This window comes from Burkholderia sp. PU8-34, assembly GCF_053427725.1.
Genome location: NZ_JBSAXC010000011.1, coordinates 169,173 through 214,576, shown reverse-complemented (window position 1 = coordinate 214,576; position 45,404 = coordinate 169,173). Strand labels below are relative to the sequence as shown.

Sequence of the window (45,404 nt, the reverse complement as noted above, 5' to 3'; positions counted from 1 at the left end):
AGCTCACCGCAGGTTTCGGCACGCTCGATCTCGGCCTGAAGAAAGTCAAGGGCACGCCGAGCCGGTTTAAACACGCAGAGCTAATCGACATTTCGAATGTTGATGTAAGCGGCAAGGTCGCCTCACGAGACTCACAGCGCATTGTGAGCAACATCGCCAACCAGCTCTGGCACAGCGACAGCTCATTTCAACGCCCGGCCGCACGCTACTCGATGCTGTCCGCTATTGCCGTAACGTCCCACGGAGGCGAAACGGAATTTTGTGACCTGCGCGCCGCATACGACGCACTACCGTCCGACTTGAAAGCTGAAATCGAAGACCTGGAAGCCGAACACTACGCACTGCATTCGCGCTTTTTACTGGGCGACGCTGAATATAGCGAAGCACAACGCAACATGCTTCCGCCAGTCCGATGGCCGATCGTACGCACTCACCCTGGGTCAAAGCGAAAGCTGCTTTTTATCGGGGCACATGCGAGCCACGTCGTCGACCAAACGATCCCGGAAGGACGGATGTTGCTATTGCAATTGCTTGAACACGCGACGCAACGCGAATTCGTCTACACGCACCGCTGGCAAGTCGGCGACTTGGTGATGTGGGATAACAGAAGCACGCTGCATCGGGGGCGCCGCTACGACCTAGCGACTCGGCGCGAGATGCGCCGAACAACAACCATCGACCTCGATACTGCCATTGCAGATCAAGTCACCGAACAGCCCGCGTAGAGTTGATGACACGCTGACGAGACGAACGAACAACCGGAGGCCCTCCCCAGCGCCTCAAGATGCAACCGGGTCCACATCGCAACAATTCGAGCCATGGAGAGACACAGATGACGTACCCGACAGCCCAACATGCGCAGCACAATAGCGATCCTATGCCGACAAGCGCTGAGCTCGACAAAGTTGTTAGAAAGATCGGTCGCAGATTTATGTGGTTCTTAGTGGCGCTGTATTTCTTTGCAATCGTGGATCGCGGCAATGTTTCGTTTGCCGCCCTCACGATGAACAAGACAATAGGGCTAAGCGCACAAGCGTTCGGTATCGGCGTGGGACTGATGTTCGTTACCTACGCCGCATTTGAAGTGCCGAGCAATCTAACCTTAGCGAAGATCGGTGCTCGGGCGACACTCTCGCGCATTGCTATCCTCTGGGGTGGTGTCACCATGCTGATGGCTTGCGTCGTTGGCCCGATCAGTTTCTGGCTGCTGCGCGCCGCACTGGGCGCAGCCGAATCAGGGCTGTTCCCTGGTGTCATGCTGTACTTGAGCCTCTGGTTTCCCTCCGCGTATCGCGGTCGCTACAACGCAATGTTCAACCTAGCGCCAGCGCTCGGCTATGTCGCATCTGCCTTAATCTCGGGCAGAGTCCTCGCACTTGACGGATCATGGGGGATCGCCGGCTGGCAGTGGCTGTTTTTACTGGAAGGCGCGCCCGCTGTCGCGCTTGGCATCGTCGGCCTCAAGTTTTTGACGAACCAACCTCAAGATGCACACTGGCTGTCAATTGGAGAACGCAAGGTATTGCTCGCAACGCTTGCGTCGGACCGTACCACGCACAATTCAGTTCAATCGCATGGGATCTTGCGTGCGTTAACGAACCCGATCGTATTAATGATGGGGTTATGCAACCTACTGTTGTTCTGCGGACTGACCTCGCTTCAATACTGGCTACCTCAGATCATTCGCGAATTCCACGTGCCTTTAGAGAAGGTTGGCCTACTTTCAGCGATTCCGCCTACTGTCGGCTTGATCGGTATGCTCATCTTCGCTCGCTGGTCGGACCGCCGGCGGAATCGCTTCATCCATACGGCCGTCGCATTTATGTTATCAGCCGCCGGATTCGCACTGATCGCCATTTCAACTGAACTCACCGCAATCATTATCGGATTTGTAATTGCCAGCGTTGGAGTGTTCTCGACGCAAGCAATTTTTTGGACGATACCTCAATCGTTCTTGCATCGCGACATTTCTGCCGGGACAATGGGCGCGATCGGCATGATGGGAAGCGTCGGCGGCGCAGCGATGCCCATGGTCATGGGGCACATTAAGGAGATAGCCCATTCGTTTTCCCCGGGGTTTTTTACCGTTGCGCTCATTTGCATGACCGGCGCGGCCGTTGTGTTGCTTCTCGGTAGGCTTATGAGTACACGGCACACATTACTCACCCCAGTGCGCGAAACGATATAATTCCATGCGGGGCAAGCTGCGTAAGATTGCGCCCATGCTGCGGTAAACTGCGACATTCTTCTCGACTAGGTATACGTGATGGTTTCCAGCACATCCCATCAAGAAGCACAGGCAAAGCTTGGAGGCGATGACGAGGTGTCGGCCCTCGCTAGAGGGCTCAGTGTACTTGAGAAAGTAATTTCAGCGGCTCAACCACTTACAATTAAGGAGTTGTCGGACGAAACCGGGATACCTCGCCCGACTGTCGCCCGAATTACATCGACCCTCGTTAGCGCCGGTTACCTTCGGCAGCTACCCAGCAAGGACCGCTTTGTCTCAACGACTGCGATCCTGGAACTGGGCAATGCCTTCCTCAACAATTTTGATATGCGTCAGGTAGTGCGACCGCACCTGCATGAGCTGGCCGACAGTTCGGGCGCATCGGTCCATCTGTGTATTCGAAACCGACTCGACATGGTCGTAATCGAGTCGGTACGACCGTCGGTTGGTGTAGTAACGATTCGACTCGGGCTTGGCGATCGCCTCAATATTGCGACATCCGCAATCGGACGTGCCTATCTTGCGAATCTTATCGAAGACGAACGTGAAGCATTGATCGAAGCAATCCGCGTGTCGGGTAGCGCCGAAGGCATCAATATTCGTACGGTCGCAACAAACGCGGTCAAAGATTTAAAGCGCGACGGTTATGTAAGCGCGTTTGGTGATTGGAACGGCGACGTGAACGCTATTGCAGTACCTGTGCGCTCGCCAGCCGGCGAGCGCTTTGCCGTCAACTGTGGAGGCCCTGCGTTTCTGTTTACACGCGAAGTATTGATTGACGAAATTGCGCCTCGCCTTCTTGAGACTTTACGACGCATCGAGGCCGACACGGGGCGTATCGTGCTTGGTGAGCCGCCGTGTGATGCCAAGGCATAGTCATCGGACCGGAGCGGCGTTGCCACATGCCCCATGTGAATAGCCCCCGCCGATAGCCTAGCACTGCGTTTAGCCGATCTGACTTCTAAGGCCATGCTCGTACAGCCTTAGTAATTCCGAAAAGACGTCCATTGCCGGCGGCACATCGCGTAACGGTGACAGCACCCGATTAGCAGACTCTATAGACGCGGCAAGCGCCCTATCTGTCATTTTCTTCCCATGATCGGTAAGCTGCACGAGGAAACCTCGACGATCCACAGGATCCGGGATGCGTTGCGCCAAATTCTGCTTGACGAGTTGATCGATCCGATACGTTACGGTACCTGAGGTGACTGCAGTCTCATGCAGAATTTCCGTCGGGCGCATGCTGTAAGGTGGGCCACCACGACGAAGCGCAAACAATAGGAGCATCTCGTTCGGCTTCACCCCTAACTCCTCGCATGCATGCGCAAGCAACTCATCGAGCGCCATGGCGAGGCGCCGAACCCGCAGCGAAATCTCGAAAGGATGTAGCTCAAGCCCCGGCAATTCACGCGCCCAAAGATTGACCAACTCATCTGAACTAACTCGAGCAGAGTTGTGCGACGTCTCGACAACGCACCCCTCATTCAATGATCTTAGGTCGTCTAGCAAAGAACGGCCTTTCTTGGTCAGTCGAGGTGCACGCAAAGCTGTCACTTCAGCAGCTTCTGAACACGCGCCATCCTTCGGCCCATCTCCCGCCGTTCCGCGCAACCGCCGTGAAGCCGTCGATCGCCCATACACACCAGCACCATCGACATCAGTCGACCTCTTCCGCCCGCTAACCATATGATTCCCTGTTACAGGTTCCTCGTATCTGCATCCGAATTTTGCCTCATCCGGTTCCGTCCCGCCGCGCGGAATCATACCTAGCCGCAATTGAAAATCTGGACGAGCGTTCCATTCTATGCAAATTCGATATGATATGGTGGCTCTGGCCGGCCAGGATCTGTACTTTGCGTCAAGACTGACCTCGCGGGAGCACATGGCCAGACCGAACGCCTCACCTTAGACAGTAAATTGTAATGCTTTGGCGGATCAATTTTGGTACATCCCGAGGCATCTGACCTTAACCCGCCGAATAATTGCGTAGCCGCACTCCCTCCCGGGAACGCGGCCCCCGAAGAACGCAGCATGCGACTTTCGCCGCACTGCGCTCCAGCACTGGATTAAGCGTCGCACAGACGCCGGTCTCGCTAACCGCGCGAGCCCTTCGCAAGTGTCACGATGTCGATTCACCTCATTGTCGAGACGAAGGGCGCTGAACCGTAGCAGTACCGGTCTCTCACAAGCTTCCCCTCAATGAATCTCTAACGCGGACCTGCGACAACTGCACCACGAACCGAGTTGTAGTCGGTTCGCTCTTTGACAGCTCGCGCACTGCATCTCGCCGTGTGCGCGGCCCCGTTTTACCTTGCGTTGCACATTCCGCTTGCATTTAGAACGTTGTCCACCTGAATCAGGTTGGGGCGCCGTCCTCGTTGCCGCAATTGCTCGAGCGCACGGGCCACGCGAACACCCGTCAGCGAGAAGTCGACTTCGATGTGTGGGCACTCCCGGTTCCACGTGTCGATGATGGCCAACATACAAACGAGCCGGCCATTCGCAAGCACATCCGCGACAAGTCCATTGTCCAGCTCTCGTCCGCGCCATTGGGCGTCGGCATCACGACACGCAGATGGCTCGGACGCTTCTTTCTCCGCTTCAAGCGAAGCGGCTGGCCTTCTTCGCGGGATAGCCGTTCGGTCCGTTTGTGGTTCTGAACCAATCCGTCTCGACGCAGCAGAACGTGGAGGCGCAGCGAACCAAACCGTGGCCGCTCCTGTGCCAGCTCGCGCAGACGGTGCCGAACTGCATGGTTGACATCTGCCGGCGCCGGTCGCCGAAACGTCCGTCGATTCAGTCCGACGAGCGCGCACGCCCATTACGGAAAACACCACCGCATCTGCCAGCACACGACTATTTCTGCATTCCCTCACGCAAGAACTTATCGATTATTGATACGGTTTCAGATGGACTTTCTTCCATCAACCAGTGCCCCGCATTCGGCACAACCGATTCCTGGACGTTAGTCGCTGCATTCCTCATCACCGCCGCCATATTTGCGCCGAACGATTTCTCCCCACCTATTGCGAGAACAGGCATACCGAGCTTTGTCTTGGAAAACACCAAATTGTCCGAAACATCTTTAGAATCAATCGAATTAAATTGAGCAAATGCCGCATGCATCGCACCGGGACGCGCATAAATTTTTGCATAATATGCACGCGTCTCCCCGTCAATCTTTGCCGGGTTTCCTGCGAAATCGTTCCAGAATCGATCAAGATATATTCTTTCCCGGCCTGCCACCAACCGTTCGCAGTCGGGGCCGCCAAAATTGAAATGCCACAATTTCGGACTGCGCACGATCTGATCCCATGGGGGGATCCCAGGGATTGGCGCATCCATTACAACCAGTTTATCTACCTTGTCCGGGTAACTGGCCGCATACGCGTACGCAACCATTGTGCCAATGTCATGGCCGACGACTGCGGCATGATCGACCCCCAGCGTTGTCAATACCTCTCTGATGTCCGTCGCCTGCGATTTCTTATCATATCCACCAGGCGGCTTCGACGACAGTCCCATTCCACGAAGATCCGGCACAATCACCGTATGATCTTTGGCCAGCTTCGCAGCAAGCGGCCCCCACATGACACCAGTGTCGCCAAAGCCGTGGATAAGAACCACGGCAGGACCAGCTCCACCAGAACGAACAAAAATCTTTGCACCGTCAGACACCGAAACAACGCGCTCTTTGAATCCGATAGGTAAAGACGGTTTTGCTGAAAATGCGGGGATACTGGAAACGAGCACACCGATTCCGACTGCAATAATTTTGTACAGTATCTTCATCGCGCACCTCAATTCTCGTTATGATCAATCAGCCATACTTAACAAGAGAAATTCAATTTCAAATGCCGATCGCACATCCATCAAAATAATACACTTGCACTCGCATACGTCGCCCCGCTCACTCAACACTCTCAAGCAACACAACGCCAACTCGAACTGCCATCGATTCGCCATCGTCAAATAAACCTACACGAACCGATTTCTACCGAGATAGCACGTCTACTGGGGTTTGACAACGACATCCGAAACTCAAATAACCAAGGTCATCCGACCGACCTCTGCCACCGCGATGCCAACCCCGGATTAAAACAAATCTCCGATGCCAAAATACTAGACATCCACCTCGGAAAAATCAATGAGGCACTTCCCATCGCCCCACGAATGCCCACGCGACGACTATGCACCATGACAAAATAGTACCGCATGGTTGCGTCTGCGTCGGCGCTTGCCGACCTTGATCGAATTTCGCGATGCGTGATCCCTCAGTGTCAGTTGCGATGCAGCACATTTCGAAATCCTATAACTAAATCAGGCAATTTCCGCTTTTAGTCCGTACTCGTAGTACTTGAGGAGCTCACAAAACACTTCCATTGCAAAGGGCGCCTTCTTCAGCGACTCTAGTGCACGTTCGGCGGACTGAATCGAAACTTCAAGCGCCCTATCGGTTATCTCTCTCCCGTGACTAGTGAGTTGCACGAGAAAGCCTCGACGATCGACCGGGTCTGGAATGCGATCAGCCAGATTGCGCTTAACAAGCTGATCAATTCGATATGTCACAGTGCCAGACGTCACTGCTGTTTCTCGCAGAATTTCCGTCGGCCGCATGCTGTACGGTGGGCCACCTCGACGTAGCGCAAACAGCAGCAGCATTTCGCTTGACTTGACACCTAGGCACTCGCAAGCATGCGCCAGCGCCTCGTCAAGTGCCATAGCGAGGCGCCGAACACGGAGTGAAATTTCAAACGGATCCGAGTAACGTCCAGGTAACTCGTCTTTCCACATCCGAATGAGTTTTTCCGAATTATCCAGCACCGCGTCATGTCGGACCTCGATGTGATAGCGCTCGTTTAGCCCCTTAATCGTGTCAAGCACGCTATTCGTCGACGCCATAGGCTGCAGTGGCCGCCCTTTCTTACGTGTAGCACATTCGCTACTGATCGAGTGCTTCTGGTCGATTGGCATGGGATGGCTTGCCGGATGATTTATCAGATTCGTCACCTTGCGCGATAAAACTCACGAGGCAACGATTTTTATAGCTCTGCGCGGCGCAATGTATCTCCCATGGCGAGCGAAAACTCTACACCATCCCGGTTCCCATATAGGACAGAATTTTCGCTCACCTAACCTTCGTTTTAAGTACAAAAACACCAATGCCAAACTAATCTATCGACTTCTTTGCATGCCAGTCCATACCATCACGAGCAGCAGACCAACGAGGACCCAGCATGTACCGGCCGTCATGGACAGCGCCTCGCCAATAGCACTAGGCGCGCTCCCGAGCCGACTTCCAAACGACGCAACCATCGACGGTCCGACTCCGAGGCCCACGAGATTCAAGCAAAGGAAACACATCGCAGACATCTTCCCTATCATTCGCCCAGGCGCAATTTGGGCCAGAATGACGGCAAGTGCGAGTTGCACGCCCATTGAGGCGAAAATCGTCGTTCCAAGACAGACCCACGTGATGGACGGCCAAAGTGCAAGGGGAGCTACTGCCGTCGGTACCGCCACCACCATGCATGCCATTCCTGCATATAGTGGGATTTTGTTCGCATGACCGTCCTTCGCAAGGCGATCGAAATAGGGCGAAAACAAAACGGCGGCGAGCGGTGCGAGACACATCGTAATAAAACCATACTTTGGACCAACGACCGTCGCTGGCACCTGCCATACGCGTGAGATTGCCGTGGGGACCCAAGCGCCGTATGAATAGATACAAATTCCCCAGACTGCATACACTGCAAACAGCGGGAAGTAAATCCGACGCTTCGCATTGGCATGTCTCAGTACGTCGGCGATTCGAGGTGATTCACCTACGGCGGCGGGACGCCGCGCCGGCTCACGGATCATCAAACCGAGTGCCGCAATCGGGAAACCTGCCGCACCGATTACCATCAAGACATACTGCCACGTCGAGAATCCAGCTAGCACCGGGAACTGTCCGTGATTCATTCCATCAAACATATTGGACAACGAGCCGGCAACAACGAGTGCCGCTCCCGTTCCAATCGATGAGCCAAATAAATAGACACCGTATGCTCGGCCTCGCCGATTTTCTGGGAAGGTGTCCTTGATCAACGAATATGCGGCTGGCGTCAGCACGGCCTCGCCGAATCCAACGCCCATACGCCCGACAAATAGGACCGTGGCGTCGTGAGCAAAACCGCTGAGAACGGTCATTGTCGACCAAATCACGACTCCAGCGATCAGCAAATTTCGTCGATTATAGTTGTCGATCAGATATCCGAACGGCAAACCAACACTGCTATAGAAAACCCCAAACGCCGTGCCCAGCAACAGGCCGATCTGCGTATCCGTTAAATGGAGGTCATGCTTGATAGGGCCAACCAACACCGTCAGGGAGTAACGGTCGATGAATGATAGCAGGATCATCAGCGCCAGGATCGCCACCATGGACCAAGCGCGACTCTGCCCGTATGCGAAGCCATCCTCGATAGTAGAAGGTATCGCTTCAACTTCCGACGAAATCGACGTCGTCATTGTTCAATTCTCCTCATGTCCAATCAGCGGCCGATTTCGATATGCACCTTGACATCGCGTGGCGCAGCCCGACCGGAAACCATCGTTGACAATGTGTCGACCGCGCTATCCATAGGCACTTCACGCACCCAGGACGTGTCGAGACCTGCTGCCATACGGGTCGCTTCAACAAACTCAGCTTCGGTATATGCGAACGCGCCTCGCACGACGCGCTCCCCACCAATGATCAAGCCCGCCGGCACAGAAAGGAGTTCGGCGTGCAAGCCGATCAACACTGCGGTTCCACCTGGTCGCAACAAGCCGACCGCCTGCTTGCGGGTTTCATCGGTGCCGACGGCATCGAGAATGCAATCAAAGGTACCGGCGGGCTGGTTTCCGACGGACGTAGCTCCTAACGCCATCGCGTACTCGAGGCGCTCACCGACGACATCGGTCACGATAATCTCCGCAACCCCGGCCGCTTTAAGCACCGCAATCGCGCACAACCCAATCGCGCCTGCGCCCAAAACCGCAACCCTAGTGCTCCCCTGCGGAGCCAAACGCCAAGCGTGCAACGCAGTAGCCAAAGGATCGGCCAGCGCGGCTTGGGCCGCTGTAAGGCCATCCGCCGACACGAGGTTACGAGCCGGCACCGCAATACGCTCGGCAAATGCTCCAGCTCGATGCACGCCCAATACGGCACGATTCATGCACAAATGAGTCGTACCCTTTGCGCAAACTTCACATTGCATGCAGCCCACGATTGGGTTGCCTACCACTAACGTACCGTCATCGATGCGTCGCCCAACAAACTCGTGACCCAGTACAACTCCTGGATTCAGTTTTGGACGGCCGCGTGCAAGCGCACCGATATCGGTACCACAGATACCCGCTCGTACGACGTCGACAAGTACCTCATCTGCCTTTGCCTCCGGCAGATTGATATCGACGAGTGCTGTGTCGGACCCACCGGCGTAAATGATTGCTTTCATTTTTTTATCCCTCATGCGGCTTTATTAACAGGGCGTCGTTTGCTGAACTCGGGGTAGCGCAGTGTAAGCGCGCCGCCTTCCACGTACAACGTACTCCCCGTGATATACGAGGCGTCATCGGACACGAGGAAAGCAACGGCCGCCGCAAGCTCGTCAGGCCTGCCAGGGCGTTTCATCAGGATATTTTCGACAAACGCCTCACGAGCCCCAGGAATCGCCAATAGACGATCAACCATCGGAGTACTAGTGAGCCCCGGTCCAATGCCGACAACGCGGATACCGTGTTCAGCCAATTCCATCGCTGCCACCTGTGTCAACATGACGACACCTGCCTTGGCTGCGCAATACGCACCGAGACCTTCTGCGGGCTGCTGGGCGTTGGTCGAGGCAAAATTGGCAATTACTCCGCCGCTGCCCTGAGCAATCATTTGTCGAGCCTGGGTCTTGCAGGCAATGAATACACCGGCAAGATTGATGTCCTGGATGCGACGAAACTGCTCCAGCGATTGCTCCACGATCGGCACCATCGCACCGATGCCTGCGGCGTTAATTCCAATGTCTAGACGGCCAAACACATGCACAGCATGCTCGACGGCAGCAGCCATACCAGCTTCATCAGTTACGTCAGCGCAGAATGCAGTCGCGCTCGCACCAATTTCTTTGGCCGCCGCATGTGCATTGGCTTCATTCTGGTCCACAATCACTACGGAGGCACCTTCGCTCACCAAGCGACGAGCACTCGCGAACCCCATGCCGGACGCGCCCCCCGTAATCAGAGCGACCCGGCCAGTCAAACGCTTCGATTGTTCCATGTCAGATCTCCAGAATGTCGGCGTAGGGAACACGTGCTTTGCCATTCGGCCCAACAAGCCCTTCAGCAGCCAGGCCAAGCAAACGCCGGGTTACCGGTGCGATAGCCGTAGCATCCGTCGCGACGTTGATGCACGCCGGCCTGCGTGACTCAAGCGCCCTCTCGATAGCAGGTCCAAGATCTTCCAAGCGCTCCACAAACTCGCCATACGCGCCAAAACCTGCTGCCGCTTGGTCGTAACGCGTTCGCAATAGCTCCGACACCATACGATTTCCCGCGCCAAATGCGAGGTCTTGGCCGTGCGCCGACATGCCCCATTGCGCATCGTTATTGACGATTACAACGATCGGCAAGTTGTGCCGCACCATAGTGTCGAACTCTGCGAAGTTGAAACCCACCGACCCGTCACCGGTAAAGCAAATGACGCGCGATTCCGGCTTCGCAACTTGTGCACCAACGGCCAGCGGCATACCTTCACCGCACAGCCCCAGATATCCGTGCCCGAGCCAGCGGTTTGGAGAAAGACTAGGCGCGACCGCATCCAACCACGCGGGCGTTTCGCCACCGTCGGTAACAAGGATTGCATTGGAAGGAACCGATGCGGCAATGACGGCAGCAGCAACTGCAGGCGTCGGCAAGGTATCCTGAGAAACATCTTCGTTGTTCCGCTTGCTCGGGGTCGCCGGCACAAGCGACTTTGACCATTCAGAGCGATCGGGCCACGGCGAGAGATCGTCGTGCTGGATCAGCCCGATGAGCATTTCCCGGCAGTCTGCTGTAATGCCCAGGTCGATCTCGCGAAGCCGGCCAATCTCCTCTGCCTTGATATCGACTTGGATTACCGTCGCATCGGTGGGAATCAGCGAAGTACGGCGACCGCCCGTGTAAATGCCCAACCGCGCCCCAAGCAACATTACGACGTCCGGCTGGCCACCTCCTCTCGCTGCGTTAGCAGCAATAGAACTGAAGCCACGTCCCCAAAGCGGATGATCCGTCGGAAGCGTCCCGCGTGACTTGTTGTTAGTCAAAATGGGAATCCCGGATCGTTCGACAAACTGCTGCAGCAAGGTCGCCGCACCGGAATACACGACGCCGCCGCCCGCCAAAATAACCGGCCGCTTTGCCTGGCGCAACAGCTGCAATGCCTGCTCGACGGCATACGACGCGGGCGCCGGCGGCGCAATCTTCCTACCATATTTCGGATAAGAAACGGTGTCCTCATTGACCAACGCAAAAAGAACATCGCTTGGCAAATCCAAATAAACGGGCCCCGGCCGTCCTTCACGTGCAATGTGAAAAGCTCGAGCGACCAACTCCGGAAGTTGCTCGATATGAGTGACCCGATGAGCCCACTTGGTAATACCAGCCATCACGGTTAACTGATCATACCCACTGTTCACCGGGAGGGAGTCATAGTCGCGCAGCGGCGGTGCACCACCGATAATGACCATCCCAACACAATCCGCGAAGGCATTCGCTACGGCGGTCACGACATTTGTGACGCCGCCGCCAGCGGTTACCATCACTACGCCAACATCTCCTGTCACCCGCGCCCATCCCATTGCCGCGAGCCCAGCGGCTTGTTCATGCCTCGTATCGACTAGTTTGATTCCGGCCTTTACTGCGGCATGGAGTGCCGAATCCAGGTGCCCTCCATGCAATGTGAATATTGTCTTCACACCCATGGCCTGCATAGAACGAATCAGAACATGTCCGCCATTAACATTCGACATAACTTAGCTCCACGAAATATTTAAAACATAAGGTTATTTAGATTACGCACGTGATCAGAACGTGTGCTTGATACCGATGTTGACTGCTTCGGCAGTGCCCGCCGGTAGTCCGGCGATGTTGTTGGTACCGCTCACCGCGAGCCCGGTACCCATAACCCCATGATTCCGAACCCAACCCACTTGCGTATACAGGCTTGTGCGCTTACTGAGGAGATACTGCATCCCTACGCCCGCTAGGATGGAATGATTAGCGCCGTTGTTCTGGTCGCGAGAGAACCAGACGCCGGCGTTTGCCAGCCAAAATGGCGTCAAGTAGTACCACCCGCCTGCGCCATATACGTTGGTGTTCCCGAGCACATGTTGGTTTCCGCGCTTAAAACTCATGAATGCGGCTCGCATCGTCAATGAACCAATCGTGTACGAAGCGCCTACCATTCTTCCCCAGACGGGCAAGTTAGTGGCTGCCGGAACGGAGGGGTTGTTCCCGCCTTCGCTCTTGAGGAACGCAGCGTTGATCTGAAGCCCATTCATGTCGTACAACAACCGCCCCGAGTACTGGCGCCCATTAGCGAACTCGCCAGCTACCCCACCCAGCGCATAAGCGCCACTCACCTGGACGCCCGCGATCGATGGGCTCGTGTATGAGACAGTGTTACTGCTGAAAACGCCGGTTTGGCCAATGTTATCCGCATACGCAATCAGACCACTTGCAAATTGCGCGAAACCACGCGGATCCGTTCCCGAGATCGACTGAAAAAAAGGGGAGAATTGCAGACCGGCCTTCACAGTTCCTATATTGTTCGAACTAACACCAACCCACGCTTGGCGCCCAAACATCCCGCCGTTGCTGAACTTGAATGCGCCCGTGCCCAATCCAATGCCCGACTGCAGATCGAATTGGGCCTTCAGACCGCCGCCGAGATCCTCTGAGCCTTTCAGCCCGAAAATGTCGGGCGACCACCCGCCATCTGCGAACGAAAATTGCTTCGCCTTGGTTCCCGTGCTGTGTGATGAATAGAGAATGCTCGCGTCAGTAATGCCGTATATGGTGAGGCTGCTTTGCGCATGCGCGACTGTTCCCAGACCTGCGATGCTCGTCGCAAAACAGGCAACGCGCGCCATACCTCGCTGTAGTTTCATTGCTTCCCGTCTCCTCAAATGCATTTAGCCCTGCATCTACCGTCGAAATTCCCCCGCCAAATCAATCTCGATGTTCGCGTATCTTTACTTTAAAGATACATGAAGATCGAGGTATATGGGGGTTTCCACCAGACGAGGGGATTTCAGGGAGCAGTCCGTCTTCAGTCGACAGACGAGCGGAAGCCGATCGCGGATTGCAAATGTCGCCAGACGCCAAGCCGGCCGGTGCTTGATGATTTGACTAAAGACTCTTGAGCATTCGGTGCGTTGGCTGCTTTAACACCCTCTAACCCGGGTAAACGTTATGCACACCTGCAATTCCCACTCCGCATCAATCCGCTCACAAATATCATTAATACACTCAACGAATCAATATAATCTTTTTGCATACTTTTTCGCATCACCGCCTCCTCAACGCTATCGGCTACATTCCAATCCATACGACGCGTTTACACCCGGTATCTGAAAGGCGGCAATCGCACCAATTTCTCTTAAAAGTTGAAGTACACCCACGCCAAGGGCCGCACCATGAGCGTGCACGTAGTTACCGACAGCCTCGACGACACACTCGCCATACAACGCTCGAGCAGATTGCAAGTCAATCGAACTTGAACAACGTGCCTTTTAAGACATATCATTTCGAAGTCCGATTGCTACGGTTTGGCAACCACGAGACAAGCTCAGCAACTCCGAGCAGGGGACTAAATCGACTCAGTTCCGGAAGGAATCGTATGGACGAGCAGCGCACCGAAATCAGTGAAGCTCACCGGGGTTCGACACGAGATCATTTCGAGGTGTGCGATTTCCGCGCACTGACGAATCGGTTACCCATAGCTCTCGCTTGTTACGTACGCTGCTGCATGCCCATTTATGCGAATCTCGCCTATATCGAACTCGCCGGAGGGACGTTAGGTGACCTGCCGAGCGCGCCATGGCTCACACGCTCCAACGCACCCAAGTGGCTGGACGCTCTACTGTCTACGAGTAAGTTCGGTACGCCGTGCAGTTTCGAGGCGAGATGTGAAATAAATAAAGGAGAAATTCGCTGGTATAGCGTTCGCATGATGCCTGGGGCCAACGAATATTCACTCGCGAACAGTGTATTGGCGATAGTTTGTGACATAAGCAATGAAAAACTGGAGCTCGAATCAATGGCTGCTGATGAATCGTTTTTTCGAACGTTAGTAGAAAACTCGCCAGATAGCATTGTTCGCTACGATCGCGCGTGTCGGCGCCGATATATCAATCCTTCCCTTGAGGCAGCAGTTGGCATGTCACAACAGGAATGGCTTGGACGCACTCCCTCGGAGTGCCCCGGGGGCATAGCAATGCTCAAATACGAAGAGCGACTGCGGGAGGTGATCGAGCACGGAAACGGAACAAACGTTGAACTGAGATTTAGTAGCGACGCGGGCACGCAAATCTATCATCTTATTCGAATGTCTCCCGAGAAAGATCATGACGGAAACGTCGTCTCTGTATTGGCTGTTGGTCGAGACGTGACTCATATCGCGCGCAGCCGCGATCAAATGTACACGCTTGCATATATCGACCCGATGACAGGATTACCGAATCGCCAACGCTTCAATCACGTACTTCACGACGCCGTCTCTGAGTCGCTGCACGGGTGCGCCGTTCATGGCCTCATGCTGCTCGATCTAGATCGTTTCAAGAATGTCAACGACACGTTAGGTCACGCGATCGGCGATATGCTAATTCGTGAGGTCGCCCATCGATTGCGGGCCGCTCTACGCGTCGAGGATACGGTTGCCCGGCTCGGGGGCGACGAGTTTGCGATCCTGCTACCGCGAGTGGGTGACACCAACAATCTCACATTCCTCGCAAAGAAACTACTCTCGACCTTCGATGCGCCATTCATACTAAACGGCCGAGAAGTATTTACTAGTACGAGTATCGGAATAACCACCTTCCCGATCGATAACAAAAGCGAGACGGACTTGTTGCAGCACGCAGATGCCGCGATGTATTGCGCGAAATCCAAAGGACGAGGCCAATTCGCCTTTTACTCTTCCGAACTCACAGCGCAAGCAGCCGAAAGACTAGAACTCGAGTCATTGCTCCGTGGCGCGATAAAACGGAGGGAGCTTGAATTGTTCTATCAGCCCAAAGTCTGCCTATCCACCGGTGAAATAATCGGCGCCGAAGCTCTGTTACGTTGGCGCAGTCCGTCGCATGGGTTGCTGATGCCAAGCCGATTCATCGACATTGCCGAGGACACAGGTCTGATTGCCGACATCGGGGCATGGGCGATTCGATCTGCGAGCCTTGTAGCGTTACACCTAAATCAGGCCAGAAAATTCCCACTTCGCATTGCTGTGAACGCATCGGCGAAACAGTTCAAAATGAATCGCATTGCGACCGTGATGCGAGATACTCTAGTCGAGACCGGCTGCGCCCCTGAATGGCTTGAGCTAGAGATTACTGAACAACTCTTACTTGAGGATTGTATCGACATCCAAGAGGCACTTAAAATGATCGCCTCACTTGGAATCATGTTGACCATCGATGATTTCGGAACTCGACACGCTGCACTCGCTTACCTTAAACGCATTCCTGTGCGTTGCATAAAAATCGACCGTTCCTTCGTCCACGACATTGTTACCGATCCTCATTCTGCGACGCTAGTTTCAGCGATAATTTCACTTGCGAGCGCACTCAATCTCGAAGTGGTCGCCGAAGGAATCGAAACGCATGAGCAGGAGCATATGATTCGGTCATATGGCTGTGAAGTCGCGCAAGGCTATCTTTATGCCATGCCGCTGCCACTATCCGAATTCGAGGAGCTCTTAGCGGCTCATCGTTAGGCGCCGTAATGTAGAACCATTCCGTATGCATCGCGATGGGCAAACGGACCCAGCAGTTCGACAAGGAATCGACGCGAAGTTCGCTTACCTAGTGCCCCTAGCATGGGGCCATACCGATATTTAGTCTCGGGCGTGCGCCTAGATATCGAAACATCGCTATAACAATTGGTGGAATCGCGATATTCATTCCTTTACTCCAGCAGGTAACGACTAGCTATGTGCAGGTTATTTGCCGGGCGCTAAGACAGGCACGCGCCACTGACGCGTGAGCCTGTGCCAAGCAAGTCTTTGGCGTGGAGCTACGCTCGGCCTTCTGCGCCGTACCTCCCGAATTGATTTACCGGTAGATATCGACGTGCGGCGTGCCGTCACTCCGAACCACGCCGCGATACATCCCCTCCGTATTGAACACCATCGCAACCTGCCCCTCGGCATCGATGGCAATAAGCCCACCACTCCCACGTTGTTGCGGAATCGCGATATCTATTACGGCGCGAGCCGCTTCATTGATTGTCTCAAGCCCATACTTCACTCGTGCGGCGACATCATGGGCCGCCACAGCGCGGATGAATGCCTCTCCCGTGCCCGTCGCCGACACGGCCACGCGCGTGTCGGCAAAAGTGCCGCATCCGATGAGTGGCGAATCGCCGATGCGTCCATGGCGCTTGTTCGTCAAGCCGCCGGTGGACGTCGCGGCGGCCAGGTGGCCGTATGCGTCGAGCGCGACGGCACCGACGGTGCCAAACTTGTGCTCGCCATTGATAAGCCGACTCGTGTCGGACGACGCCTGCTGGCCAAGCAGGGTCGTACCGTCATGATCGAGCAATTCGCGTCCGGTATTGCGCACGGCGAGCAGTTGTTGCCAACGGAAATCGGTGTAGAAGTAGTCAGGCGACTCGAACGCGAGGCCTTCGTCGGCGGCGAATTGCTCGGCTCCTACGCCCGAGAGCAACACGTGCGTGGACCGATCCATCACACGCCGCGCCGCCTCGACGGGATTCCGGATGCGCGACACGCCGGCCACCGAGCCTGCGCGTCCGGTATGCCCTTCCATGACTGCCGCATCCATTTCGTGGGTGCCCGCGTGCGTGAACACGGAGCCGCGCCCCGCATTGAACAGCGGGCAATTCTCCAGCAATACGACGGCGGCCACGACGGCGTCGACGCCCGATCCGCCGGCTTTCAGAACTTCATGGCCTGCCGCGAGCGCATCTTCGAGCGCGGCACAATGCGCCGCCTCCTGCTCCAGCGTCATCACGCCACGCTGCAGCGTCCCAGCGCCACCATGGATTGCGAGGATGTGCTTTGCCATTTCCAATTTCCTGCAGTATTCCGTTCGATCGTCAATGCGTGTGCGTTGTGGCCTTCGCCGATTCGTCCCCGACGAGCTTTCTCATCATCGGCAACATTAGGAACAGTAACGCCGCAACGGCGAAGAGCCCTCCGGCAATGCCGCCATAAAGCAACGTCAGCCGAGCCGGTTGGGGCACGTAAAAACCCGCGAAATAACCGGCAAGCTTGTAGCCGAACGAGCTGCCGAAAAACCAAAGCCCCATCATCAATCCGACAAGCTTGACGGGCGCGAGCTTCGTGACAAGGTTCAGGCCGATCGGGCTCAGGCACAGCTCGCCGAATACCTCGAAGAGGAACAGGCCAGCAAGCCAGAGCGGATTGATCTTCGCGCCGACATTTAGCGATGAGCACAACAGCGCGAACGCGGCATAGCCGAAACCAATCAGCAGCGGCGCGAGCGCGAGCTTCGCGAGGCTCGACGGTTGACGACGGCCGAGCCGCACCCAAAGCGCCGCGAACACGGGCGCGAGCAGGATTACGTACAGGGCGGTCAACGACTGGAACCACGCCGCCGGTACGATGAAGCTGCCGATGTTTCGCTGCACCATTTCCTTCGCGAACAGACTCAAGCTCGAGCCTTTCTGCTCGTAAGCGGACCAGAACGCAATCGTCACGACGAAATAGATACCCATCACGGCGAGGCGCTTCCACTCGGCTCCGGTCAGTTGCTCCTGCAGTCCCATCATGACGACAAGCACAAAGGCATCGAACGCCAATAGGAACGGCAGCACGTTCTGCCAGTTGTTTCCAGCGAACAACGTGCCGATGATGGTGAACGCGCCAAGCGCGGCGTAGACCGTCTTCTGCAGCGCACTGCCTTGCCGCTTCTGCACCGACGGTGCGAGCTTCGCCGTGAGCCGGTCGCCGACGTGCTCGAGACGGTCGCGTTGCGACCAAAAGACGACGAGACCGAGCAACATGCCGACACCTGCCGCTGCAAAACCGAAGTGCCAGCAATTGACCGGGTCGACGCCGAACGAGCGCAGCACGTTCTTGAAAGGCTCCGCTTCCGCGAGAAAGCCGCAGACGAGCGGCGCCAGGAACGCGCCGATATTGATTCCCATGTAGAAGAGCGAGAACCCGCTGTCACGGCGCTCGTCATCTTGCGAGTAAAGGCCGCCGACCAGTGCGCTCACGTTTGGCTTGAGCAGGCCCGTCCCGCATGCGACGAGCACGAGGCCAACAAAGAAGGTCGAGACGGCTGGGATAGCCATGGTGAAGTGCCCGGCCGCGATGATGATGCCGCCGATCAATACCGAGCGGCGCGTGCCGAGCCATTGGTCCGCGATAATGCCTCCCGGGAGCGACAGCAGGAATGCGGCCATCGAATAGGTGCCGTAGATCGCCGTCGCATGGGGTGTATCGTAGCCCAGCCCGCCAAGGCCAGGAGCAGCGACCATGTACAGCACGAGAATGGCTCTCATGCCATAGAAGCTGAACCGCTCCCACATCTCGGTGAAGAACAACGTAGTGAGTCCGCGCGGATGTCCTGCGAGACCCGCTGTATCCCGGATGTGCTGGCCCGATGAGCTGACAGCGCTATCGAAGTTACTGTTCATTTCTAGTCTCCACGACTTCTCGACTGCTGAAACTATTGGAGGCACCAATGATCCAGGTCGCTATTGGTTGCTAATTCTGTGAGGTGCGTCAGTACGCAACCGTCACGCTATCGAATGACGGTCTTGGTCTTACTGCGGCGACTCGTGTTGGCGGCAGCCTTTGGTTGCATCGATGGCGCGGTATCAAATACGAGATACGGCAACACCGTCTGAGATAGCGCGACCGCCATTGCTTTGGTCTGCGGTGTCGCTTTCAGCACTTCCGATGTCAACGTTTCGATGAGCGCGACCATCGCTACCGAACTCGACGACAGCACGCGATGCTCGGCAGGCGCCAACAAGACGATATCGGCCGTTGCGGCGAGCGGCGCGGTGGGGTTATCGGTCAAGGCGACGACGAAGGCACCGCGTTCGCGGGCGAATCGCGCGAGTTCAACCGTATCGCGCGAATACCGAGGCAGAGAGATCGCGATCAGCGTGTCGCCTGCGCCAATGTGCGCCACGTGTCGGGCTGCTTGCTCACTACCGCCGCCGCCGGCAGCACACACGACGTGCCGGTGATACGGCATCAATGTATCTGCCAGTAGTCCGGTCAAGTACGTGCTCAGACCCAACCCAAGGCAATACACTGCATTACTCGCAACAATGCGCGTCACTACCTCGGTCAACCGCTCCTGCTGAAGCGACGAACCCAATGCAGCAAGGTTGCGTTGGTGGTCGCCCAGCCATGCGCCGATTCCTTCCTGCTGGCTGGGAGCTTCCAATTTCTCCACCGGTTGCAGCGCTTGCCGCACGACTGCGGCCAGTTCTGACTTCAATTCCGAAAATCCGCGATATCCGGCGTGCTTGGCGAAACGATTTACGCTCGCGACGGAACCTCCGCAGGCTTGCGCAACCTCCTCGATCGTCAGTGTCGCCGCATCGAGCGAATGAGACGCCAGCCAGCGCGCGACGGGCTTCAACGCGTCGGACGCCGTGGTAGATGCGTAGTGAATGCGCTCGATCGCGCCGTGCAGTTTGGTTGCGCTCACAATCGGGCAGGCGGGGCATGGGTGACGGAATGCTCGCAGTATGCCTGCGCGAATATATATTTTCAACATCAATCTTCAGTGAAAATATATATTCATGAACGACGAAGGAATTGCGTCGCACGCCGATTCATCGTACAAATTTAGGCTGGGTCCCGATCGAAATGTGCCCGTAGGTACCCTAATCTCTCGTTCAGGGTCGATGCAGTTGCGATTTCTCTGATTCGCGATGCATTAAGGCGGCGGGCCGCAGGACCACGCGGCACGAATCGCCGAGAAGAAGCGCCGCTAGGCTAGCGTCGAATTCACGTGCTGCTTGCAACGGGAGGGCTGGCTGGCCGACCACAAGCGCATCTGGCCGCTGTACAGCAAGGCAGGATTGAGCGTTCGCAAGCGTATTGCGGCTGTCGAAAGTACGCCGCTGCCGTTACCGACGGACCCGAATAAGAGCTGGTCGATGGACTTTCCGACGGGCTGGCCCATGGTCGGTAGTTTCGATGCCTGAACGTAGTCGACGACTACACGCGCGAGTGCCTGACCATCGAGGTTGACACCTCGCTGTCGGACTTGCGAGTGTGAAGCAAGTGCTTGAACGGGTAAAGGAGATGCTACGCTTGGCGTCCGAATCGGCGTTATATATGCGACATCGTCGTCAATGGCATTCGAATACCTCGAACTTCAACTTAGATCGATGGAGCGCACGCGGTCTATTTTCCGCCCCCCCTCCTCAACAAGGATTGTCAACCTAGCTTGTCAACCCGATCGAACGCGAGGGCGCTTGGATTCAATGAGGTATCGAACCGGGCGCTAGCCCCTTAAGCAGAGCAGTATGGAATGCACTCGGGTCCTGGATCTGCGGTGCGTGCCCGAGCTCCGGAAACTCGACTACAGAAATATGAGGAACTGCCGCTTTGGTTAGCTTTGCGAGTTGCGGATAGTTACCGATCTTCGCTCGCACCTCCGGCGGCGCCGCGTCCTTGGCGATTGCAGTGGTATCCTTGTCGCCAACCATCAGCAGCACGGGCATAGTGAGCTGGCCGAGTTCGTAAACGACGGGCTGCGTATAGATCATGTCGTAGAGGAGAGCAGAATTCCACGCCACGATGTTCTTGTCCGGTCCACGGTACATCCCCGCGAGCATCTGAACCCACGGCTCGAAATCGTCACGCCATTGTCCAGCATAATATGTTGATCGTTCGTAGCGGCGAATTCGATCCGCACTTGTCGCCAGTTCACGTTGGTACCATTGGTCAACCGACAACGATGGCACGCCCTTAGCCTTCCAGTCTTCGAGGCCTATCGGGTTCACGAGTATGAGCTGTCGCGTCTCCGACGGATACATCAGTGCATAGCGGATCGCGAGCATGCCGCCCGTGGAATGTCCCATGATGGTGGCATTGGATACACCGATTGATTCGAGTAATGCATGAGTATTGCGCGCAAGTTGCTGGAAGCTGTATTGGTAGTGCGGTGGCTTGCTCGATTTGCAGAAACCAATCTGATCAGGCGCAATGACGCGATAGCCAGCGGTTGACAACGTCCGAATCGTTCCATCCCAGGTTGCTGCACAGAAATTCTTGCCGTGTAGCAGCACAACAGTCTGACCGTTCGGATGTTCCGGCTTTACGTCCATGTAGGCCATGTGCAACGATTCGCCTTGGGACGCAAAATCAAACATGTGAACCGGGGCGGGATACATGAAGCCCTCAAGTTCCGCGCCGTAAACAGTCTCATCGGCGGTGGACGGCGCCGATGCGCCGAAAGACAATTGCGAAATTGCGCCGATCGCGCATAATGCCAACGCGGCGAGCGACGAGCGAGTTCGAGACATAGAAGTACGTACCAAAAAGTGTGCGCCCGACAAATGAGAAACGGAACGTGTCCCAGTCGTGACCATAGTCAACGAATGATTTGGCTCAGTTTGCACCAAAGATGTTGATAAGATTCCCCTCCGGGTCGCGGATCATCGTTGACCTCAACCCCTCGGCGAGTTGCTGGTCTACCCAAACGGTTTCTACGCGGTGTTCCGCCAACAAGGCGCTCATCCCGGGCAGATCGTCGGTTTCCAGTACCAATGCCTTCCAGCCAAGTACCCCAAGGTGATCGGGCGGCGGCGTGCGGTCGACCGGGCGTTTCAGTGCTCCCGGGCGAGAGACCAGTTCAATTCGAAGCCCGCTGGCTTCAACCATTGCATACTCGGCTCCAACTGCGTCGAAACGACCTCGCTCGACCATAGTGAAGTCAAACACTGTCGTATACCAACGGATCATCGCATCCAGATCATTGACTGCCAGAGCGAAGTTCGACAATCGAAACCCGGATACGGGCTTTGGCGGTAGATGTGCCTGATACACGGAAATACTCTCCTAGCTGACAAGAGACAAGCGTTGTGGGACGGGTCTGGCACGACAACCGCCACGTTTTGGACGGTTGCCATGGAACAGATACCGAGAGTCGAAATCGATTGACAATGCGAATCAGAGCAATGCCTCGCGTGTCATCGGACATGAGACGCCGCTCACGCGCGGAGCACATACAGTTCAGACTCACGCGGTTGACGTAAGCATGCGATTATCATCTACATCGCGATGTGGCGCTCAGCGACCAAAAAGATGCTGCACTGGACCATCCTGGTCAAGGCCAGTGTGGACATAAGGACGGTATGACGGTGTTAGGCAAGCCCCGGACATCGTGATAATTTGTGATGCCGTGGACTGCCCTTGTACGCTGATATTACGTGCGGGTAATGGATGCGCCACCGTCAACCAGCGAAGCCGTCCCTGTCACAAACGACGAGTCGTCCGACGCGAGATAAAGAACCGAACGGGCGAGTTCGTCTGGTTTCGCCACTCGCTTAAGTGCATGCAGGTTCGTCACGAAGGCCTGAGACTCCGGCGTATTGTTCATGCCTCGATACATGTCCGTATCGACCGCCCCGGGCAGGATCGCATTCACCCGTGCGCCTTGTGCGCCGAACTCTGCTGCCAGCGCCTGCGTCAGTCCAATCAGACCAGATTTGCTCGCTGCATAGGCTGCGACGCCAGGGAAGGCGAACGTGTAGCCAACGAAGGTCGACGTAAAGATAATAGAGCCACCGCCCTGCTTCAGCATCTCGGGAATTTGGTGCTTTGCGCCCAGGAAGGCACTGGTCAGATTAGTCGAAAGCGTCTCCGACCAACCGCCTTCCGATACCCCCGTGGTCGGCCCCATTTCGCCAAGCGTTCCGGCGTTGTTGAACGCGATATCCAAGCGGCCATAACGGCTGACTGCAAGCGCCACGAGGGCCTTCGCATATTCCTCCGATTGAACATCTCCTGCCAAAGAAGCCGCTTCGCCGCCTTCGGCAGCGATTTCGGCTGCCAGGGCTTCGAGTTCAGCCTGACGCCTAGCTGCCAAGACAAGTTTGGCCCCTTCTTTCGCAAACAGCTTTGCAGTTGCGCGGCCAATCCCACCACTAGCGCCAGTGATGATCGCGACTTTCCCTGACAAACGTTGCATCTGACTCTCCTTGAGTTCGTCGGCCGCTGCATCACGCCTCAGCCAGTGGAGAGGACTATACGTGCTAGGGGAAGCGGTTAGAATATGCAAAATGTTCGAGCACTATTCAGTTTCTCTGAATATCCGGAGGCGTGTTCATGGACAGACTGCGTGCTCTGGAAGTTTTCGTGACGGTGATAAGTCGTGGCAGCTTGAGACGCGCCGCTGACGCGCTTGCGACATCTCCGGCAAACGTCACGCGCTACATCAATGAATTGGAGGACCATCTCGGCACACGCCTCCTGAACCGGACAACACGCAAGCTTTCCCTCACAACGAGCGGGGAAATTCTGTACGAACGAAGCAGGCAAATCTTAGATGAATTAACGGAGACGGAAGAGTTGCTCTCTTCGATGTCGGGCGAGCCTCGAGGCAGATTGCGCATCAACGCTCCTGTCACTTTCGGCATACTTCACCTGGCCCCGCTATGGGCCGAATTTGTACGACGATATCCGAGAGTGGAGCTCGAGGTTTCACTCACCGATAGAATCATCGACATTCTCGATGAAGGCTGCGATCTTGCCATCCGGATATCACGCGCCGGGTCCACGGATCATGTCGCGCGCAAGCTTGCAACATCAACCAACATCCTGTGCGCTTCACCGGACTACTTAGAGCGGCACGGATACCCCCAGTCACCAGATGAACTGGCCAACCACCACTGTATCGGTTACACCTATGCCTCGACCGGCGACGATTGGCAGTTTGTCGATAGAGATGGGAAGCTCCACGGTGTAAGGGTTACTTGTCGTATACACACGGACAACGGTGACACTGCGCGTGCAGCGGCTCTTGCAGGCGCCGGTGTAATCTGGCAACCGACCTTCCTCATTGGGGACGACATACAGGCAGGTCGACTGGTGCCTTTGCTTCGTGATTTTCGTTTGCCGGACATCGATGTGCTCGCGATTTACCCCAGCCGTCGACATCTCGGAGCAAAGGTTCGTGTGATGATTGACTTCCTTGTCGAGATGCTCGGCGGAGTCCCTCCCTGGGATCGTGATAAGAAATAGCCTGATTGCGGCCTAACGTTACCCCCCGCTTGAATACATGCAGCGGCGGGGCCTTTTTTTGGCACCACAGCGTTACCTACAGGGATTCGTTGACGCTGTTCGAGCACCTGCCGCTCACGCCAATAGTGACGAAGACTCCATGTATGTTGAATTGACCTGGCTCCGCGCAATATGGCGCAGCGCGATCCGCCCGCAGTTGTTCGAGGCATTCGCATATCAACGTCCGACACTTCGTACATCAAACGCGGCGACCCGGTCCACAATCCTCCTCATTGTCAGCCCGGTTTTTCCTTTTACGATTTGGAGAACATCATGAGTGCAGTTAACGGAAATCGCGTCGCGGTCGTCTACCACAGTGGTTATGGTCACACGGCGAAGCAAGCACAGGCAGTTGCTCGAGGTATCGAGAGTGTCGAAGGCGTCGAAAGTCTGCTTGTTAGCGTCGATGAAATCGATATCTACTGGGATGCCCTTGAGGATGTCGATGGCATCATTTTTGGAACCCCAACATACATGGGCAGCGCCTCCGCACAGTTCAAAACGTTCATGGACTCAACGTCACGCCATGTGTTCGCAAAGGGTGCAAAGTGGTCAGATAAGGTTGCAGCTGGCTTCACGAACGCTGCGTCGCGGTCCGGCGACAAGCTTGCGACGCTGCAGCAACTCGCCATCTTCGCGGCTCAGCACCGCATGCATTGGGTCAATCTTGGCCTTCCTCCGGGGCACAATGCGTCCAATACAACGGAGGATACGTTGAACCGACACGGGTACTTTATTGGCGCTGCAGCACAATCGGACGCGGACCTGCCGGCCGAGGTTGTACCTCCGGCCGCTGATCTGCGCACCGCCGAGTTTCTCGGTGCCCGAGTCGCCCAAGTAGCGCGACTGCTAGCGATTGGTCGGAACACCTTGGCTTCGGCCAACGCTCTGGCGTAATCCACGCATCAAAGAGCGCAGGGCTGCGTGCCGCAGCGTGCAGCCCAGTAAACCGCCCACCCGGCAAGTTCCCTCGCCCGCCACGCAAGGGCCACCTTTCTATCCATCGATTCGCTCCCACGTCGATTCCGAAACCGATGGACGGGTTCACTCATACTGTTGACGCTCCTCTTGCCAATCAGGCAAACATGTCAACGCCTTGCACTAACCGCTCTGCGAGACGCGGTTGTCGCAGTTGCTCGATCCACCATTGCAGTGCACGGCCAACATGATCGCCACGCCAAGCGACATACATAACATTAGGCTCGCGAGGGTCTGCTGTTTCCATTTCCACAAGTTCGCCGCGCTTCAAAAGCGAACTTACTCGATGCTTCGGCAACCAGCCTACCCCCAACCCGTCACGTTGAGCCACAATCTTGGCGCGCATACTGGGCACAGCGAGCGAGGTCTGACCACCGACTACCCCGTACGCTCGGCCTGGGGTAAGGCGCGACGAATCGGCCACGGCAATTGATCGATGCGCCAGAATGGTTTCGCGCTTGAGCCGCCCCTTTTCTACCGCAAGCGGATGACGGGGCGCCACAGCAAACACCCATTCGATTACTCCGAGTTCGAACCATTGCAACCCTGGTATAGCAGGCGGTTCGTTGGTCGCGCCAATGATCAGATCTGCACGCCCATCGCGCAGCGCCTCCCAAGTGCCACTCAATACCTCATTTGTCACTCGCAGCTTGACCCCCGATTCCAGTGCATCAAACGCACGTATCACCGGCATCACGAGTTCGAACTCGATAATATCGTCGGTCACAATCCATAAACGATCCTCCCAGCCGTTCGCAATCTGCCGCACCCGCTGCGTCAATCGCGATACATCCTGCATCAGCCGCGCGGCCTCGTCCGCCAATAACTGTCCGGCCGGCGTGAGCTGAAGACGGTATCGCCGTCGATCAAACAACAACGCGTCAAAACGCGCCTCCAGTTGCCGCGCGGCATGCGAAACCGTGGACGGAGCCTTATTCAGCCGCGCTGCGGCCCGGTTCAGGCTTCCCGTGTCCCGAATCGCGTTCAGCAATGCCAATTCATCTTCCGACAACATGTTCGACCTCATCGAATAAGCTCTTCGATGGAATCGTACGGCAAATTCTCGGTAACAGTCCATGATTCTCTCACCGACTCAAAAGCGCCGCGAGGAAGGTACGGGCCCTGGTAGCCCCACCCAGAGAAAGCGCTTCAGCCGCACACGGCAGGGAAAGGTGTCTCTGCTGCGCGTTATTTCTCCGACTCCGTTTCGATGAGAGGATAGACATGGGACTTTTGGTGAATGGCATCTGGCAGGATCGCTGGTACGACACCGCATCCACCGGTGGTCGATTCGTGCGCAAGGATGCCGCATTCCGCAACTGGGTCACTACTGATGGCTCAGCCGGCCCAAGCGGCGCAGCCGGGTTCAAAGCCGAACCGGGCCGCTATCACCTTTATGTAGGCCTTGCTTGTCCTTGGGCTCATCGCACACTCATCGTACGAGCCCTCAAGGGATTGGAAGACTTGATCAGCGTATCAACCGTGCACTGGTTGATGCTCGAAGACGGTTGGACCTTCGCCGACGGCCCCGGCGTTGTGCCCGATACCATCAATGGATCCCGCTTTCTGCGCGAGGTCTACACTGCAGCGGATCCCCTTTACACGGGACGTGTCACGGTTCCCATCCTCTGGGACAAACACCGCGCGACAATTGTCAGCAACGAGTCTTCCGAAATTATCCGGATGTTTAACTCGGCTTTCGATGATCTTGGGGCAAAACCCGGCGACTTCTACCCCGTCGAGCTGCGCGACGAGATCAACGAAGTTAATGATCGCGTCTACCACACACTGAACAACGGCGTGTACAAGGCTGGCTTCGCCACGACGCAAGCGGCGTACGAAGAAGCCGTCTTGCCGCTGTTCGAGACACTCGATTGGCTCGAGGAACGACTTGCAACGCAGCGCTTTCTGGTGGGTAATGCGCTTACTGAAGCGGACATTCGTCTCTTTACCACCCTGATCCGCTTCGACGCAGTGTATGTCGGACACTTCAAGTGCAATCTGTGGCGGATTGCCGACTATCCGCATCTTTCCGCATACACCAGGGATATCTACCAGATTCCCGGTATCGCGGAGACGGTCGATTTTTCTCACATTAAGCGTCACTACTACGAAAGCCACCGCTCGGTGAACCCGACCGGCGTCGTACCCGCCGGCCCCGTTGTTGATTTTTGGGAACCGCATCACCGGGGGCAGCTCGCATCGCCAAATCACCTTACTTCGTCGCTTTAACCTGCTGCACCTTTCTACTAGGAAATATCATGCTCCAGTTTTACTTTCACCCGTCCCCGAACCCGATGAAGGTCGCACTGCTGCTCGAGGAACTGCAAGTGCCGTTCGAGCTCATCGGCGTGGACACTTTCAAGGGCGAACAGCACAAACCCGAGTTCCTGAAGATCAACCCGAACGCCAAAGTACCGGCTATCGTCGAAGACGGGATCGCGGTATTCGATTCGCACGCCATCCTCCTGCACCTTAGCGCAAAGCATGGCAAGTTCGTGCCGACCACTGCGTCTCAACAGGCAGAAATGCTTTCGTGGCTGCTCTTCATTGCGACGGGCCTCTCTCCGTTCTCGGGCCAAGCAGTTCACTTCCTTCACCATGCGCCGGAAACTCTCCCGTATGCGCAGAATCGATACCTGAAGGAAGTGGAGCGCCACTATCGCGTCCTCGACGCGCGTCTTGCCAAATCGCCGTACCTTGCGGGCGACGAATATACGATTGCGGACATGGCGCTCTGGGGCTGGGCGAATTTCGCCGGCTACATCCTTGGTGAAAAGGGCCTGACCGACTACCCGTCGGTGAAACGCGTGGTCGATGAAATCTCGCAGCGACCTTCTGCAGCTCGCGCACAAGCGCTCAAGGAAAAGCTCACTCTGAAGGCGGATTTCGACGAAGAAACTCGCCGCTCGCTGTTCCCGCAGAACGAGCCGACTGCGTAAGTGTCATTGTCCCGTGCCTCTGTTAGGCGGGTACGGGCCGACACTAGGCAGTTCACATCTGGTTCCGCTCAAGTCGCCTATGGCGTTTGTGCGGGGCCACTTTGATTCGAACGTCTGCACGGCATGACCCATACACGGGTGACTCAGTCACTCACCACCCTGCCAGCAAAATTCCACTGGCTGCCGAAGATGCGTATTGTGCGACGCAGTTCCAACGCATCCACCACGCAATAGCTCGCAGCTGCTAGCAGAGTGCTTTACACCCGTTACTCCTTTAGCACCCGACTGTCGCACCACCGGACTGCAGTCACCGATGCGCGATACAACTGACATTGAACGGCTGACCACGCTGCGAACAGCATGTCGACGCCCCCCTTCCCTAGCGTCCTTCAGCAGGCTTATCCGGCTGCGTGCTCGCCCACTGCGTAACCGAACATGAAAAGCGCGGCTTCTATTGGGCGCAGTCGGCGAGTTGGCGAACAATACTTAGCGAAGCCGGTGTTTCTTGCTTCCACCGCGAGGTAACGACACCCCCAATTTACTCGAACATTCTGTGTGACCCGCCGAGCATTGACCTCCGTTAGCATTGGGTACACAAATCGAGGATGGTGTTGTGGCTTCGGGTCGGGCGTTTTAGACCGTGGCCACGTGACAAACCATAAACATTCCGGTATCGCCTCGTGTTGTCCGTCACCGGCCTCCTTGCTCCAGCGCGCGACAAACATGCCTAGTGCCGCTCCAACACGGCCGTCAGATATCACGAAGTTCCGGCAATCCAGTGAAAACACTTTAGTGGGTCCCGAGTCCACGACCATCGGGACTCGTCTGCCGTTCACTACGACGAAATTTTCCGAGCTGGAGCAGCACAAGTCTCGCCTCGCGAAATGTTCGGATACAGCCAGAAGGTGCGCCGCGCGAGAACCGCCTTGTGAACGGAGTATCGTTGCGATCGCCGGGCGATGCCCCACGCCACCCCATCCGAGGATCACGTTGCACAAACGCACACCGGCCCGAATCATTCGAGGCAGTCCAAGCTGTCGCTGTTGTAGATCATCGCCACATCCATTACGAGCGGACTGACCACGCATCGCGCTATAGCGTGCCCTCACTCCGCCGCGAAATTTTAAACGATGAAACAGCACTTTCCAGTTTGACCGCCTGATCTTCAAGGGACTGCGCAGACACAGCGGCCTGCTCAACCAACGCTGCGTTCTGTTGCGTCACATGATCCAGCTGATTCACTGTGTGGCCAACTTGTTCGATGCCACGACTTTGCTGATCCGAGGCGTAAGCAATCTCGCTGACTATGGTGGAGACGTGACGAGTTGCTTGAGTAATCTCACCCATAGCGGTGCTAACCTCGACAGCCTGTCGCGCGCCCTCCCGAATCATCTCGACCGAAGAGCCAAGCAGTTCTTTGATTTCCTTCGCTGCACCTGCCGACCGCTGTGCCAAACTCCGAACCTCGCTTGCGACGACCGCAAATCCTCTCCCCTGCTCACCTGCGCGTGCAGCTTCGACTGCCGCGTTAAGTGCAAGAATGTTCGTCTGAAATGCAATCCCCTCAATGACGCTCGTTATCTCGGAGATCTTGCTCGAGCTTCCGCTGATGCGGTCAATCGTACCTACCATTGCTTGAACGATACTATTGCCTGAATCGGCAATATTCGTTGCATTGACTGCGAGCGTGCTCGCTTCACGTGCATTTTCCGCGTTCTGCGATACAGTCTTCGTCAGTTCTACCATGCTTGATGCTGTCTCTTCAAGTGACGCAGCCTGTTCTTCAGTCCGTGCAGATAAGTCGATATTTCCTGAAGTTATTTCTCGAGCAGCGGCAGAAACAGAGTTTGTCGCCGAATGCACGATAGACATGGCGCCTTCTACTCTACGCATAAATTTGTCGAACGCAACTGCACCGTGTCCAAATTCATCCATGCGCGGACTTGATGACCTCCCTGTCAAGTCGAGCGTCTCCGCAATCACTTCGAGCTTGCGACGTTGTCCATCGAGCCCTCCACACACGACGCGATATAAGTGAAAGCCGCTGCTACTCGCAACGAGTGCACCGGCAAGAGCGACAGCAACGAGAACAGCCATCGACAATCTATATTGTGACGCCTCGCCTGCTCCCAGGTGTAGACACTCAGCAAGTCCCAACATACCAACAACAAGTAAGATTGCTGCACAGACTCCAAATGTAGCGATTATTTTTAATTTGATTGTGATTACATATTTCCGCACGCTGGTCTCCTTATCTTGACTTTGAAGTTTCTTAACAAGCTGGGCGTTACACTTGCTTTGCTATCGTCTTGACACGCAAGAACCGGTCGATGGCAATCAAGTCTCCGTGTGCAACGCGCAAATTTACGATCCAAACGCGCCACTCCTACGTGGTTGCTTACCCGAATCGGCAGGTGAAGGAGCAAGGGCAAGCGGTGAACCCCTCTCTCCCCACACATTCGCGGGCAACGATGCCTCCTTGAGTCACCGAGGACTCACGGCAGTGCCATCTGACTTCGCACTAAGCTCTGCCGACTGGCGTAGAGGCACAACACGAGCTACTTTTGGGCGCAGCGCCAGCCGTGGGCTCGCGCCGCGTCCCCGTCACCCCCTCTCATATCGCATCGCCGCCGGACATTGCCGGTGGCGAGCAGACCGGCATGCTACGCGATGCCGGTCAACTCACGAGCCGCGAGGATTTGATCGCTTGGCCCTTGATCTCTCGAAAGACAGCCGATATTCCACCGGCGAGAAGCGCGTGCGCTGCCGCGCCATGCGTATTCGATGTGGTTCATGGAAAACACGGATGGATTCCGGAACCCCACAATTCTATCTTAATTATAAAGATACTTTGTTATCGAACAAAATTGCTCGAAGCCTCTGTTGGACACCGGAGACAGGCTATGCCCCTGCCAGTTGCAAGGGATGTTGAAGTCAATTTGCCGATTGCAGCGCCCAACACGGCAAGCACCGTGTCGGACGAACGGACTCGAGTTTGCGGTTGGACTATGGCTGCAATCCTTTCGCTTATGCCCTTCCTACCATTCGCCGACAGGACCTGGCTGGCGACCCTAGAGGGTCAAATACGCCACCATCTTCGCCTGTCAGACTCACAAGCGGAACTGCTGCTCGCAGCCGCGCTCCCGACCATATGCAGCATCGCCCGACTTCCTCGGGAATATTCATTCGATCGCGGCAATCACAAGACTGTACCGCTCTCTGGTGTGCGAGCGTGGGAGCGCAATCTCGGCATGCAGCCACTTCGCCACGAGTTCCCCGTGCGATTGTTGGCTGTGCGGGCTTCGGCTTCAGCGAAGCGGTGCTAAGTCCAGTCACCTATTCGATGCTTCGCACCACACTTGACGAAAAACTTGTCGCGAGCCTCCACGTCACCAATCAAGGCCACTCGCGCCTGAGCAGCGCCGATCCTCGTCCGCGCTCGGCGCCCCCCGTGTATGCGAGGGTTGGCGTGGGCAGGCACATGGACCAATGAACCCCAACAAATCTGCCGGCGAACTCTCTGTCAAGCCTGTAGTTGACTGTATCTCTCCAACTTTCCCTGTTGCTCACTAGGAGATCTGCGTGAAGGTCATCAATTTCGTCTCAAAGGAACAATTCGCTCAAAATGCACCCGACACCGGGACCGCTTACGGACACGAGCCGGCACATCCCGACGATGTCCTCATCGGTGTCGGTCCCGGTACTCCATGCGGAGAGTACTTGCGTCGCTACTGGCAACCAGTTGGCGTGTCAGCAAATGTGACTTCGCGCCCTCAGATGGTCCGCATTCTCGGAGAAGACCTCGTGCTATTCCGCGATATGAGCGGTCGTGTTGGGTTGCTCTATCCGCGCTGCATGCATCGTGGCACATCGCTCTACTATGGCAAGGTCACTGAAGAAGGCATTCGTTGTTGTTACCACGGTTGGCTGTTCGACGTCGAAGGCAACTGCCTGCAACAGCCGTGTGAGCCAAACAATGGATTGCAACGCGACAAAGCGCGTCAGCCGTGGTATCCGATCGAGGAACGCTACGGCATCGTCTTCGCTTACATGGGACCTCCTGAGAAGAAGCCCGTACTTCCCCGTTACGATATTCTCGAAAATCTCGCTGATGGTGAGTACATTGACGTAGACGGTACCGGTTATGGCGGCTACGCTGATCGCGTAGAAGAGCCACACGTGCCCTACCATTGGCTTCAGAACTGGGAGAATGTCATGGACCCCTACCATGTCCACGTCCTTCATACGACATTTTCGGGAACGCAATTCGCCGAAGGATTCAGCGTAATGCCTCAGGTGAACTTCGAGGCCGTCTCCAACGGCATGATCTATCACGCGTATCGACACTTCCCCGATGGCCGCAAGATGGATCGAATCAATTCGGCCTTGTTGCCGAACATCTCCGCAATTCCGACGATTACCCTTAGCGAGGGGCGCGGCAACATGATCGGATGGCATGTGGCCGTTGATGACTCGCACTTCCGCGTATTTTTTGCAGCTCGCGTCACAAAGCCGGGGCGTTTCGACGGTTATAAAATGCACAACGGAAAACGCTGGACCGAGCTGACCGCGACCGAAAGGCAAGATTATCCAGGCGACTTCGAGGCGCAAAGCGGCCAAGGCGCCGTCACGCTCCACTCCGAGGAGCACCTCGCAACAAGTGACCGTGGTATCGCCATGCTTCGTCGAATGATGAAACAGCAAATCAAAATCGTCGCAGAAGGTGGTGATCCTATCGGCGTCAATTTCGACCCAGAAAAAGCACTCGTTGAAATTCGTTCAGGAAATTTCTATCAAACTGTGGGCGCTTGATTCAATGAACGCAATACGAACGATTGGCATGTCTGTCTCAGACGTGCGTACTTGCTCACATGACGTTAAGCTGTTTGAGCTTACGCCCCTTGGTACAGAGAACGTACCTGACTTTGAACCGGGGTCCCATGTGGACATAGCTCTGCCGACCGGTATCGTGCGCAGTTACTCACTGGTCAATGGTCCAGACGTGCGTGATCGTTATCGTATTGCGGTCAAGCGTGAACCGCTTGGACGTGGAGGATCGACATGGCTGCACGACCATGTCGCCCTAGGAACGGTGCTTCAAGTTAGCCAGCCACGCAACGCATTTCCGCTTGATGTCTCGGCTACGCATAGCGTGCTAATCGCTGGTGGAATCGGCATCACGCCGATTCTGTCAATGATTCAGATGCTCGAAGCCCTGGGACGTCCGTGGACGTTGCACTTCGCAGCAGCTTCAAGTTCAAGTGCACCGATGCTCGATGAAGTGTTGGCGCTAGGCTGTGCGAGCCATGTGGGGACGGTGCGTGCCTCGATCAAAGACTTCCCGAATGCGGTAAAACTAGACCTCGACACAATCGTGCGTGAAGCGCCCGCGCAGTCGCACTTCTATTGCTGCGGTCCTGCACGCATGCTAGAAGCCTTTGATGCAGCAACAGTTTCCACTCCTACTCACCGAGTTCATTCCGAGCGCTTCCTCTCTGACAAGACCGCAGCGTCCGACCACGCATTTAAGGTAAAGCTCGCGATATCTGATCGAGAGGTTCTAGTTTCTGCCGGTCAGACGATCGTCGAAGCGTTGCGTACCGCCGGCATCTCCGTACCAACGTCCTGCGAACAAGGAGTCTGCGGCGCCTGCGAAACGCGAGTAATCAGCGGCATTCCCGATCATCGAGACCTTGTGTTGACAAGCGACGAACAGGCACGTAACGACATTATGATGCTCTGTTGCTCGGGTTCAAAATCGGACCTCCTGGTGCTTGACCTGTAGGGTCGTTCGATACGCGGTGTCGTAAGGCACGTGGCTGAATCCTCGTGCTCTGCGTCGAAGGTGGCGTCCACAACACGCGCTCGAAGTGACGCCAATGGCAGCGCGGCTCGAGCACGCTCGAAACCGAACCGGGGACACCAGTCGGTTGAGAGGACGACCTGACAATATGGGTACGGCCGCAATAGCTCGTCCAGTACCAGTGCGAACTCGAAGAGCACGATGTGGCCGGGCGCGCTGCTGGCGACGCCCTGCGGAGTCAGATACGACGCGCCACGATGCAAGACGCCGTCGAAATTGAGAAAGAGTACGCTGCGCACGTCAGGACCTCCCTCCGCCCGAAAAGCACAACAGCCGTTCGCGCAGTTCCAGTTCGGTCAGAAGCCGACTCAGGCCGAACTCAGGGGCGCAGACCCCGAGATGGTGGCGTTCCTCACGCGGCCACCCGTCGTCGTTGTCGTCCATTGCCACCCAGTTGACCAGTGCGTTCCACTCGACGTGTTCATGGATGCCTTGCTTGCTCTCAAGGTAATCAAAGCCGGCATTCCGGCGGGGCCGGGGCGACGATGCGACAGACGGAATGTAATCGCTTGCGGTCATGCACCGAGTTTCCGAGTACAGCCGGAAAGTACTTCACACCGTCGACTTCCATCGAAAACACGCTTCCCGCCGCGACCATCTTTGCGAGCTGTCTCTCACCTGTGCCGAGTAGTGCAAGGAATTCGCTTCGGAGTAGCAGTTCCCCCGTGCGCACCATCTCGCGGCGGCCGTTATGCACCTGCCGGCTGACCGCTTCGCGAAACGTCAGACTTTTTTTCTCAAGTTCGGCGCTCCGTTGGCCTCAACCCATCGCTTGATGATATGCCCCCTGACTCCGGTGCGCGACTGGCTCGGTGTATTGGCCGCATAAATTGCGGCAGATGCGTCTTGACCGCGCACGTCAGGCCATCCGGGAAAGCACGCCCGAGGTTCGCCGACATCATCGGCGTAATTGACGACATCGCGTTCCAGACCAACATACTTGCGCTTAATGCAGCCGTTGAAGCGGCGCGCGCGGGCGAGCAGGGCCGTGGGTTCGCCGTCGTGGCGGGTGAAGTGCGCACGCTTGCGCAGCGAAGCGCCGCTGCCGCGAAGGAAATCAAAACGCTGATCGACAATTCGACAAGCAAGGTGCAAAGCGGCTCGGAGCTCGTTTCGCAGGCCGGCACGACGATGCAGGAAATAATGCAGTCGGTAAAGCAAGTCGTCGACATCATGGGTGAGATTGCTACGGCGTCGGACGAGCAGAGCAACGGCATCGGGCAGGTCAACCAGGCCGTCGCCCAGATTGACACAGCGACGCAGCAAAAATGCGGCACTCGTCGAGCAGGTGGCGGTGGCCGCGCAAAGCATGCAGGAGCAGGCTGCGACCCTTGCTAGCGCCGTAGGACAATTCAAAGTTCGCGCAGACGTGTAAGGGCGGCGAAGTGGCGCTGCAGGAAATCTCCCACCACCGACCGCTGCTCAAGAACCGCGTGGATCCGCAGATCGAGGCGGCCGTGGTCGAACTGGCCCTGGAACTGCCTGCATATGGTCAGATCCGTATCGCCAACGAAGTCCCAAGCGTCATGCGCTGAAGGTTTCGCCCCAAGGCGTTCGCAGCATCTGGCTGCGTCATGATCTCGAGACCATGAACAAGCGCCTGAAGGCGTTGGAGGCCAAATCGGCGCAGGAAGGATTGGTGCTGACCGAATCGCAGTTGATCGCGCTGGAGCGTGCCAAACGGGAGAAAGAGGCCCACGGCGAGTTCGAGTCCGAATGTCCGGGCTACTGCGGCGCGCAGGACACGTTCTACGTCGGCTCGCTCAAGGGTGTGGGGCGCGTCTATCAGCAGACTTTTGTCGACACCTACTCGAAGGTGGCGTTTGCCAAGCTCTACGACCGCAAGACGCCCTTGCCAGCAGCCGACCTGCTCAACGATCGCGTCGTGCCGTTCTTCGATAGCTTCGGCATCCCGCTGTTGCGCGTGCTGACCGATCGCGGCACGGAGTATTGCGGCAACCCCGAACATCACGAATACGAGCTGTATCTGGCCGTGGAAGACATCGACCATACCCGCACGAAGGCCAAGTCGCCGCAGACCAATGGGATCGTCGAACGGCTCCACAAGACCATGCTCAACGAGTTCTATCGTGTCGTCTTCCGAAAAAAGATCTACGAATCGATTGACGCCTTGCAGACCGATCTTGATGCGTGGCTCGACCAGTACAACAATGAACGGGAGCATCAGGGGCGATGGTGTTACGGCAAGACGCCGATGCGCACCTTCCTCGATTCACTGGAACTTGCCAGGGAGAAACTCATTCCCCATTGATCGTCTCTTCTCTATCGGCCCGACTACCTGTCAGATCAAGTTCCGGCTAATACACTTAAATATTTGGTCGTTATGCTCGTCGATAGTGTCGGGCACCTCAAAGACACCCTTTGCGATGCCAAGACGCTTTCCTGCCGGCACCAGCTTGGCGACAGCGCGCCCTTTGCGGGTAATCAGGATTTCCCGCTCCCGTCCCTGCTCGATAGCCTCCACCAAACGAAACAGCGAGGATTTGGCTTGCGGCATATTGACCGTGCGCATCATCGTCTCCAACAGATGGAGTTAGCCTGTCGTCGCAACTTCTCGAAGACTGACTTTGTCATTGGCATCGCTTCGCGCATCAATTTCAGCTCCTCTGCAAAGGCGCGGCGGTCCCACTTTCTCGCCCGGATGCTGATACCAGCATCCACTGTGAGAGCGGCTTGCACCCGGTGATCCTCTTTGAAGCCCATGTGGCGGGCGTAATAAGCCGGGATGCACATTGCGAGGTACTGCCCCATCTCATGACCCGCATCAGCTTCATCGTTACCTACCCCCAAAAAACCCGTCGTCACGCGCTGAGCCTGTCGTCATCCGCAATGCGGGAAGCGAGAAAGGGGGCGTCCTCAGACAGCAGTACCACCCGCACAGACTGGGTGTTGACGTCAGAGTAGCCGGCCTCACGTACTACCGGGGCGCCTCGGTAGTACACCTCGTAGCGGCCGCGTCCATAAGCGCCGTCCTCATGTGTCCAAGGACGCCGGTCCGAACAAACAGCTGACACCTCAACCGCTTCATCAAGGTCGGCGCCGAATCCCAGAAATAGCACTCTGGCTTCCGGGGCTGCTGTACTTAAAGCTTCCATCAATTCCTTGACCGTCATCTAGCTTCCTAATTTGTATCGCAACCAATGTTTTGCCCCAGTTTACCCGTCCTTCAGCCAGGGGGCGACGTTCGGCTAGATTAGCCCTTTTGCGAGATAGTCTGCATACTCGAAAATCTGGCGACCGCTGTCGAGCGATACTCTGCTAGCGGCGTCGACGAGCCCGTTCCCAACGTGCATTACGCAGTCGAGGTCCAGATAGAGGATGGCCGCTTCGGTCTCGTATTTCATCTCATACCCAAGTTACGCCTGATGTGGTTGCGCGCGCCTAGGCCTGTGGAAGTTGACGACGTTTTCCCACATTGGACTCACTCATACCATTTGGCGTCCGGATCCGCCCATACCTCTGGCAAGGCCTTAGCAGACAACCGGATATGAAACGAGTCGGGGAAATGACGGAGCACCATAAGCGCGCGACTGCGGAAATGATTAAGATCAGCATCCTCTGAAACGGATGCCAGCTCCTCCATGAGTTGCCTCGCGTAAAGAACTGCCCTGCCTCGCTCATACGGTGTTGTCATCTGCTCCGACTCCGAAGTCAAACCCAGATTGAATCTTGTGGCTGCAGCTCAACCTACTATTGGTCATGACAAAGCCAACGCCCTTCACATCCATGATGGCGCTGATGGCACGTCCGTCACTAACCAATCTTGAACATTGCAACCTCGCCATTTCGCACAGCACTCTGCCGTCTGGCTGACACAGCACAGCCCGCACAACGCACGTGCGACGAGTATCGTCCGCCCTTTCGTCCTCGACGCTCGACCCGTCTCGTCAGCCCTTCTCCTTCATGCCTTGCGATGCTTTTCGTCGGTGGGTCCGTCGACGTCGATTCTCAAATTGCTCGTTGCGGAGCAGTCGTTTGAAGGCGAGCCCAACCTCGAAGGGGCCCATCGTCGCGAGCTCGACATGATGACGTGGAGTCATAAGACGCAGCTGCTGTCGGAGCCCGTTGTCGATCGCAGCAACGAACTCACGCTCCAGTTCTGCCGACAATAGTTTGGTCCTTTTCACACGACGGCTTTCGCGCCTCACCCTCACCCCGATATGTTGCTTGCCTGAGCGTCCTCGAAAAGCATTCGCGGGCCCGATCGCCTTCAACCATAACCTCAATGTATTGACATGGGAGGAGAGTTCCTTCTGATAAATCGGCGTAGAAGGTGTGGCTACTTTCGCAGCGCGTTGTCAGTCGCCATCCAGAAAGTCCAACCAATCGTGCGCATACGCACATCCATGAGCCGGAATCGTCGATCCGGCAAGGCGATGCTCAAAAAGGTCCGTGTCGGCTCGCCTATCTGATCGAGCCGCACGTAGCGAACGCCGTCGGTACTGCGTACATGCACCGGTACGTTTGGTCGTGTAGGTCGCGGGGGTAACGCTTCCCGCCCTGCATTGAGCGCAGCAGCGGCGCTCCGCGCAAATAGGTCCCAGACGCTCACCGACAATCTCGGATAGTCATGGACGACAACCGTATCACCAACGCCGCCGAGAAGGTCCTCACGCAGTTCCACCTCATAGTCGGCAAGCGCTCCCTCCTTTATACGTCGTATATCGGCAGTTGCAATCACACGTTTCCTGTCTTCTCTTCCACCAGGCCATAGCTCTATGTAATCCTCAACATTTTGCACCCCACGTACCGAAAGATTGAACTATGCACGAGCGCATATTTGCGTCAACGAATCAGCATATCGGACACTGATTTGCACTCGGCGCCGACGGACGCCCTTTTGCTAAATCAGTGATACGGAGCACAACATCGATGACGCCGTTTGCGTACGGAAGCGAACATGGCCTCAGTTCGTAACCCTGATATTGCGGACACCCGACCCAAAAATCTCGGAGACGTGTGGCCCTGGAACGTCATCAAGGACCTTAGGCTGCCAGGCTCTGGCTCGCCACGTAAGCGGTCCGATCCTGTCCATTGCAATTCCCATCACAAAAACGTATGTCGCTGCGCCGAGCGGTATCCGCCGCTTCATTGCTCAACGTCCTTGGATCCACTCGTCTCATCGATTTCCCTCGCTCGCTCTGTCGCAGACAGCGGCTCACGCCAGTCCGGACAAACATCTGGAGTGACGTCTCGCCACTCCCCGAGATTCCGTACCGAAACTACCAGGTTCCATACATATTCGGCATCGCTGTCGAATCCCGCCCGTCCGACCAAACGGTAGTGGCGACCACTCGAGGTCACGCCAATGCGCGTCGATGGATCGAGGGACACGATCGATGTGCTTACGCGGCCGTCCTGGCGTTCAAGGCTAAACCCCACAAAATAGCGAGTTCCGTCCTGCGTTTCGCGAATGGACCATGACGCGAGCATAATTTCACTTTGATCGGTCGGATCGCTATCACGATAGATCGGCATAGTCACCTCCGGCGCGGTTTCATGCGCTCAAATCTCGACAATCAGCGAGTGGTTAAACTCGGCGTTTGAGTATGGTGTCGACGGAGACACTCTGTTTCTGCGCGGTACACCTCGTGGATTGCATATCACTCTAGTGTCTCCCAGTAGGTAATTGCTACTGCTGTGAACGTGGCCGTGAATCCAGAGGTCTGCCTTCGTCACAAGTGACTCGAGACTGCTGGCGTAGCACGGCGCAAGTGGAGATCCCCGCCGCGCCGAGGGAATTGAGCGTGCGCTCGGTGCATGATGTGTAACCACTACCGTCCGGCCGTGGCCGCGCGCTTCCAGCTTTGTCTGCAGCCATTTGACTGTTGACCAATGCATCAGTAGTGCATCTTCCGGCCTGAAGATACGTAGGTTTGGTGTACGGATGAACTGGAAATCACCCATGCGCGATCGTGCCGTATCAATGGCGAACTGAGGGTCAATGGCGAGGCTGACGAAGTCGCTCCACAAGACAGCGCCGAGAAAAGTGACGTCGCGATAGGTCCATTCGTCACACTCGAGTACCACGACCGATGTTCCTTCCGCATAGCCCTTCATGTCATCGACGGTCCAAGGATAGATTCCACCAAAAAATTCGTGATTGCCGGGAACGTACACAACCGGTATGGGCGCATCCGCATAGAACTCCACGCCACTCGGTCCTCTGTGAACGTCCCCAGCCAGGACCAACACGTCAGCTCGTGGATCTATCTCCAGCGCTGACGACAACGTCGAGAGCGGCGGGGCCATCTCGTGGTGAAGGTCGGATGCTATTTGCAGCTTCATGGGACACTTACGGCAATAGTCGTTCTCAGGCGCTCGGTCGCTTGCCACTCTTTGCCGACGCGCGCGGCCTGTCGCGTGACGCGAGCTTTGTCTGCGCCTCCTTCAGTATCCAGTCAATGGATTCGTCCTCGAACGCGTCGAGCACCGTCATGACAATCCGCCTGATTTCTTGCCAACACTGACGGCGCAGGTCGACGATGACGTCCAGGCCCACTGACTCCGCCCCGGAAACGTCACGTTGCAACTTCACATTCGCCTTCCGCAAGATCAGTTCGAGATAGGCTTCGTCGCACTGGAGCGCGTTCGCAGCCTCCGCGATACTCAAACTCCGTGCGCGGGTTCCGTTCAGATCGCGATGTGCAGCTTCCGCCATAGGAGTCTCCGGAGTGTCAACGCGTGATCGCCCGTTCACCGGGCGCATATACCTCGGCTATACAACTGGCAATGACTGAGCGCTTCCACGGGTTCAGTGTCGCGCCAGGGTCATTGAGCAGTTCTCGTAGTTCCTTCGCGCCTGGCTCCGGCGCGCCACATTTGCGGCGGGCGATAAGAAGTTCGCTGACGCGCCTGCAGAACTCATCCTTTTTCCGTGTCGACTCCTGCGCTATTCGCGTCGCGTGCAGTGTCGCCACTTCCCTGGCGAGCTCCGGATGCCAGCGCCAGACGTTGACCGGATCCGTATGCACAGCTATGGCCACATGTCGAACCGATGTCTGCCCGCCGTTTGCTATCGACTCGCGAAGTGAGCGCTCAGCCTGCTCACGCGCGATGCTCTTTCGCGAAGTCCTGCGAGTTACCTCGAAGTTGCTCTCGCGCACGTGCCCGGAATGACGACTGAAGTCCTGCGTGACAAAGATCTCCCGCATTGAGGCTCCACACAGATAGGCCGTGCGGAGAAAGACGTGCAGTGGCGCTGGAAATTCGGCGTTGCAGTATGCGTTCAGCTGGGACGGTATCTCGCCGATGGCTCTGGCCATCCGGGACCCGTTTCCGTCGAATAGCGTGTCCCGCAACGCGCTTACGGCGATATCCGATGGGACGATCGCCTCCCCCTCGCTGAGGTGTTGCGGCAAGGACAGCAACTCTTCGCAAAGCTCCGCTTTTGCTGCGCGGAAGCTATCAAGTGCAATTTCGCTGGTAGCGCGTAAAGGGCGACCCATCCACGCGCCGCAATGCCGACAACATCCGACGCGGCCGTTGGAGGCAATCGAGCGCTGCCCAGCGAGCCCGCACGATGGACAACTGTCAACGAGGGCAACGCTATGGCCAACACAACAGTCGAGCTCGGAAATACGCCAGACCAAGGGCTCGTAGATGATATCCCCCGCCTCAGCCATTTCCTCGAGACAATGCGGACACCATCTCCGATTTGGCGTTGTCACCCGACGCGCGGCGATGGCGCCCAGTAATGGAAGTACAGTGCAGTTCTGCAGTCCCGATTCGGCGGAGATACGCGTCAGCGCCGTCGCCCATTCCGTTGAACTCCTAGCCATACCTTCAAGAACCAGAGTGCCCGGCACAAAGATCCTGGCGGGATTAGGTGGCGTTCGACCAAATTGCGGTTGAATCCCGTAACGATAGAAATCCACGAAACGCACGTTCAGGGCTTCGGCGTACCGCATGGCAAAACTCGAGAGCTGCTCGATGCGTCCCGTGCCGTTGCCCGCTATTGAGATTCTCGACATGGCATCGCTCGCTGGCAGTCAGACCTCGATCACCAGATCGGGTATGAATTGCGAATTTGGACGAGATGCGGAGCCGGCCGGGTTACACACCACCCTGCACCGCCGCACCTTATAGTCCGCCGAGGAATGTATGTGCCCATGGATCCAGACCGAGACGTGGCGCATGAGTCTGCTCAAGTCGCTGGCGAACGCCGCGCTGAAGCTGTTGATTCCGTGGCCGCGACTAAGCGAACGGGCATGAGGAGCGTGATGGGTGACAACGACCGTGCTTCCCGCGTATCGCTGTTTCAGCTCCCGCTCGAGCCATCCGACCGAGAGTCGGTGCTCCATCAACGTGTCCTCGGGGGTGAGACGCTTGCCATCCGCACGGATGTTTGCCTTGTAATCGCCACCGGAGAATGCTGCGAGCGTCATGGCGTCATCAACCCTGCCAACCAGTGCAAAATCGGTCCACAGGCAGCAGCCGAGAATCCGTACGCCGCGATAGTGCGTGCAACTGCGCTCGAGCATGCGCACACGTCCTGCCCCTAGCCGCGTCGCAGCCTCGCGGACTGCGTTTTCGTACACCGAGAAGTACGTGTCATGGTTACCGCGTACGTAGATAACGTCATAGGGCCATCCTGCATAGCGCTCTCCAACCCGCAGCATCGAGTCGATGTCGCCTGCGAGGATTAGCACGTCCGCGTCGACGGCACGTACGCGCGGATCCGGCTCGACACCCTTGTCACCGTGCAGATGCAGATCGGAAGCAACGTGCAGCTTCATCCCGTACCCCGTCGGACGACACCATTGAGGGTGTCAACATGCTCTACCGTACTATAAAACACGCACATCTCAATCAGGGTAAACTTGTACTATAAAACACTCATGCTGCGACGCCGCAATTCATTAGGCTGTAAGCCTGAGCGGCCTTTCCTGCGTCTTCGCAAAAAAAGCCAAAGACTCCGGCTGCTTGACAGCGCACGCCCGCCGCAGGTCGCGACCATGAACCGCTTGCTCAAGGTCTCGATTCCCCACGCGCGGACCTTGATGAGCTGTTATCAAGTCTGCTGCGAGCCACGAATTGACAACAAATGCGCTATTGTTTTCAAATCGTCCAAGTTGGTAGCGCAGCGCGATTTGCAAAGAAATGCCGTTGGTCTCCGTGTTGCGTCGCCCTCTCTTTGGGAATTGTAAAAATTTTCAATACCACGGTATGCACGCGCACATAGGGCCTTTATTCGTACGGCTTACAGGGGTCGCATCGTCATAACGCCCGCTATCAACGAGATCTCATTTCGCACGGCGCCTATTGTAATTTTTAACCGCGTACTTCCTGAACGCGCTTTTACTGGCTGCGTTCATTCACCAACGGTATAGTGAGACGTGCGATGGCCTCCGAAAAAACAAATCGGGCTCGCTCGACGGATCGTTTGAGGTGTTAGATGGCTGCAAACTTCCAGTACGAGGCACGGCTGATCCTCCGACAACAGATGGAGGAGCTAGGGATCAGCTTTCAGGATCTTTGCGACCTCCTTGAGGTGACGGGTCTTCGCGAGAACAAGAGTGCCTTGTACCGCAAGGTCGAAAAGGGGACGTTTCAGTTCAGCTTCTTCCTACGCTGCATCGCAGCAATGCAGGGCTTCAAAGACGGTGCCAAGACGCCGCCCAAAGAAGTACTGATACGTGCGATGCCCCTTGAGAAGGCGGCGAGCCCAATCGACGAACATGAATTGCATCGTGATGGTCGACGGCGCGCGCGAAAGAAAAACGCCTCCGCCGTTATGTCCACGCCTACTCGAACCAAGGGCACCCAATCAGATGGGGCCGTTGCGAACGCTGCAACCGCCGAGACCGGCGAGCGTCCGGCAAAGCGCAAACGACGGGTGGCAGAAGCCGCGTAGCGGGTGAACCCGATGATGGCTGCCCGGAGCGGTGGGGCGGGCGATACGCGCCGGCTTTCTGCGACTATATTAGTACCAGATCACGCAATTGGCCCGGAACGGACCGACACGACGCTCCGGCTCGAAACCACGTAGCCAACATATGGGGCGTCCAACAGCTCTTGTGGGGCAGTCGACACATCCCGCCGTCGAGACACAAGTCGCGAAAACGGGCGTAAAGGCCTTTGTAGTTTTTACCCAGCTCTGACCTACGACACCAGTCTGAGGGCTGCGGTCTGCCGATCGCAGCTCCATTATTACGAGGCAGCCTGCGAATTGCGAAGCTTCAATATTCTGACCCTCTCCGCCTCCAGAGCTTGAGTCATTTGCGCAGACCGCCGGTGCAAGCCGAAAGGAATTCCGCGCCGCTCGCGTTCTTCCCTAACGAACTGACCGGTCGGACCATCAATATAAAAACCTTTTGCACCGATCCGTTCAAAGGTTGGAAGCTCGCCCGCGAGAATGAGCTCATCAATCGTCCGCCTTAGCCGATCCACAAGCGGGGCTTTGAAATTGTGCTCGCGATATTGCACATCCATTTCCTGCACGACCTCCGGAGACAGCTCTCGGAGAGTCTTAAGGCCAATCCCTAGCTCTGACGCAAGCCAGGTAGGTGGTAGAAAAGTTCCTGTCCATCGATAACGCTGAACGATTTCACGCAGACGCGTGCGCAACCGCTCTTCCCGGTAAGCGGTTCGCTTCTCTTTTTCGCCAGCCAAGGCGGGGGAGTGCTGTTCCAGGGGTTGTCTTGGCGAAAAGCTGGCAAGATTGAAAAGCAAGTCATGAATGCTTAGTCGCCCAGTTACTGCGAGTCCCGTTATTTCGCTAAGCGGCGGCTTTGACGTTCCAGCGTGACGTGATCGCCGCGCGCTATCGGGAATACCACTCAGAGCAAGTAGAGGTGTGCAAAAAACGCTTTGTACCGAGTACAGATCCTGAATTCTAAAGCGTATCGT

General features: G+C 56.4%; 41 protein-coding genes and 2 pseudogenes. 13 read left to right on the top strand and 30 right to left on the bottom strand.

Annotated features, from left to right (window positions below; all coding sequences use genetic code 11):
* The 3 genes from ACV22Z_RS24855 to ACV22Z_RS24845 all read left to right on the top strand — a co-directional run.
* On the top strand, positions 1-725 hold a 725-nt coding region (locus tag ACV22Z_RS24855; RefSeq protein ID WP_448078927.1), incomplete at its 5' end, for a TauD/TfdA dioxygenase family protein.
* A gap of 107 nt (positions 726-832) precedes the next feature.
* The gene (locus ACV22Z_RS24850; RefSeq protein ID WP_448078926.1) at positions 833-2,188 is read left to right on the top strand and encodes an MFS transporter; all 1,356 of its coding nucleotides are present in this window, start codon (positions 833-835) and stop codon (positions 2,186-2,188) included.
* Positions 2,189-2,266: 78 nt separating this feature from the next.
* A complete protein-coding gene (locus ACV22Z_RS24845) occupies positions 2,267-3,103 on the top strand; it encodes an IclR family transcriptional regulator (protein WP_448078925.1) in 837 nt (278 codons plus the stop codon).
* 69 nt (positions 3,104-3,172) lie between these two features.
* On the opposite strand, the gene ACV22Z_RS24840 is transcribed toward ACV22Z_RS24845, so the two are convergent.
* The 9 genes from ACV22Z_RS24840 to ACV22Z_RS24800 form a co-directional block, all read right to left on the bottom strand.
* Positions 3,173-3,781: a MarR family winged helix-turn-helix transcriptional regulator gene (locus tag ACV22Z_RS24840; RefSeq protein ID WP_448078924.1), complete on the bottom strand. Its 609-nt coding sequence runs from the start codon at positions 3,779-3,781 to the stop codon at positions 3,173-3,175.
* An 865-nt stretch (positions 3,782-4,646) separates the two neighbouring features.
* Entirely contained in the window at positions 4,647-4,964 is a 318-nt protein-coding gene (locus ACV22Z_RS24835; RefSeq protein ID WP_448078933.1) for an IS3 family transposase, read from the bottom strand.
* A gap of 119 nt (positions 4,965-5,083) precedes the next feature.
* The gene (locus tag ACV22Z_RS24830; protein WP_448078923.1) at positions 5,084-6,019 is read right to left on the bottom strand and encodes an alpha/beta fold hydrolase; all 936 of its coding nucleotides are present in this window, start codon (positions 6,017-6,019) and stop codon (positions 5,084-5,086) included.
* Positions 6,020-6,547: 528 nt separating this feature from the next.
* Positions 6,548-7,111, bottom strand: coding sequence for a MarR family winged helix-turn-helix transcriptional regulator (locus ACV22Z_RS24825; RefSeq protein ID WP_448078922.1), 564 nt, complete (start codon positions 7,109-7,111; stop codon positions 6,548-6,550).
* A gap of 291 nt (positions 7,112-7,402) precedes the next feature.
* Complete coding sequence (locus ACV22Z_RS24820) at positions 7,403-8,740, bottom strand: MFS transporter (protein WP_448078921.1); 1,338 nt, start codon at positions 8,738-8,740, stop codon at positions 7,403-7,405.
* A gap of 23 nt (positions 8,741-8,763) precedes the next feature.
* The gene (locus tag ACV22Z_RS24815) at positions 8,764-9,711 is read right to left on the bottom strand and encodes a zinc-dependent alcohol dehydrogenase (RefSeq protein WP_448078920.1); all 948 of its coding nucleotides are present in this window, start codon (positions 9,709-9,711) and stop codon (positions 8,764-8,766) included.
* 11 nt (positions 9,712-9,722) lie between these two features.
* Complete coding sequence (locus tag ACV22Z_RS24810) at positions 9,723-10,523, bottom strand: SDR family NAD(P)-dependent oxidoreductase (protein ID WP_448078919.1); 801 nt, start codon at positions 10,521-10,523, stop codon at positions 9,723-9,725.
* Position 10,524: 1 nt separating this feature from the next.
* On the bottom strand, positions 10,525-12,255 hold the full coding sequence (locus tag ACV22Z_RS24805) for a thiamine pyrophosphate-binding protein (RefSeq protein ID WP_448078918.1): 1,731 nt from the start codon (positions 12,253-12,255) through the stop codon (positions 10,525-10,527).
* Positions 12,256-12,309: 54 nt separating this feature from the next.
* Complete coding sequence (locus tag ACV22Z_RS24800) at positions 12,310-13,395, bottom strand: porin (protein WP_448078917.1); 1,086 nt, start codon at positions 13,393-13,395, stop codon at positions 12,310-12,312.
* 731 nt (positions 13,396-14,126) lie between these two features.
* Between ACV22Z_RS24800 and ACV22Z_RS24795 the strand changes: the two genes are divergently transcribed.
* Positions 14,127-16,220 (top strand): putative bifunctional diguanylate cyclase/phosphodiesterase, encoded by a 2,094-nt coding sequence (locus ACV22Z_RS24795; RefSeq protein ID WP_448078916.1) that lies wholly within the window; start codon positions 14,127-14,129, stop codon positions 16,218-16,220.
* A 337-nt stretch (positions 16,221-16,557) separates the two neighbouring features.
* On the opposite strand, the gene ACV22Z_RS24790 is transcribed toward ACV22Z_RS24795, so the two are convergent.
* From ACV22Z_RS24790 to ACV22Z_RS24765, 6 genes are all read right to left on the bottom strand, one after another.
* On the bottom strand, positions 16,558-17,532 hold the full coding sequence (locus ACV22Z_RS24790; RefSeq protein WP_448078915.1) for an isoaspartyl peptidase/L-asparaginase family protein: 975 nt from the start codon (positions 17,530-17,532) through the stop codon (positions 16,558-16,560).
* A 31-nt stretch (positions 17,533-17,563) separates the two neighbouring features.
* A complete protein-coding gene (locus ACV22Z_RS24785) occupies positions 17,564-19,132 on the bottom strand; it encodes a peptide MFS transporter (RefSeq protein WP_448078914.1) in 1,569 nt (522 codons plus the stop codon).
* Between the two features lie 107 nt (positions 19,133-19,239).
* Positions 19,240-20,232: a MurR/RpiR family transcriptional regulator gene (locus tag ACV22Z_RS24780; protein ID WP_448078913.1), complete on the bottom strand. Its 993-nt coding sequence runs from the start codon at positions 20,230-20,232 to the stop codon at positions 19,240-19,242.
* A 712-nt stretch (positions 20,233-20,944) separates the two neighbouring features.
* Positions 20,945-21,991, bottom strand: a complete 1,047-nt coding sequence (locus tag ACV22Z_RS24775; protein ID WP_448078912.1) for an alpha/beta fold hydrolase — start codon at positions 21,989-21,991, stop codon at positions 20,945-20,947.
* 85 nt (positions 21,992-22,076) lie between these two features.
* The gene (locus tag ACV22Z_RS24770; RefSeq protein ID WP_448078911.1) at positions 22,077-22,514 is read right to left on the bottom strand and encodes a VOC family protein; all 438 of its coding nucleotides are present in this window, start codon (positions 22,512-22,514) and stop codon (positions 22,077-22,079) included.
* Between the two features lie 379 nt (positions 22,515-22,893).
* A complete protein-coding gene (locus ACV22Z_RS24765) occupies positions 22,894-23,658 on the bottom strand; it encodes an SDR family oxidoreductase (RefSeq protein ID WP_448078910.1) in 765 nt (254 codons plus the stop codon).
* Between the two features lie 137 nt (positions 23,659-23,795).
* Between ACV22Z_RS24765 and ACV22Z_RS24760 the strand changes: the two genes are divergently transcribed.
* Positions 23,796-24,710 carry a LysR family transcriptional regulator gene (locus ACV22Z_RS24760; protein ID WP_448078909.1) on the top strand — a complete coding sequence of 305 codons (915 nt, stop codon included), beginning with the start codon at positions 23,796-23,798 and terminating at the stop codon, positions 24,708-24,710.
* Positions 24,711-25,022: 312 nt separating this feature from the next.
* Positions 25,023-25,646, top strand: a complete 624-nt coding sequence (locus ACV22Z_RS24755; RefSeq protein WP_448078908.1) for a flavodoxin family protein — start codon at positions 25,023-25,025, stop codon at positions 25,644-25,646.
* Between the two features lie 178 nt (positions 25,647-25,824).
* On the opposite strand, the gene ACV22Z_RS24750 is transcribed toward ACV22Z_RS24755, so the two are convergent.
* Positions 25,825-26,742, bottom strand: a complete 918-nt coding sequence (locus ACV22Z_RS24750; RefSeq protein WP_448078907.1) for a LysR family transcriptional regulator — start codon at positions 26,740-26,742, stop codon at positions 25,825-25,827.
* Between the two features lie 209 nt (positions 26,743-26,951).
* On the opposite strand from ACV22Z_RS24750, the gene ACV22Z_RS24745 reads away from it, so the two are divergent.
* On the top strand, positions 26,952-27,959 hold the full coding sequence (locus tag ACV22Z_RS24745) for a glutathione S-transferase family protein (RefSeq protein ID WP_448078906.1): 1,008 nt from the start codon (positions 26,952-26,954) through the stop codon (positions 27,957-27,959).
* A 29-nt stretch (positions 27,960-27,988) separates the two neighbouring features.
* Positions 27,989-28,669, top strand: coding sequence for a glutathione S-transferase family protein (locus tag ACV22Z_RS24740; RefSeq protein WP_448078905.1), 681 nt, complete (start codon positions 27,989-27,991; stop codon positions 28,667-28,669).
* A 1,092-nt stretch (positions 28,670-29,761) separates the two neighbouring features.
* On the opposite strand, the gene ACV22Z_RS24735 is transcribed toward ACV22Z_RS24740, so the two are convergent.
* Positions 29,762-30,910, bottom strand: a complete 1,149-nt coding sequence (locus ACV22Z_RS24735) for a methyl-accepting chemotaxis protein (protein WP_448078904.1) — start codon at positions 30,908-30,910, stop codon at positions 29,762-29,764.
* Between the two features lie 1,341 nt (positions 30,911-32,251).
* Between ACV22Z_RS24735 and ACV22Z_RS24730 the strand changes: the two genes are divergently transcribed.
* Complete coding sequence (locus ACV22Z_RS24730; RefSeq protein WP_448078903.1) at positions 32,252-33,481, top strand: Rieske 2Fe-2S domain-containing protein; 1,230 nt, start codon at positions 32,252-32,254, stop codon at positions 33,479-33,481.
* Positions 33,438-34,454 carry a PDR/VanB family oxidoreductase gene (locus ACV22Z_RS24725; protein WP_448078902.1) on the top strand — a complete coding sequence of 339 codons (1,017 nt, stop codon included), beginning with the start codon at positions 33,438-33,440 and terminating at the stop codon, positions 34,452-34,454. The genes ACV22Z_RS24730 and ACV22Z_RS24725 overlap by 44 nt, the downstream gene beginning before the upstream one ends.
* Here the strand turns inward: ACV22Z_RS24725 and ACV22Z_RS24720 are convergent.
* The gene (locus ACV22Z_RS24720) at positions 34,352-34,771 is read right to left on the bottom strand and encodes an HAD domain-containing protein (RefSeq protein WP_448078901.1); all 420 of its coding nucleotides are present in this window, start codon (positions 34,769-34,771) and stop codon (positions 34,352-34,354) included. The genes ACV22Z_RS24725 and ACV22Z_RS24720 overlap by 103 nt on opposite strands.
* A 1-nt stretch (position 34,772) precedes the next feature.
* Positions 34,773-35,051: a hypothetical protein gene (locus ACV22Z_RS24715; RefSeq protein ID WP_448078900.1), complete on the bottom strand. Its 279-nt coding sequence runs from the start codon at positions 35,049-35,051 to the stop codon at positions 34,773-34,775.
* Positions 35,052-35,417: 366 nt separating this feature from the next.
* Here ACV22Z_RS24715 and ACV22Z_RS24710 point away from each other — a divergent pair.
* Together ACV22Z_RS24710 and ACV22Z_RS24705 are read left to right on the top strand one after the other, a co-directional pair.
* Positions 35,418-35,907: pseudogene (locus ACV22Z_RS24710) on the top strand (methyl-accepting chemotaxis protein); the annotation flags it as partial.
* Position 35,908: 1 nt separating this feature from the next.
* Positions 35,909-36,804: pseudogene (locus ACV22Z_RS24705) on the top strand (IS481 family transposase); the annotation flags it as partial.
* 30 nt (positions 36,805-36,834) lie between these two features.
* On the opposite strand, the gene ACV22Z_RS24700 reads toward ACV22Z_RS24705, so the two are convergent.
* From ACV22Z_RS24700 to ACV22Z_RS24655, 10 genes are all read right to left on the bottom strand, one after another.
* Positions 36,835-37,065: a type II toxin-antitoxin system Phd/YefM family antitoxin gene (locus ACV22Z_RS24700; RefSeq protein ID WP_448078899.1), complete on the bottom strand. Its 231-nt coding sequence runs from the start codon at positions 37,063-37,065 to the stop codon at positions 36,835-36,837.
* Positions 37,065-37,358, bottom strand: coding sequence for an AbrB/MazE/SpoVT family DNA-binding domain-containing protein (locus ACV22Z_RS24695; RefSeq protein WP_448078898.1), 294 nt, complete (start codon positions 37,356-37,358; stop codon positions 37,065-37,067). Before ACV22Z_RS24695 ends, ACV22Z_RS24700 begins: the two co-directional genes overlap by 1 nt.
* Positions 37,355-37,666, bottom strand: coding sequence for a hypothetical protein (locus tag ACV22Z_RS24690; protein WP_448078897.1), 312 nt, complete (start codon positions 37,664-37,666; stop codon positions 37,355-37,357). The genes ACV22Z_RS24695 and ACV22Z_RS24690 overlap by 4 nt, the downstream gene beginning before the upstream one ends.
* A gap of 308 nt (positions 37,667-37,974) precedes the next feature.
* On the bottom strand, positions 37,975-38,187 hold the full coding sequence (locus ACV22Z_RS24685; protein ID WP_448078896.1) for a BPSL0761 family protein: 213 nt from the start codon (positions 38,185-38,187) through the stop codon (positions 37,975-37,977).
* Between the two features lie 645 nt (positions 38,188-38,832).
* On the bottom strand, positions 38,833-39,234 hold the full coding sequence (locus tag ACV22Z_RS24680) for a hypothetical protein (RefSeq protein ID WP_448078895.1): 402 nt from the start codon (positions 39,232-39,234) through the stop codon (positions 38,833-38,835).
* A 407-nt stretch (positions 39,235-39,641) separates the two neighbouring features.
* The gene (locus tag ACV22Z_RS24675; protein WP_448078894.1) at positions 39,642-40,031 is read right to left on the bottom strand and encodes a hypothetical protein; all 390 of its coding nucleotides are present in this window, start codon (positions 40,029-40,031) and stop codon (positions 39,642-39,644) included.
* Positions 40,032-40,058: 27 nt separating this feature from the next.
* Positions 40,059-40,841 carry a metallophosphoesterase gene (locus ACV22Z_RS24670; RefSeq protein WP_448078893.1) on the bottom strand — a complete coding sequence of 261 codons (783 nt, stop codon included), beginning with the start codon at positions 40,839-40,841 and terminating at the stop codon, positions 40,059-40,061.
* A 25-nt stretch (positions 40,842-40,866) separates the two neighbouring features.
* Positions 40,867-41,214 (bottom strand): hypothetical protein, encoded by a 348-nt coding sequence (locus ACV22Z_RS24665; protein ID WP_448078892.1) that lies wholly within the window; start codon positions 41,212-41,214, stop codon positions 40,867-40,869.
* Between the two features lie 16 nt (positions 41,215-41,230).
* A complete protein-coding gene (locus ACV22Z_RS24660) occupies positions 41,231-42,526 on the bottom strand; it encodes a TniQ family protein (RefSeq protein ID WP_448078891.1) in 1,296 nt (431 codons plus the stop codon).
* Positions 42,527-42,544: 18 nt separating this feature from the next.
* Complete coding sequence (locus ACV22Z_RS24655) at positions 42,545-43,291, bottom strand: metallophosphoesterase family protein (RefSeq protein ID WP_448078890.1); 747 nt, start codon at positions 43,289-43,291, stop codon at positions 42,545-42,547.
* Positions 43,292-43,950: 659 nt separating this feature from the next.
* Between ACV22Z_RS24655 and ACV22Z_RS24650 the strand changes: the two genes are divergently transcribed.
* On the top strand, positions 43,951-44,409 hold the full coding sequence (locus ACV22Z_RS24650; protein ID WP_448078889.1) for a DUF6471 domain-containing protein: 459 nt from the start codon (positions 43,951-43,953) through the stop codon (positions 44,407-44,409).
* A gap of 296 nt (positions 44,410-44,705) precedes the next feature.
* On the opposite strand, the gene ACV22Z_RS24645 is transcribed toward ACV22Z_RS24650, so the two are convergent.
* Positions 44,706-45,227: a hypothetical protein gene (locus tag ACV22Z_RS24645; protein ID WP_448078935.1), complete on the bottom strand. Its 522-nt coding sequence runs from the start codon at positions 45,225-45,227 to the stop codon at positions 44,706-44,708.
* Positions 45,228-45,404 lie beyond the last annotated feature (177 nt).

Bases quoted from the DNA above. Each gene is read 5' to 3' on its own strand.
- ACV22Z_RS24850 (WP_448078926.1), top strand. From the start codon at position 833: ATGACGTACCCGACAGCCCAACATGCGCAGCACAATAGCGATCCTATG.
- ACV22Z_RS24845 (WP_448078925.1), top strand. From the start codon at position 2,267: ATGGTTTCCAGCACATCCCATCAAGAAGCACAGGCAAAGCTTGGAGGC.
- ACV22Z_RS24830 (WP_448078923.1), bottom strand. From the start codon at position 6,019: ATGAAGATACTGTACAAAATTATTGCAGTCGGAATCGGTGTGCTCGTT.
- ACV22Z_RS24820 (WP_448078921.1), bottom strand. From the start codon at position 8,740: ATGACGACGTCGATTTCGTCGGAAGTTGAAGCGATACCTTCTACTATC.
- ACV22Z_RS24815 (WP_448078920.1), bottom strand. From the start codon at position 9,711: ATGAAAGCAATCATTTACGCCGGTGGGTCCGACACAGCACTCGTCGAT.
- ACV22Z_RS24810 (WP_448078919.1), bottom strand. From the start codon at position 10,523: ATGGAACAATCGAAGCGTTTGACTGGCCGGGTCGCTCTGATTACGGGG.
- ACV22Z_RS24805 (WP_448078918.1), bottom strand. From the start codon at position 12,255: ATGTCGAATGTTAATGGCGGACATGTTCTGATTCGTTCTATGCAGGCC.
- ACV22Z_RS24800 (WP_448078917.1), bottom strand. From the start codon at position 13,395: ATGAAACTACAGCGAGGTATGGCGCGCGTTGCCTGTTTTGCGACGAGC.
- ACV22Z_RS24795 (WP_448078916.1), top strand. From the start codon at position 14,127: ATGGACGAGCAGCGCACCGAAATCAGTGAAGCTCACCGGGGTTCGACA.
- ACV22Z_RS24790 (WP_448078915.1), bottom strand. From the start codon at position 17,532: ATGGCAAAGCACATCCTCGCAATCCATGGTGGCGCTGGGACGCTGCAG.
- ACV22Z_RS24785 (WP_448078914.1), bottom strand. From the start codon at position 19,132: ATGAACAGTAACTTCGATAGCGCTGTCAGCTCATCGGGCCAGCACATC.
- ACV22Z_RS24780 (WP_448078913.1), bottom strand. From the start codon at position 20,232: ATGTTGAAAATATATATTCGCGCAGGCATACTGCGAGCATTCCGTCAC.
- ACV22Z_RS24775 (WP_448078912.1), bottom strand. From the start codon at position 21,991: ATGTCTCGAACTCGCTCGTCGCTCGCCGCGTTGGCATTATGCGCGATC.
- ACV22Z_RS24765 (WP_448078910.1), bottom strand. From the start codon at position 23,658: ATGCAACGTTTGTCAGGGAAAGTCGCGATCATCACTGGCGCTAGTGGT.
- ACV22Z_RS24760 (WP_448078909.1), top strand. From the start codon at position 23,796: ATGGACAGACTGCGTGCTCTGGAAGTTTTCGTGACGGTGATAAGTCGT.
- ACV22Z_RS24755 (WP_448078908.1), top strand. From the start codon at position 25,023: ATGAGTGCAGTTAACGGAAATCGCGTCGCGGTCGTCTACCACAGTGGT.
- ACV22Z_RS24750 (WP_448078907.1), bottom strand. From the start codon at position 26,742: ATGTTGTCGGAAGATGAATTGGCATTGCTGAACGCGATTCGGGACACG.
- ACV22Z_RS24745 (WP_448078906.1), top strand. From the start codon at position 26,952: ATGGGACTTTTGGTGAATGGCATCTGGCAGGATCGCTGGTACGACACC.
- ACV22Z_RS24740 (WP_448078905.1), top strand. From the start codon at position 27,989: ATGCTCCAGTTTTACTTTCACCCGTCCCCGAACCCGATGAAGGTCGCA.
- ACV22Z_RS24715 (WP_448078900.1), bottom strand. From the start codon at position 35,051: ATGACCGCAAGCGATTACATTCCGTCTGTCGCATCGTCGCCCCGGCCC.
- ACV22Z_RS24700 (WP_448078899.1), bottom strand. From the start codon at position 37,065: ATGCGCACGGTCAATATGCCGCAAGCCAAATCCTCGCTGTTTCGTTTG.
- ACV22Z_RS24690 (WP_448078897.1), bottom strand. From the start codon at position 37,666: ATGACGGTCAAGGAATTGATGGAAGCTTTAAGTACAGCAGCCCCGGAA.
- ACV22Z_RS24685 (WP_448078896.1), bottom strand. From the start codon at position 38,187: ATGACAACACCGTATGAGCGAGGCAGGGCAGTTCTTTACGCGAGGCAA.
- ACV22Z_RS24675 (WP_448078894.1), bottom strand. From the start codon at position 40,031: ATGCCGATCTATCGTGATAGCGATCCGACCGATCAAAGTGAAATTATG.
- ACV22Z_RS24670 (WP_448078893.1), bottom strand. From the start codon at position 40,841: ATGAAGCTGCAAATAGCATCCGACCTTCACCACGAGATGGCCCCGCCG.
- ACV22Z_RS24665 (WP_448078892.1), bottom strand. From the start codon at position 41,214: ATGGCGGAAGCTGCACATCGCGATCTGAACGGAACCCGCGCACGGAGT.
- ACV22Z_RS24660 (WP_448078891.1), bottom strand. From the start codon at position 42,526: ATGTCGAGAATCTCAATAGCGGGCAACGGCACGGGACGCATCGAGCAG.
- ACV22Z_RS24655 (WP_448078890.1), bottom strand. From the start codon at position 43,291: ATGAAGCTGCACGTTGCTTCCGATCTGCATCTGCACGGTGACAAGGGT.
- ACV22Z_RS24650 (WP_448078889.1), top strand. From the start codon at position 43,951: ATGGCTGCAAACTTCCAGTACGAGGCACGGCTGATCCTCCGACAACAG.